Source organism: Cellulosimicrobium sp. G4 BAM 1002, assembly GCF_057126935.1.
Genome location: NZ_CP182109.1, coordinates 4109943 through 4166193 on the forward strand (window position 1 = coordinate 4109943; position 56251 = coordinate 4166193).

The 56251-nt window shown below is 73.9% G+C and carries 52 protein-coding genes and 1 riboswitch (2 of these 53 only partly in view); of the genes, 25 read left to right on the plus strand and 27 right to left on the minus strand.

What is annotated here, in order from left to right:
• The 3 genes in view from ACMXGY_RS18305 to ACMXGY_RS18315 are tightly spaced (each overlapping or abutting the next) and all read left to right on the plus strand, a layout consistent with a single transcriptional unit that may run on beyond the window.
• Positions 1-289 carry the end of an ATP-binding protein gene (locus ACMXGY_RS18305; protein ID WP_483774388.1) on the plus strand. 752 nt of this gene lie to the left of the window's left edge, so the window shows 289 of its 1041 coding nt (coding positions 753-1041); the start codon falls outside the window, past its left edge; its stop codon occupies positions 287-289.
• Positions 286-2037, plus strand: coding sequence for an ATP-binding protein (locus tag ACMXGY_RS18310; protein ID WP_483774389.1), 1752 nt, complete (start codon positions 286-288; stop codon positions 2035-2037). The genes ACMXGY_RS18305 and ACMXGY_RS18310 overlap by 4 nt, the downstream gene beginning before the upstream one ends.
• Positions 2034-3689 (plus strand): SpoIIE family protein phosphatase, encoded by a 1656-nt coding sequence (locus ACMXGY_RS18315; protein WP_483774390.1) that lies wholly within the window; start codon positions 2034-2036, stop codon positions 3687-3689. The genes ACMXGY_RS18310 and ACMXGY_RS18315 overlap by 4 nt, the downstream gene beginning before the upstream one ends.
• Here the strand turns inward: ACMXGY_RS18315 and ACMXGY_RS18320 are convergent.
• A complete protein-coding gene (locus tag ACMXGY_RS18320) occupies positions 3647-4267 on the minus strand; it encodes a dihydrofolate reductase family protein (RefSeq protein ID WP_483774391.1) in 621 nt (206 codons plus the stop codon). The two genes, ACMXGY_RS18315 and ACMXGY_RS18320, sit on opposite strands and share 43 nt — an antisense overlap.
• 119 nt (positions 4268-4386) lie before the next feature.
• Positions 4387-4791 carry a DUF6069 family protein gene (locus tag ACMXGY_RS18325; RefSeq protein ID WP_483774392.1) on the minus strand — a complete coding sequence of 135 codons (405 nt, stop codon included), beginning with the start codon at positions 4789-4791 and terminating at the stop codon, positions 4387-4389.
• Positions 4792-5014: 223 nt separating this feature from the next.
• Here ACMXGY_RS18325 and ACMXGY_RS18330 point away from each other — a divergent pair, with 223 nt between their 5' ends.
• The gene (locus ACMXGY_RS18330) at positions 5015-6259 is read left to right on the plus strand and encodes a sensor histidine kinase (RefSeq protein ID WP_483774393.1); all 1245 of its coding nucleotides are present in this window, start codon (positions 5015-5017) and stop codon (positions 6257-6259) included.
• Positions 6256-6966 (plus strand): response regulator transcription factor, encoded by a 711-nt coding sequence (locus tag ACMXGY_RS18335; protein ID WP_483774394.1) that lies wholly within the window; start codon positions 6256-6258, stop codon positions 6964-6966. Before ACMXGY_RS18330 ends, ACMXGY_RS18335 begins: the two co-directional genes overlap by 4 nt.
• Before the next feature lie 3 nt (positions 6967-6969).
• Here ACMXGY_RS18335 and ACMXGY_RS18340 read toward each other — a convergent pair whose 3' ends face one another.
• The 4 genes from ACMXGY_RS18340 to ACMXGY_RS18355 form a co-directional block, all read right to left on the minus strand.
• Positions 6970-7293 carry a DUF4235 domain-containing protein gene (locus ACMXGY_RS18340; RefSeq protein ID WP_483774395.1) on the minus strand — a complete coding sequence of 108 codons (324 nt, stop codon included), beginning with the start codon at positions 7291-7293 and terminating at the stop codon, positions 6970-6972.
• Positions 7290-8489, minus strand: coding sequence for an ABC transporter ATP-binding protein (locus ACMXGY_RS18345; protein WP_483774396.1), 1200 nt, complete (start codon positions 8487-8489; stop codon positions 7290-7292). Before ACMXGY_RS18345 ends, ACMXGY_RS18340 begins: the two co-directional genes overlap by 4 nt.
• Entirely contained in the window at positions 8489-10159 is a 1671-nt protein-coding gene (locus ACMXGY_RS18350) for an ABC transporter permease (protein ID WP_483774397.1), read from the minus strand. Before ACMXGY_RS18350 ends, ACMXGY_RS18345 begins: the two co-directional genes overlap by 1 nt.
• Positions 10160-10451: 292 nt before the next feature.
• Complete coding sequence (locus ACMXGY_RS18355) at positions 10452-11564, minus strand: thiamine ABC transporter substrate-binding protein (protein WP_483774398.1); 1113 nt, start codon at positions 11562-11564, stop codon at positions 10452-10454.
• Positions 11565-11631: 67 nt separating this feature from the next.
• A riboswitch (TPP riboswitch) is annotated at positions 11632-11736 on the minus strand.
• Between the two features lie 192 nt (positions 11737-11928).
• Here ACMXGY_RS18355 and ACMXGY_RS18360 point away from each other — a divergent pair.
• From ACMXGY_RS18360 to ACMXGY_RS18375, 4 genes are all read left to right on the plus strand, one after another.
• Positions 11929-12756, plus strand: coding sequence for an ABC transporter ATP-binding protein (locus ACMXGY_RS18360; RefSeq protein ID WP_483774399.1), 828 nt, complete (start codon positions 11929-11931; stop codon positions 12754-12756).
• Positions 12756-15290 carry an ABC transporter permease gene (locus ACMXGY_RS18365; RefSeq protein WP_483774400.1) on the plus strand — a complete coding sequence of 845 codons (2535 nt, stop codon included), beginning with the start codon at positions 12756-12758 and terminating at the stop codon, positions 15288-15290. The genes ACMXGY_RS18360 and ACMXGY_RS18365 overlap by 1 nt, the downstream gene beginning before the upstream one ends.
• A gap of 106 nt (positions 15291-15396) precedes the next feature.
• Positions 15397-15672 (plus strand): DUF4235 domain-containing protein, encoded by a 276-nt coding sequence (locus ACMXGY_RS18370; RefSeq protein ID WP_483774401.1) that lies wholly within the window; start codon positions 15397-15399, stop codon positions 15670-15672.
• Between the two features lie 45 nt (positions 15673-15717).
• Entirely contained in the window at positions 15718-17076 is a 1359-nt protein-coding gene (locus tag ACMXGY_RS18375) for a hypothetical protein (protein ID WP_483774402.1), read from the plus strand.
• Here ACMXGY_RS18375 and ACMXGY_RS18380 read toward each other — a convergent pair.
• The 6 genes from ACMXGY_RS18380 to ACMXGY_RS18405 all read right to left on the minus strand — a co-directional run bounded on the left by ACMXGY_RS18380 (position 17065) and on the right by ACMXGY_RS18405 (position 21198).
• The gene (locus ACMXGY_RS18380) at positions 17065-17490 is read right to left on the minus strand and encodes a GntR family transcriptional regulator (RefSeq protein WP_483774403.1); all 426 of its coding nucleotides are present in this window, start codon (positions 17488-17490) and stop codon (positions 17065-17067) included. The genes ACMXGY_RS18375 and ACMXGY_RS18380 overlap by 12 nt on opposite strands.
• A complete protein-coding gene (locus ACMXGY_RS18385; protein ID WP_483774404.1) occupies positions 17487-18446 on the minus strand; it encodes a hypothetical protein in 960 nt (319 codons plus the stop codon). The genes ACMXGY_RS18380 and ACMXGY_RS18385 overlap by 4 nt, the downstream gene beginning before the upstream one ends.
• Positions 18447-18532: 86 nt before the next feature.
• Complete coding sequence (locus ACMXGY_RS18390) at positions 18533-19108, minus strand: hypothetical protein (RefSeq protein ID WP_483774405.1); 576 nt, start codon at positions 19106-19108, stop codon at positions 18533-18535.
• Positions 19105-19764, minus strand: coding sequence for a hypothetical protein (locus ACMXGY_RS18395; RefSeq protein WP_483774406.1), 660 nt, complete (start codon positions 19762-19764; stop codon positions 19105-19107). The genes ACMXGY_RS18390 and ACMXGY_RS18395 overlap by 4 nt, the downstream gene beginning before the upstream one ends.
• Complete coding sequence (locus ACMXGY_RS18400; RefSeq protein WP_483774407.1) at positions 19761-20450, minus strand: hypothetical protein; 690 nt, start codon at positions 20448-20450, stop codon at positions 19761-19763. Before ACMXGY_RS18400 ends, ACMXGY_RS18395 begins: the two co-directional genes overlap by 4 nt.
• 43 nt (positions 20451-20493) lie before the next feature.
• Positions 20494-21198 (minus strand): DUF1361 domain-containing protein, encoded by a 705-nt coding sequence (locus tag ACMXGY_RS18405; RefSeq protein ID WP_483774408.1) that lies wholly within the window; start codon positions 21196-21198, stop codon positions 20494-20496.
• Between the two features lie 117 nt (positions 21199-21315).
• Here ACMXGY_RS18405 and ACMXGY_RS18410 point away from each other — a divergent pair, with 117 nt between their 5' ends.
• Entirely contained in the window at positions 21316-22563 is a 1248-nt protein-coding gene (locus ACMXGY_RS18410) for an MFS transporter (protein WP_483774409.1), read from the plus strand.
• A 245-nt stretch (positions 22564-22808) separates the two neighbouring features.
• Here the strand turns inward: ACMXGY_RS18410 and ACMXGY_RS18415 are convergent, their stop codons facing one another.
• From ACMXGY_RS18415 to ACMXGY_RS18450, 8 genes are all read right to left on the minus strand, one after another.
• Entirely contained in the window at positions 22809-24017 is a 1209-nt protein-coding gene (locus tag ACMXGY_RS18415) for a DeoR/GlpR family DNA-binding transcription regulator (protein WP_483774410.1), read from the minus strand.
• Between the two features lie 40 nt (positions 24018-24057).
• Positions 24058-26961 carry a hypothetical protein gene (locus tag ACMXGY_RS18420; protein WP_483774411.1) on the minus strand — a complete coding sequence of 968 codons (2904 nt, stop codon included), beginning with the start codon at positions 26959-26961 and terminating at the stop codon, positions 24058-24060.
• A gap of 109 nt (positions 26962-27070) precedes the next feature.
• Entirely contained in the window at positions 27071-28411 is a 1341-nt protein-coding gene (locus ACMXGY_RS18425; RefSeq protein ID WP_483774412.1) for an ABC transporter substrate-binding protein, read from the minus strand.
• A gap of 94 nt (positions 28412-28505) precedes the next feature.
• Entirely contained in the window at positions 28506-29459 is a 954-nt protein-coding gene (locus ACMXGY_RS18430; RefSeq protein WP_483774413.1) for a carbohydrate ABC transporter permease, read from the minus strand.
• Positions 29460-29466: 7 nt separating this feature from the next.
• Positions 29467-30402 carry a carbohydrate ABC transporter permease gene (locus tag ACMXGY_RS18435; protein ID WP_483774414.1) on the minus strand — a complete coding sequence of 312 codons (936 nt, stop codon included), beginning with the start codon at positions 30400-30402 and terminating at the stop codon, positions 29467-29469.
• Entirely contained in the window at positions 30399-32525 is a 2127-nt protein-coding gene (locus ACMXGY_RS18440) for an alpha-galactosidase (protein WP_483774415.1), read from the minus strand. Before ACMXGY_RS18440 ends, ACMXGY_RS18435 begins: the two co-directional genes overlap by 4 nt.
• 239 nt (positions 32526-32764) lie before the next feature.
• Positions 32765-33781: a LacI family DNA-binding transcriptional regulator gene (locus ACMXGY_RS18445; protein ID WP_483774416.1), complete on the minus strand. Its 1017-nt coding sequence runs from the start codon at positions 33779-33781 to the stop codon at positions 32765-32767.
• A gap of 98 nt (positions 33782-33879) precedes the next feature.
• Positions 33880-34353 (minus strand): DUF6328 family protein, encoded by a 474-nt coding sequence (locus ACMXGY_RS18450; RefSeq protein ID WP_483774417.1) that lies wholly within the window; start codon positions 34351-34353, stop codon positions 33880-33882.
• 102 nt (positions 34354-34455) lie between these two features.
• Here ACMXGY_RS18450 and ACMXGY_RS18455 point away from each other — a divergent pair, with 102 nt between their 5' ends.
• Positions 34456-35175, plus strand: a complete 720-nt coding sequence (locus ACMXGY_RS18455) for a PAS and ANTAR domain-containing protein (RefSeq protein ID WP_483774418.1) — start codon at positions 34456-34458, stop codon at positions 35173-35175.
• A gap of 18 nt (positions 35176-35193) precedes the next feature.
• On the opposite strand, the gene ACMXGY_RS18460 is transcribed toward ACMXGY_RS18455, so the two are convergent.
• From ACMXGY_RS18460 to ACMXGY_RS18470, 3 genes are all read right to left on the minus strand, one after another.
• On the minus strand, positions 35194-36042 hold the full coding sequence (locus ACMXGY_RS18460) for a GAF and ANTAR domain-containing protein (protein WP_483774419.1): 849 nt from the start codon (positions 36040-36042) through the stop codon (positions 35194-35196).
• A gap of 309 nt (positions 36043-36351) precedes the next feature.
• On the minus strand, positions 36352-37212 hold the full coding sequence (locus tag ACMXGY_RS18465; protein ID WP_483774420.1) for an SDR family oxidoreductase: 861 nt from the start codon (positions 37210-37212) through the stop codon (positions 36352-36354).
• A 50-nt stretch (positions 37213-37262) separates the two neighbouring features.
• Entirely contained in the window at positions 37263-38012 is a 750-nt protein-coding gene (locus ACMXGY_RS18470) for a PAS domain-containing protein (protein ID WP_483774421.1), read from the minus strand.
• Positions 38013-38121: 109 nt separating this feature from the next.
• On the opposite strand from ACMXGY_RS18470, the gene ACMXGY_RS18475 reads away from it, so the two are divergent.
• Positions 38122-39468, plus strand: a complete 1347-nt coding sequence (locus ACMXGY_RS18475; protein ID WP_483774422.1) for a molybdopterin molybdotransferase MoeA — start codon at positions 38122-38124, stop codon at positions 39466-39468.
• 16 nt (positions 39469-39484) lie between these two features.
• Here ACMXGY_RS18475 and ACMXGY_RS18480 read toward each other — a convergent pair whose 3' ends face one another.
• The gene (locus tag ACMXGY_RS18480; RefSeq protein WP_483774423.1) at positions 39485-40156 is read right to left on the minus strand and encodes an AIM24 family protein; all 672 of its coding nucleotides are present in this window, start codon (positions 40154-40156) and stop codon (positions 39485-39487) included.
• Between the two features lie 91 nt (positions 40157-40247).
• Here ACMXGY_RS18480 and moaC point away from each other — a divergent pair, with 91 nt between their 5' ends.
• Genes moaC through ACMXGY_RS18500 form a run of 4 tightly spaced genes read left to right on the plus strand, consistent with a single transcriptional unit; the run spans position 40248 to position 41921 of the window.
• Entirely contained in the window at positions 40248-40718 is a 471-nt protein-coding gene (moaC, locus tag ACMXGY_RS18485; protein WP_483774424.1) for a cyclic pyranopterin monophosphate synthase MoaC, read from the plus strand.
• Complete coding sequence (mobA, locus tag ACMXGY_RS18490) at positions 40718-41392, plus strand: molybdenum cofactor guanylyltransferase (RefSeq protein ID WP_483774425.1); 675 nt, start codon at positions 40718-40720, stop codon at positions 41390-41392. The genes moaC and mobA overlap by 1 nt, the downstream gene beginning before the upstream one ends.
• Positions 41389-41682, plus strand: coding sequence for a DUF6457 domain-containing protein (locus ACMXGY_RS18495; protein WP_483774426.1), 294 nt, complete (start codon positions 41389-41391; stop codon positions 41680-41682). The genes mobA and ACMXGY_RS18495 overlap by 4 nt, the downstream gene beginning before the upstream one ends.
• A gap of 2 nt (positions 41683-41684) precedes the next feature.
• Positions 41685-41921 carry a MoaD/ThiS family protein gene (locus ACMXGY_RS18500; RefSeq protein ID WP_483774427.1) on the plus strand — a complete coding sequence of 79 codons (237 nt, stop codon included), beginning with the start codon at positions 41685-41687 and terminating at the stop codon, positions 41919-41921.
• 68 nt (positions 41922-41989) lie between these two features.
• Here ACMXGY_RS18500 and ACMXGY_RS18505 read toward each other — a convergent pair whose 3' ends face one another.
• On the minus strand, positions 41990-42499 hold the full coding sequence (locus ACMXGY_RS18505) for a MogA/MoaB family molybdenum cofactor biosynthesis protein (protein ID WP_483774428.1): 510 nt from the start codon (positions 42497-42499) through the stop codon (positions 41990-41992).
• 217 nt (positions 42500-42716) lie between these two features.
• Between ACMXGY_RS18505 and ACMXGY_RS18510 the strand changes: the two genes are divergently transcribed.
• The 5 genes from ACMXGY_RS18510 (at position 42717) to ACMXGY_RS18530 (ending at position 50748) form a co-directional block, all read left to right on the plus strand.
• Positions 42717-46712, plus strand: a complete 3996-nt coding sequence (locus ACMXGY_RS18510) for a nitrate reductase subunit alpha (RefSeq protein WP_483774429.1) — start codon at positions 42717-42719, stop codon at positions 46710-46712.
• Between the two features lie 14 nt (positions 46713-46726).
• Positions 46727-48562: a nitrate reductase subunit beta gene (gene narH / locus ACMXGY_RS18515; RefSeq protein WP_483774430.1), complete on the plus strand. Its 1836-nt coding sequence runs from the start codon at positions 46727-46729 to the stop codon at positions 48560-48562.
• Positions 48559-49311, plus strand: coding sequence for a nitrate reductase molybdenum cofactor assembly chaperone (narJ, locus tag ACMXGY_RS18520; protein ID WP_483774431.1), 753 nt, complete (start codon positions 48559-48561; stop codon positions 49309-49311). Before narH ends, narJ begins: the two co-directional genes overlap by 4 nt.
• A complete protein-coding gene (gene narI / locus ACMXGY_RS18525; protein WP_483774432.1) occupies positions 49308-50066 on the plus strand; it encodes a respiratory nitrate reductase subunit gamma in 759 nt (252 codons plus the stop codon). Before narJ ends, narI begins: the two co-directional genes overlap by 4 nt.
• Before the next feature lie 115 nt (positions 50067-50181).
• Complete coding sequence (locus tag ACMXGY_RS18530) at positions 50182-50748, plus strand: DoxX family membrane protein (RefSeq protein WP_483774433.1); 567 nt, start codon at positions 50182-50184, stop codon at positions 50746-50748.
• Positions 50749-50869: 121 nt separating this feature from the next.
• Here ACMXGY_RS18530 and ACMXGY_RS18535 read toward each other — a convergent pair whose 3' ends face one another.
• A complete protein-coding gene (locus ACMXGY_RS18535; protein ID WP_483774434.1) occupies positions 50870-51358 on the minus strand; it encodes a GNAT family N-acetyltransferase in 489 nt (162 codons plus the stop codon).
• Positions 51359-51545: 187 nt separating this feature from the next.
• Between ACMXGY_RS18535 and ACMXGY_RS18540 the strand changes: the two genes are divergently transcribed.
• The 3 genes from ACMXGY_RS18540 to ACMXGY_RS18550 are packed head-to-tail and all read left to right on the plus strand — an operon-like array spanning position 51546 to position 54977.
• Positions 51546-51950, plus strand: a complete 405-nt coding sequence (locus ACMXGY_RS18540) for a TOBE domain-containing protein (protein ID WP_483774435.1) — start codon at positions 51546-51548, stop codon at positions 51948-51950.
• Positions 51951-51976: 26 nt separating this feature from the next.
• Positions 51977-52762: a molybdate ABC transporter substrate-binding protein gene (gene modA / locus ACMXGY_RS18545; protein WP_483774436.1), complete on the plus strand. Its 786-nt coding sequence runs from the start codon at positions 51977-51979 to the stop codon at positions 52760-52762.
• 19 nt (positions 52763-52781) lie between these two features.
• A complete protein-coding gene (locus tag ACMXGY_RS18550) occupies positions 52782-54977 on the plus strand; it encodes an ABC transporter permease (RefSeq protein WP_483774437.1) in 2196 nt (731 codons plus the stop codon).
• A gap of 6 nt (positions 54978-54983) precedes the next feature.
• Here the strand turns inward: ACMXGY_RS18550 and ACMXGY_RS18555 are convergent, their stop codons facing one another.
• A complete protein-coding gene (locus ACMXGY_RS18555) occupies positions 54984-55688 on the minus strand; it encodes a FadR/GntR family transcriptional regulator (RefSeq protein ID WP_483774438.1) in 705 nt (234 codons plus the stop codon).
• Between the two features lie 120 nt (positions 55689-55808).
• Between ACMXGY_RS18555 and ACMXGY_RS18560 the strand changes: the two genes are divergently transcribed.
• On the plus strand, positions 55809-56251 hold the 5' portion of the coding sequence (locus ACMXGY_RS18560) for a gluconokinase (RefSeq protein ID WP_483774439.1). It continues 118 nt past the right edge of the window; the window shows 443 of its 561 coding nt (coding positions 1-443); its start codon is at positions 55809-55811; its stop codon lies beyond the right edge, outside the window.

A 56251-nucleotide genomic window follows, 5' to 3' on the forward strand; every position in this document is an offset into this window, starting at 1 on the left:
CATCGCGGGCGCGGTCCACGGCTCGCGCACCCGCCGGCTCGTGAGCCATCCCGGTATCGCGGGGTCGCACTCGCGAGCGCTGCGCGAGACGACGTACCCCGTCGAGCCCGGCGACGTCGTCGTCCTCCACAGCGACGGGCTCACCGACCGGTGGTCCCTGTCGGACTACCCCGGCCTCGCCGCCCGCTCCCCGCTCGTCGTCTCCGGGGTCCTGCTGCGCGACCACGCCGTACGACGCGACGACGCGTGCGTCGCGGTGCTCAAGGTGGGTGCGGAGGGCGTCTCGTGAGCACGACGCTGCTGACCGCGCGGCTGCACACCGACACGGACGTCCTCGCCCTGCGCCGGGCCGGACGGGAGATCGGTCGCCACGTCGGGCTCGACACCCAGGACCAGGTCCGCGTCGCCACCGCGCTCTCCGAGGTGGGCCGAGCGGCGGTCGCGTCGGGACCGGCCGACGTCACGATCGCCGTCGTGCCGGGGCAGCCGTACGCGGTGCTCCGGGCCGAGCTCGTCGCAAACGCGCCATTCCACGACGCGGGCGACTCCAGCGACGGCGGCCTCCCCGCGGCCCGACGGCTCGTCGACGCGCTCGAGCTCGACGCGTCGAGGACGCGCGCCGTGCTCGTCAAGTCGCTGAGCATCTCGTCGCGCATCGACGAGGCGACCCTGTCCGCCGTCCGGCGGTCCGTGAGCGCGGCGCACGCCGCGGACGCCCTGGACGAGCTCCGGGTACAGAACGCCGACCTGATGCGGACCCTCGACGAGCTCACGCGCCAGGGGGAAGAGCTGCGCCGGTTCAACGACGAGCTCGAGCAGACGAACCGCGGCGTGCTCGCGATGTACGACCAGCTGTCGTCGGAGCTCGAGGAGACGAACACGGGCGTCGTCGCGCTCTACGCGGAGCTCGACGAACGCGGACGAGAGCTCGCCGCGGCGAACGAGGCGAAGTCGCGGTTCCTGCGCAACGTGAGCCACGAGCTGCGCACACCCGTGAACTCCATCATCGGCCTCACCTCGTTGCTGACCGACTCCCGGCTCGACGCCGACCAGGCGCAGCAGGTCACCTTCGTCCGCGAGAGCGCGCACACGCTCCTGACGCTCGTCGACGAGCTGCTCGACCTCGCGCGCGCGGAGGCGGGCCACGAGGACGTCGAGCCGACGCGCGTCGACGTCGGGGCGCTCCTCGACGAGCTGCGCGGCACGACCGCCCCCCTCGTGCGCGACGGGGTGGTCCTCGACGTCACGTCGGCTCCCCGACTCGCGCTCGTCACCGACCGCCGCCTCCTCGCGCGTGTCCTGCGCAACCTGCTCACCAACGCGGTGAAGTTCACGGAGTCGGGCGCGGTGCGTCTGACCGCGGAGCCCGAGACCGGCGGCGGAGCGCGGTTCACGGTCGAGGACACCGGGGTCGGCATCCCCGCCGACCAGCTCGAGGCCGTCTTCGAGGAGTTCGTCCAGGTGCCCAACCATCTCCAGCCGTCGGCGCGTGGCACCGGCCTGGGCCTGCCGTACGCACGTCGCACGTCCGAGGCCCTCGGGGGCACGCTCCTGGCGTCGTCGACGCTCGGCAGCGGGAGCGTCTTCACGCTGCGCCTGCCGTCGATGGCGCCGGTCGACGCCGCTCCGGCCGTCCCGGCCGACACCGACGCGGCGCGCGCCGGCGGGCCGGACCAGCGGATCGGCCACGTGCTGGTCGTCGACGACGACCGCGCCTACGCGTCCGTCCTCGTGTCGATGCTGCGGGACTCCGTGGCCCGGGTCAGCGTCGCGCACGACGCGACGCACGCGCTCGCGATGCTGCGCGACGCGCCGGCCGACGTCGTGCTGCTCGACGTGCGCATGCCCGGGACGGACGGCCCGACGCTGCTCGACCGCATCACGGCGCAGTACCCCGACGTCCCCGGCGTGCTCATGTCGAGCGGCCCGCGGCCCCCGGCCCCGGCGACGGGGACGCCCGTCCCGTTCCTCGCGAAGTCGGCCATCGACCGCGACCTGCTCGTCGCGACGCTGAGCCGGGAGGCAGGTCTGCGATGACGGGCGAGCGCACCGTCCTCGTCGTGGACGACACTCCCGCGCACCGCTACGTCATGGCGACCTGGCTGCGTGCCGCCGGGTTCTCCGTCGTGGAGGCCGCGACGGGGGCCGAGGCGCTGGCGCGCGCGACGGCGAGCACCGACGCGATCGTCCTCGACGTGAACCTCCCCGACGTCCCCGGGCCTGAGGTGTGCCGCAGGGTCAAGGCAGAGCCGGCCACCGCGCACGTGCCCGTGCTGCACGTGTCGGCGACGGCCGTCGACGCCGCGGCGCGCACCGCCGGGCTCGAGGGCGGTGCCGACGCGTACCTTCCCGAGCCGCTCGACCGCGACGAGTTCGTGGCGACCGTCGGCGCCCTGTGCCGCACGCACGACGCGCACCGCGGGATCGGCCGTGCCGCGCGGCGGCTCGGCGCCCTGTCCGCGGCGCTCGTCCCGCTGCACGAGGCGCGGAGCCCCGAGGAGGTCGTGGACCAGGCGGCGCGGGGCGCCTGCGCCGTGCTCGGCCGTCCCGTGGTCGCCATGGTCGTCGCGGACGCGGGCGTCGTGCTGCGGGCCGTCTGCACGAGCGAGGACGCCGACCTCGTCCGCGGCCGTGGGACGACGGTGGTGCTCCCGCCGTCGGGCCTCACCACGGCACTCTTCGGCCCCGACGAGATCCCCGAGCCCTGGCTGCCGCTCCTCGCCGAGGCTGGGGTCGAGGGCGGGGCCTGGTGGACGATGTGGCTCGTCGACGGCGATGGCGCGCTCGTCGGGGGCCTGGGTGTCCAGGCGGACGAGGGCGGGCAGGGACCGTCGGCGGAGGACCAGGAGGCCGCGCTGCGGTTCGCGGAGGCGGCGACGGTCGCCCTGTCGAACCTGCGGACGTATGCGGAGGAGCACCGGATCGCGCTCGCGCTCCAGCGCGCCTTCCTCCCGGCCACGCTCGCGGTCGCTGGCGGGCTCGAGGTCGCGGCGCGCTACGACGCGTCCGACGAGCGTCTCGACGTGGGCGGCGACTTCTACGACGCGTTCGACCTCCCGGACGGACGGGTGGCGGTCGTGGTCGGCGACGTCCAGGGCCACTCCCTGCGCGCCGCGACCGTCATGGCCGAGGTGCGCCTGACGCTGCGCGCGTACCTGCGGGAGGGCCACGACGCCGCGCGCGCTCTCGACCTGCTCAACGAGTCGCTGCGGCACGACCACCCGGAGTTCGTCACGGTGTGCGTGTGCGTGATCGACCCCGCGAGCGGAGCCGTCGAGGTCACCGACGCCGGGCACCTGCCGGCGGTCGTCGTGCGGACCGACGGCACGGTCGGCACCCTCAAGGCCCCGTCCCGGCTGCTCGGTGTCCCCGGTCCGGCGGAGCGTCCCGCGGTCGAGGACGTGCTCGAGCCCGGCGACCTGCTCGTCCTCGTGACCGACGGTCTGGTCGAGCGCCGCGGCGGCTCGCTGCGGGACGCGCTCGAGCGGCTGACGACGGTTGCTCGTGGCGTGGCCGGGACCGAGCCGGCCGCAGCGTGCGCGCTGCTCGTGGACGCGTTCGACGACCCGGGCCGCGAGGACGACGTCGCGGTCGTCGCGGTCCGCCGCCCGCCGCCCGTGGCGGTGGACGGCGGCATCGCGTCCGCTCACTCGGCCCCGGACGGGACCTTGTCCGTGACGTCGTCGTAGGTCGCGTCGGCCGGCGCCTCGGCCGGGGCGTATACCAGCCGGACGACACCGGTCGGGAACACCTCCGAGCGCAGCAGGGCCAGCGGGTAGGTGCCGTCGCCCTCGTCGAACAGTCGCTCGCCCGTGCGGGCCGCGACCGGGTGGACGAGCAACCGCAGCTCGTCGAGCAGGCCTGCGGCCAGCAGCTGGCGGACGACCGAGATCGACCCGGGCACGAGCACCTTCCCCACGCCCGGCGTCTCCTTGAGGACGCGGACCGCGTCGACGAGCTCGCCGTCGAGCCGCTCGGCGTTGCGCCAGCCCAGATCCTGGTCCCCTCGCGTCACGACGAGCTTGCGCGTGTCGCCGAGCTGCTTCGCGTACGGAGCGTCCTCGCCGCCGGCCGCCTCGCGCTCCGGCCACGCGCCCGCGAAGCTGTCGTACGTCACGCGGCCGAGCAGCAGCGCGTCGACGTCCCGGTAGTCCTCGTCGACCGCGCGGCCCATGTTCTCGTCGAAGTACGGGAAGTGCCATGCCGGGTCCACCTCCACGACGCCGTCGAGCGAGATGAACAGGGTGGACACGAGTGTCGCGGTCATGGGTGGCCTTCCGGTCGGGTGGTCGGTCGTCGATGACGGGGCAGACCCTCGCGCACCCCAGAACTCATCGTCCCGCCGAGCAGGACCTTCCGCGTGATCGAGCACAGGGGCGGCACGGGTCAGCGGCGCAGGCCCAGGGCGAGGGTCGCGCCGACCGCGACGTGCTCGACGGCGAGCAGCACCACCGCGCCGGCCGTCACCGCCCCGAGCGGACCGAGCAGCGACACGAGCAGCACGACGCCGCACGTCACGAGCCAGGCCCGCTCGGCCCGGCCGGCCCGACGGGAGAGCAGCCGGCCCAGCAGCGCGCGCACGCCCCACGCGGCGTACCCGACGACGAGCGCCGCGACGACCGCGGCCACGACGCCGACCGTCTGGGTCCCGGTCGCGGACCGCACCTCCGGGTCGACGCCGAGCGCCGTCCCGACGAGCAGCACCCCCGCGGCGACGGCCGCGGCAGCGAGCGGGACGGCCCAGCGGGGGACCGCCGAGGTGCCGTGCGAGGTGGTCGAGGTCGGGGACATGGCACTCCTCCTTCGTCACGCGACGGTGCCGCGTGCTCTCGTGGCCGGAGCCACGGCCGGCGCGGTGCCGACGTCCCTACGCTCGCGGCGGCGCGGCGCCCGGCGCACCGGCCGGAGGGCGACGAGCACCCCGACCGGCGTCTGGCCATTGCCCTCCCACCGGACCGCGACCCCCGACCTTGGTCGGTGGTCGCCCGCGGCGGCGCCGCCTAGCGTCCGGAGCATGACCACTCCGACCGACTGCCCTCCGCTCGCCGGACGCCCCGTCCTCGCGACGACCGCCGCCCGCCGGGACGGGAACCGCCCGCTCGTCCCCTGGTGGGCGTTCGCCGTCGCGTGGCTCGCCGTCGCGGCGCTCACCGTGCTCGCGACCGTCGGGGTCGTCGACCAGGACGAGCCGGGCGCGCAGCCTGCGCTCGACGTCGCCGTCGCGGTCCTGGCCCTCGCGGCCCTCCCGCTCCTGTGGTCGCGTTTCCCGCGCAACGCGCCCGTGCTCGGCGCCCTGATCCTCGCGTCGCTGTCCGCGTACTCCGGTGCTGCGACGCCCGCGTCGACGGTCGCGACCCTGCAGATCGCGCGCTGGTACCCGCTGCGCACCGCGCTCCCCGTCGCGGTCGCCGGGTTCGTCGGCCACGCGGTGCAGGCGCTGTGGCGGCCGCAGGCGCTGCCGCTCGGCTGGTGGCTCGTGTGCGACCTCGCGGTGCACGCCGCCCTGCTCGGCTGGGGGATGTACTGGCAGGCGCGCGCGCAGCTGATGTGGTCGCTGCGGGACCGCGCCCGGCGCGCCGAGGCCGACCAGGAGCACCGCGTCGCCGAGGCCCGGGTCGCGGAGCGCACGCGGATCGCCCGCGAGATGCACGACACCCTCGCCCACCGGCTCTCGCTCCTCGCCGCGACGGCCGGCGCGCTCGAGTACCGCCCCGACGCCGACCCGGCGCAGCTCGCCCGCGCCGCGGGCCTGGTACGGGCCGGGGTGAGCTCCGCCCTCGGCGACCTGCGCGACGTCGTGCGGGTGCTGCGCGCCGAGCCCGACGGCATCGACGGGGGCGCCCCGGCACCCCAGCCGACGCTCGACGACGTCGACCGCCTCGTCGCCGAGGCGCGCGAGGTGGGTGGCGACGTCACCTACGAACGATCGGGGTCGGCGGACGTGCCGCGGACCGTCGAGGTCGCCGCCTTCCGCATCGCGCAGGAGGGTCTGACGAACGCCCGCCGGCACGCGCCGGGCAGCCCCGTCAGCCTGCGGGTCGCCGCCCGGGCGGGCGAGGTGCGCGTCACGGTGTCCGACAGCGGACCGCGCCTCGTCCCTGTCGGCCGCACCGAGGGCGTCGGCCGCGTCCCCGCGGAGGGGGCGGGCACCGGGCTCGTCGGGCTGCGCGAGCGCGTCGACCTGCTCGGCGGGACCCTGGACGCCGGGGCGCAGGGGGACGGTTTCGTCCTCGATGTCCGGCTACCGTGGGACGCGTGAGCAGCCAGGCGGGAGGGGCGGTCGGGCACCGCGACGACGGGCGGGGCCCGGGGGACGAGCCGCGGACCCGGCTCGTGATCGTCGACGACGACGCGCTCGTCCGCGCCGGGCTGCGCCTCATGCTCGACGGTGCGCACGGGATCGAGGTCGTCGGCGAGGCCGCGGACGGGGCGGAGGTCACGGCCGTGCTCGACGCGCACCCCACGGACGTCGTCCTCATGGACCTGCGCATGCCGCGGGTCGACGGTATCGAGGCCACGCGGCGGGTGCGGTCGCGGGCGGACGCACCCGCCGTCGTCGTGCTCACGACGTTCGACAGCGACGCCGAGATCACGGGCGCGCTGCACGCGGGGGCCTCGGGCTACCTGCTCAAGGACATGCCGCCGCAGCGGATCGTCGCGGCGGTGCGCGCGGCCGCCGCGGGCGAGCCCGTGCTGTCCCCCGAGATCGCGCGTCGGCTCATGGCGTCCGTCGCCGACGCCGGGGGCGAGCGCGAGCAGGCGCGGGCGGCGCTCGACGCGCTCACGGGGCGGGAGCGGGACGTCGCCGTCGAGCTGGGGCGCGGCGCGGCGAACGCCGAGATCGCGGCGACCCTGTTCCTCAGCGTCCCGACGGTCAAGGCCCACGTGTCGAACGTGCTGCTCAAGCTCGGCCTGGAGAACCGGACGCAGGTCGCGCTGCTCGTCCACGCCGCCGGCCTCGACTGAGGGTCAGTCGCCCGGCCACTCCCCCGTCCACCTCTCGAAGGCCCGGGCACCGCCGCGGTCGATGAGCGCCTTCACCGCGGCGAAGATCGCGCCCTGGATCAGCGACGCGACGAGGATCTCGCGCAGCCCGTACTCCGACTCGAGCGGCTTCGGCGCGTCCTTCCGGTGGCCCGGGGTGACGCGCTTGTACACCTGCTTGAACACCTGGCCCGCGACGAGCCCGCCCACGATCGAGCTGGCGAGCCCCACGGGGCGGTAGAGGATCTTCGCGGCCTTGCCGCCGGACTTCTCCGGGGGATGCGTCCCCGCCGTCGTGTCGTCGTTCATCCCTCGACGCTAGGCCCGCTGAGGCGTCCTCGCCCGAGCACGGGGTCGTCGACCGCGGGGACGACGGCGCAGCCCGCGCGGTCGATCGTGACGTCCACCCTGTCGCCCGGTACCGGAGCGACGCGGTCGTCGAACCCCGTCCCCTCGCCGGCGAGCGCCACGAGCCGGACGGGCGCGGCGCGGTCGGCCCCGGGGAGCGCGACGTCCACCGTGACCTCGACCGCGCCGCGCCGGAACACGCTGCCGACGACCGTCGCCTCCCAGGTGTCACCGCCAGGGGGTCCCGGGCGCCGGGTCGCCGTCCCGACAACGACGCGCAGGCCGCGCGGGCCGACGGCGAGCAGCTGCCCGGGGGGACCGGGCACGAACGCCTGGTAGCCGAGGAACTCCGCGACGCGGCGCGACGCCGGCGCCCGCCACAGGTCCTCGGGCGGCGCGACCTGCAGGAGCCGGCCGACGTCCATGACGGCGACGCGGTCGGCGACGGTGAACGCCTCGTCGTGGTCGTGGGTGACGAAGACGGCCGTCGTGCCGGTGGCCAGCAGCGCCTCGCGGAGGTCGAGCGCGAGGCGCTCGCGCAGCCCGCGGTCGAGCGCGGAGAGCGGTTCGTCGAGAAGGAGGAGCCGCGGGCGCGGCGCGAGGGACCGCGCGAGCGCGACCCGCTGCCGCTCTCCCCCGCTGAGCGTCGCGACGGCGCGCCGATCGTACCCGGCCAGCCCGACGACGTCGAGCAGCTCGGTCACGCGCGCGTCGCGCTCGCCGCGGGGCAGGCCCGCGATCCCGTACGCGACGTTGCCCGCGACGTCGCGGTGCGGGAAGAGCTGGCCCTCCTGGAACATGAGCCCGAACCCGCGGCGGTGCACAGGTACCCCGCCGAGGTCGCGTCCGTCCCAGGTGACGGCGCCCGAGGCGACGGGCTCGAGCCCCGCGACCGCGCGCAGCAGGCTCGACTTGCCGCACCCGCTCGGCCCGAGCAGGGCGAGCACCTCGCCGGGCGCGACGTCGAGCGTGACGCCCGCGACGGCCGTGGTGCCGGGGTCCGTGCGCGCGCCCCGGCCGTCGCGCCCGCCGTAGCGCACGACGACGTCGCGCACCGCGAGCCCGCCGCCCTCACCGGGCATGTGGGCGGGCGCCGCGTCGGGGCGCGACGGCTCCGGCGAGCCCGCGCGCGCGGGGGCGGGGTCGGTCTGCACCATCAGAACTCTCCTCCGGGTCGGTCTCCGCGCAACCGCTCGGCGAGCAGCATCACGGTCGCGGTGAGCACCGCGAGGACGACGCTCGCGGCGAGCGCCATGCCGTAGTTCTCGGCCCCGGGGCGCCCGATGAGCCGGAAGATGACCACCGGCAGGGTGGCGCTGTCGGGGCGGGCGAGGAACGACGTCGCGCCGAACTCCCCGAGCGAGACGGCGAACGCGAACCCCACCGCGAGGCCGAGCGACCGCGCGGCGATCGGTCCGTCGACCGTGCGGAACACGCGCCCGGGGGTGGCCCCGAGGGTCGCGGCAGCCTCGCGCAGGCGCGGGTCGATCGCGCGCAGCGTCGGCAGGACGGTGCGCACGACGAGCGGCGTCGCGACGACCGCCTGCGCGATCGGCACGAGCAGGCCCGACGTGCGCAGGTCGACGTCGATCCCGAGCGGCCGGTCGAGGGTGAGCAGGAACCCGAAGCCCACGGTGACCGCGGAGACGCCGAGGGGCAGCATGAACACGGAGTCGAGCACGGAGATCGCCCGGCGCCCGCCCCGCGAGCGCGGCCGTCGGGACACGACGAGCGCGACGAGCCCCCCGATCACGACCGCGAGGACCGTCGCGAGCGTTGCCGTGCGCAGCGAGTTGCCCGCGGCCTCCCACACGGTGACGGACAGCGCGTTGCGCCCGCCCGTCGTGCCGAGGTTCGCGTAGTTGTCGAGGCCCCACCCGCCGCCCGGCACCCGGAACGACCGCACGAGGAGCGTGCCGAGCGGGAGGCCGACCAGCACCACGACGACCGCGGCCGTGAGCGCCGCGGGGGCGAGGTCGCCGGTGGGGCGGCCGTCGCGCCACAGCGTCAGCGGGTGGGCGGACGAGGCCGCCGCCGACAGGTTCAGCGCCCGCTCGCGCCTCGCACGCGTGCGGTTCGCGACCGTGAGCGCCGCGGCCACGACGACGAGCTGCACGACCGACAGCACCGCGGCGGTGCGCAGGTCGAGGAACTGGGTGGTCTGGATCCAGATCTCCGTCTCGATCGTCCCGTAGCGGATGCCGCCGAGGACGAGGACGACGCCGAACGCCGTCGCGCAGAAGAGGAAGACGATCGACGCGGCGCTCGCGATCGCGGGCGTCAGCGCCGGGAGCGTGACGGTGCGGAACGCGCGCCACGGGGTCGCCCCGAGGGCTCGCGCCGCCTGCTCGGCGCGGGGGTCGAGGTGCTCCCACATCCCGCCGACCGTGCGCACCACCACGGAGTAGTTGAAGAACACGAGCGCCACGACGATCGCCGCGAACGTCTCGTCGAGCTCCAGGAACCCGAGCGGCCCGCCCTGCACGAGCAGCGACCGGAAGGCCACCCCGACGACGACGGTCGGCAGCACGAACGGCACCGTCACGAGAGCCCGCACCACCCGGCGTCCGCGGAACCGGCACCGGTACAGCACGTACGCGCCGGGGACGCCGAGCAGCACGGAGAGGACCGTGCCGAGCACGGCCTGCCACAGCGTGAGCCCGATGATGCGCCACGTCCGCGGCTGCGAGAACACCTCGGCGAACCCGGACAGGTCGAGCCCGCCGTCGTCCCCGACGAACCCGCGCGCCACGAGCGTGACGACGGGCCACGCGAAGAACACCCCGAGGAACACGAGCGGCACCGCCGCCGCGACCCCCCAGGCCACCGCGCGCCCGAGACGACCCCGCCAGGGCGCCCGAGCCCTCACCACGGTTCTACCTCGCGCGACCACGGTTCTACCTCGGCAGACCACGGTTCTACCTCGCGACGTAGAACGCTGGTCGTGCGCGAAGGCGAGACGACGGCCGAGGCGGTGGGGGCGGCGTCGGATGCGAAGGGCGTCGAGGCCGCGCTCGAGAACCCACGCCCGACGAACGGAGGCGACGGCGCGGCCAGCCCGAGCACCGACGCCGCCCCCGCCGCCGGACCCGACCCGGTCGCCCACCCCAGCCCGGGGCTCAGTCGACGACGGTCGCCGTCCATGCCTTGATCCACTCGTCGCGGTGCGCCGAGATGTCCTCGGGCGCGACCTCGAACGGCTCGCCGGCGAGCGGGGCGAACTCGGCCCAGCCGTCGGGCAGCGCGACGGTGTCGTCGGCGGGGTACATGTACATGGACCCGGGCACGTCGGCCTGGAACGTCTCGCTCACGAGGAAGTCGAGGAGCTGGCGCGCGCCGTCGGGGTTCTCGGCGTTCGCGAGCACGCCGGCGTACTCGACCTGGCGGAAGCAGGTGTCGAGCAGCGCGCCGGTCGTGGACGCGGAGCCGTCCTCGGTGAGCGTGAACGCGGGCGACGTGGAGTAGGACAGCACGAGCGGGCGCGGGCCGGCGCCCTCGGAGCCGGAGAAGTCGACGTAGTAGGCGTCGGACCAGCCGTCGACGACCTTGACGCCGTTGGCGCGCAGGTCGGCCCAGTAGTCCTGCCAGCCGTCCTCGCCGAACGCGCCGACGGTCGCGAGCAGGAACGCGAGCCCGGGCGACGACGTCGCGGGGTTCGTGACGACGAGCAGGTCCTGGTACTCGGGCTTCGTGAGGTCCTCGAGCGTGACCGGCTCGGGGATCCCCGCCTCGGAGAACCAGGCGTGGTCCACGTTGACGCACACGTCGCCGCGGTCGATCGCGGTGAGCTCGTCGCCGTCGCCGACGGCGTAGGACGCGGCCGAGTCGGACAGCCCGGCGGGCACGTACGGCTCGAGGACGCCCTCGTCGATCGCGCGCGACGCGAACGTGTTGTCGATCCCGAACACGACGTCGCCGAGCGGCGAGTCCTTGGTGAGGATGAGCTGGTTGACGAGCGCGCCGCCGTCACCGGGCGCGACCTGCTCCACCTCGAGCCCGCTCTCCTCCTCGAACGCGGCGAGCACGTCGTCGCTCACCGCGAACGAGTCGTGGGTCACGAGAGTCACGGTGCCGCCGCCCGACGACGCGTCGTCACCCCCGGTGGCGTCGTCGCCGCCGCTGCACGCGGCAAAGGCGAGCAGGGCGAGCGTCATCGCCGTCGCGGTGGTGGCCAGGCGGGCGGGGCGCGCGTGGGTCCGCAGGCTCCGGCTGCTGCCGACGGTGTGCTGCATGTGTCCTCCCTGGACGTTCAGGAGGGGTCCACCGGCGCGCACAGGACCACGGTGGGTGTGCGCGCAGGTGATCGAGATCCCGACTTCCTCCACCGGTGCTAACCGGATCAGGTTCGAGGGTCTGCGGTGGTCCGCACTCTCAGCTCCTCCAGGAGCTCCCCTGTCGTTCCCCTCGAGCCTACACCGGAACGCCCGCCGGCCCGTGACCGGCGGAGCCACCCTGAGAAGACCCTGAGCGCCCCCGCGCCGGGACCAGGGAGAGGTCCGGGAGGTTCCCCGATGCCCGGGCACGGGTGTCCGCGCCAGGGTCGATGGTGACCGGGCCGCCCTGGCCCGGTCACCATCAGCAGGAGGAGAAGTGACCATGAGCAGCGCACCGACCGCCGCGGTCGTCACGGAGGGAAGCATCGAGCGCGGCACCACACCGGACGCGATCGCCACGGCCCGGGGCCTGGTGAAGACCTACGGGCGCGGGGAGGCGGGCGTCCGTGCGCTCGACGGCGTCGACGTCGACCTCGAGCGCGGGCGCCTCACCGCGATCATGGGGCCCTCGGGCTCCGGCAAGTCGACGCTCATGCACTGCCTCGCAGGGCTGGACTCCCCCACGTCGGGCACCGTCGTCGTCGACGGCGAGACGGTCTCGGCGATGAGCGAGCGGCGGCTGACGCGTCTGCGCCGGACGCGCATCGGCTTCGTGTTCCAGTCGTTCAACCTCGTCCCGACGCTCACGGCGGAGGAGAACATCGTCCTGCCGCTCGCGATCGCGCGCCGGCCCGTGGACCGGGAGTGGTTCGAGCGCGTGGTCGACGCCGTGGGCCTCCGCCCGCGGCTCGGGCACCGGCCGGCCGAGCTCTCCGGCGGGCAGCAGCAGCGCGTCGCGTGCGCGCGGGCGCTCGTCTCCCGCCCCGCGGTGGTGTTCGCGGACGAGCCGACGGGAAACCTCGACTCGCGCGCGGCCGCGGAGGTGCTCGGGTTCCTGCGCTCCTCCGTGGACGACCTCGGCCAGTCCGTCGCGATGGTCACGCACGACCCGACGGCGGCGTCGTACGCGCACCGCGTGCTGTTCCTCGCGGACGGGCGCCTCGTCACGGAGCTGCGCGACCCCACGCCGCAGGGCGTCCTCGACACCCTCGGCGAGCTGACCCCGGCGACACCGGGCAGCGCCGCGCACGCACCGGCGGTCGTCCGGTGATGGGGCGGATCGCGGTGCGCGGCGTGCGCGCGCACGGCGCCCAGCTCGTGCTGTCGGTGCTCGCCGTGGCGATCGGCGTCGCGTTCGTCACCGGCACGTTCGCGCTGCGCGCGATGCTCGCCTCGACGTTCGACGGGATCGTCGCGTCCTCGATCCAGGCCGACGCGTACGTGCGCGGCGGGACGAGCACCGGGACGGCGCTCGAGTCGTCGTCCGCCCAGCTCGGCGGCGCGCGCAGCCTCGTCCCCGCGGAGCTCGCGGACGAGCTCGGCGCACGCGACGACGTCGCGCTCGCGCTCCCCGAGGTCAGCGGTCCCGCGGTGCTCGTCGGCGCCGACGGCACCGCCGTGCTCAGCGCGCAGGCACCGAGCATGGCGATCGCCTACGACCCGCGCGACCCCGGCCCGGAGGTCGTCGACGGTCGCGCCCCGCGCGACGGCGCCGAGGTCGCGCTGGAGTCGGGGACCCTCGAGGCGTCCGGGCTCGCGGTCGGCGACACGACCGACGTCGTGCTGGGCGACGCGGTGCAGCCGGTCCGCGTCGTCGGCGAGGTCTCGCTGTCCGCGCCGATGGCCGGCGCGACGATCGTGCTGCTCGACGCCTGGACCGCCGCCGCGACGTTCGCACCCGACGGCCTCGTCCCGTCGATCGCCCTGTACTCCGCGGACGGCACGGCACCTGACGCCCTGGTCGACGCCGTCGCCGACGACCTGCCCGACGGCGCCGAGGCGGTCACGGGTGCGGAGCTGCGCGAGGAGACGAGCAGCGCGATCGCCGACCAGCTCGGCTTCGTCTCGACGTTCCTGCTCGTGTTCGCCGCGCTCGCGCTGTTCGTCGGGACGTTCATCATCACCAACACGTTCGCGATGCACGTGCGCCGCCGCACGCGGGAGCTCGCGCTCCTGCGCGCCGTCGGGGCCTCGCCCGCGCAGGTCTTCGGCTCGGTGCTGGGGCAGGCCGCGGTCGTCGGGGTGGTCGGCGCGGTGCTGGGCGTGGCGGCCGGGTTCGGCCTCGCCGAGCTCGCGCGTGCCGGGATCGGCGCGGTCGGGATGGAGCTCTCCGGCTCGCTGCCCGTGACGACCGTCGGGATCGTCGTCCCGCTCGTGGTCGGCGTGGTCGTCTCGATAGTCGCCGCCGCCCTGCCGGCGCGGCGCGCGGCCCTCGTGCGGCCGGTGGAGGCGATGCGTCAGGACGCCGTGCGGCCCGCCGGACCGGGCGTCGTCCGCACGGTCGCGGGCGCGCTCGCGCTGCTCGCCGGCGCGGGGCTCGTCGTCGGCGCGGCGGCGGCCGGGAGCGACGGGGCACCGCTGCTCGGGCTGGGCGCCGTCGGGGTCATCGCAGGTGTCCTCCTGCTCGCTCCGCTCGCGGTCGGTCCGGTGCTGAGGGTGCTCGCGGCGCCGTTCGTCGCGCTCGCCCGCCCGCTCGGCGGCCTCGCGCGCGGCAACGTCACGCGGCAGCCTCGCCGCACGGCCGCGACCGCGGGGGCGCTGCTCGTCGGCATGGCGCTCGTCTCGACGACGTCGGTCCTCGCGTTCTCGGCACGCGAGTCCGTGACCGGCATCGTCGACGAGGAGACGGCTGCCGACCTTGTCGTCCGGTCCGCGACGCCGTACCTGCCCGAGGGCGTCGCGGACGACGTGCGGGCCGTGCCCGGCGTCGCGTCGGCCGACCTCACGACGTACGGGCCGGTGACCGTGGACGACGAGCCGCAGCTCGTCGTCGGCTTCCCCGCCGAGGGCTTCGGCCGATCCGTGCGCACGACCGCGACGGAGGGCGACCTCGGAGCGTTCGCGCGCGGCGAGGCCGCCGTCATGGCCGACGCGCTCGAGGAGCACGGCTGGGAGCTGGGCGACGTGGTCACGATCGCCGACCCCGCGCGCCCGGGCACCCCTGCGCAGGACGTCCGGATCGGGGTCGTGATCGACTCCCACGCGTTCACCGTCGACATGCTCCTGCCCCCGGACGTCGCGGCGGCCGTCGGCGCGACCGCCCCCGAGATGCTGTTCCTCGACCTCGAGCCGGGGGCCGACCCCGGCGCCGTCCGCCAAGACGTGTCCGACGCCGTCGCGCCGTACGTCGTCGCGTCGGTGCTCGACGCCGAGGAGTTCGCCGGGGAGGTCGCGTCCCAGGTCGAGTCGATCCTCGCGATCGTCTACGCGCTCCTGGGGCTCTCGGTCCTCGTGGCCGTGCTCGGGATCGTCAACACGCTCGCGCTGTCCGTCGTGGAGCGCACGCGGGAGATCGGGCTGCTGCGCGCCGTCGGGCTCGGACGTGCCCAGCTCGGGGGGACGATCGTCATCGAGTCCGTGCTGATCGCGGTGTTCGGGACGGCGGTCGGGCTAGCGGTGGGGACGGGGCTCGCCTCCGCGCTCCCGTCCGTGCTCGCGGAGGAGGGCTTCACGACCCTGGCGATCCCGTGGGCCCAGCTCGGCGCGATGCTCGCGCTCGCCGCCGTCGTCGGGGTCGTGGCCGCCGCGTGGCCGGCGACCCGCGCGGCCCGGCTGCCCGTGCTCGACGCGGTGAGCCAGGAGTGAGCCGGGAGTGAGCGCGCCGGGCGGCGTCCGGGCGGGACTTCGCACTACGGTGGACGTGCGATCACGCCCGGCGCCGCACGGCGCCCCGACCGACGGAGGACCCCTCGTGGCCGACCTGAACGACACCGAGCAGACCCTGGCCGTGAAGGTCGGCACCGTCGCCCTGACGTTCGCCGCCGGCTGGGTGGCCCAGAAGATCGTCACGTTCGTGTGGGCGAAGGCCACGGGTCACGACGCGCCGAAGGACCTCGACGACGAGGAGGTCGGCATCGTCTCGGCCGTCACGTTCGCCGCCGTCGCGGCGGGCGTCGGTGTCCTCGCCCGCCGGTACGCCGGCAAGGAGGCGAAGCGCCTCGTCTCGCGCCTCGCCGCGCGCGTCTGAGGTCCACCGCTCCGCTCCCGTCGCGGCACGGGTAGCCTGGCGCGCGTGACGGCGCCCACGACGACCGCGAGCCCTGCCTCGGCTCCGCAGGACTCGGTCCTGCGCTCCGGCCTGCGCGTCCTCGCCGACGCCGGCCGGCTGCTCGCCCGGCACTGGCCCGCGCTCGTGGCCGTCGCCGTCCTCGCCCAGGTGGTGCACGAGCTCGCGCTGCGGGCGGCGCTCGAGGTCGCGCCGTCGTCGGGCGTGCTGGGGCTGCTCGTCCTGTCCTTCTCGCCGCTCGCGACGGTCGTCGGCATCGTGGTGATGCTGCACGTCCTGCGCCGGGAACCGCGCGACGACCGCGACCGGATCGAGGTGCGCGCGCTGCTCGGCTCGATCGCCTCGGTGCTCGTCCCGTACCTCGTGATCTACGAGTTCTACGGCGGCCTCTCGTCGGACTGGCAGGCCTACGTCGACTCCGCGGCGCTCGAGCACGCCTTCGCCGCCGGCGCCGGGATCGAGACGGCGAGCCCGGTCCCCGAGGGCTTCGGTCTCACCGTCCTGCTCGTCGTCGCCGGTGCGCTGCTGGCCCGCACGCTCCTCGAGCGCGTGGCGAAGCGCATGGAGCGCGGCGTGGTCGAGGCCGGGGGCGAGGCCCGGCGCAGCGCGCGCTCGGCCGCGGTCCGCATCCTCGCGGGCTACTGCGAGGTCGTCTGGATCGTCGTCGGCGCGTTCACCGTGACGGCCGTCGTCGGGCGTGTCCGCGAGTGGTGGACCTCGCGCGTCCTCGTCGTCGAGGTGACGACGTGGTGGGACGGCGTGGTCGCGCGCGTCGACCTCCTCAAGCCGGTCGTCGACGCCGTCGGGCCGACGACGTCGCTCGTGCTCGCGGGCATCGTCACCGGCCTCGTGGTCCCGCTCGCGTGGCTCACGCTCGGCACGATCGTCTACGGCGTCGAGGCGATCGACGTCGTCGACCCCGTGCACGCGCCGGCGGGCGCCGAAGGGCGGACCGCCCGCGTCGTCGACCGGTTCAACCGCACGCTCGGCGCGAGCGGCGCGCGCAGGGCGTGGGAGCTCATGCTCGACCCGGGCCGGCGCTTCGGCGGGCTCGTCGGCGCGCTCGGGATGCTGTGGCGGAGCCGGTGGGGCGCGGTGCTGCTCTTCTGCGTCGCGTTCGCGCTGCTCACGCTCGCCGAGCAGGTCGTGTTCACGGCGGCCCAGGCCGTGCTCGGTCAACCGGGGATCGACGTGTGGCGCGCGGTGTTCGGCCCGCTCGAGACGGTCGCGACCGTCGTCGTGCAGGTGCTCACGACGGTCCTGCTCGCCGCCGCCGCGGACGCGCTGCTGGCGAACCTCGGCCTGCCGTCGGCCCTGCGGACCCGCCGCCGGCAGCGCACGGCGCCCGTGGCCTCAGCCGCCTGACCCGACCTCCGCTCGCTGCGCCCCGTCCCGCGAGCCGCCGGCCCGAGGCGCGCCGAGGAGCGCGGCCGCGACGGCGTCCCGGACCTCGACGTCGGTCAGCCCGTGGTCGCGCGCGAGCCGCACGAAGCGCGCCGCCGCCTCGGTGACCGCCGCCCGGTCGAGCGTGGCGGCGGGCGCGGTGACGAGCGTCCCGACCCGGCGGCGGGTCGTGACGAGCCCGGCCGCCTCGAGGTCGCGGTACGTCCGTGCGACCGTCCCCGGCGCGATGCCGAGGTCGTTCGCGAGCGCCCGCACGGTCGGCAGGCGCTGCCCGTCCGCGAGGTCGCCCGCGGTGACGAGCGCGGCGAGCTGGGCGCGGAGCTGCTCGTAGTGCGGGGTCGGGGAGTCGAGGTCGATGCGGACGGCGAGGCTCACGCGGCCACCGCCACCGGCTCGCGCTCGGCCGCCGACGCAGGCGCCGGGTCGCGCGCCGGCCACACGGCGACGACGAGCGCCACCAGGACGACGACGAGCGCGACGACGAGCAGGACGTTCCCGGCGGTGACGTACCCCGGGCTGAGGCCTGGGCCGGTGGGCACCCCGTCGCCGTTCCCCAGGCCGAGCCAGCGGAGCGAGAGGCCCGCGAGGGCGACCAGCCCGGCGAGCGTCAGACCGAGCACGAGCTGCGTCGCGCGCTCGACGCGGCGGGCGACCCGACGTCGCAGCCACATGTCCCAGCCCTCGGCGACGTCCTCGACCGCCGGGCGGGACGCGACGAGGCGCAGCACGACCTCCGACGCCACGACGGCGACGCCCGCCGCGACGACGAGCGGCACCGTCCACAGCCAGCCGGGGAACGGCGCGACGGTGAACGCCGCGTGCGGTCCCGTGACGCGCGCGATCGAGCGGGGTCCGTCGGACAGGAGGCCGAACGCCACGCCGGCCACGACGAGCCCCGCGCCCCAGCCCCAGGCGACGCGCCGGGTCGCGGACGGGACGACGTCGGCGGCCGAGCGCGCGACGAGCCGCGCCTCGCGCTGCCGGTGCAGCGGCCGGGGCCACGTGAGCTCGCCGACGGCATGCACCCCGAGTGCGGCGACGAGCGCGACGAGCGGCAGGACCGCGGTCGCGCGGGCCCCGAGCCCGGACAGCCCGAGGTAGAGGTACAGCGGCGGGAGGGCGATCCCCGCGGCGACGAGCAGCGCAGCCGCGGCGCTCGTCGCCGCCGCGTGCCGCACCGCACGCCGGCCCGCCGTGCTCGGGACCACGGCGCGGCGCCCGTCCCACCACAGGAGCCCGGCGACCACCACGGCGGCGAGCAGGCCGAGGTCGACGGCGAGAGCGACCGGCAACGGCAGCGGGTTCCCCAGCATCCACGACACCCAGCTCACGACAGCACCTCCGTTGAAAGACTATTGACTACGAACTATGTTCATTAAAACGTCGCGTGTCAACCCGTAGCCCACGAGGTCGGTCTTCAGTCGGCGTCGGCGGAGGCCGGCAAGGACCAGTAGTCCGGGAGGAGCTCCGGCTCGACGACGCGCACCTCGGCCGGCTCGGCGTCGTCGGGCGTGAGGAAGTACTGGGTGACGCGGCTCGAGGCGTCGCCCGTGCACACCGGCGGGTCGGTCATCGGCATGCCCGGGAGCGCACCGGCCCCCGCGCTGTACACGCGTCCTTCCGTGTCGCGCAGCGTCACCGTGCACGCGGAGTACGCCTCCTCCTCCGGGTCGCTCGCCGCCCCCGGGGAGCCGGCGCCGGGCACCGCGCGCACCGACACGTCCGCGGCCCACAGCGTGTACCCCTCGGGGGCCTCGATCCGGCCGTCGAACCCGTCGTCGAGCCAGTCGACGACCTCGAGCCCGGCGAGCCGCGCCCGGACGTCGCCGACCTGCGCCCAGCCCTCGGCATCCGCCGCGTGGGCGCGGTGCGGCTCCGACGTCCACCATCCCTGCACGGCGTCGGAGCGCCACGTGAGCGCACCGAGCGCCGCGAGCGCGACCGCGAGCACGACCAGCCACCAGCGGTTGGTCCGCCACCACCCCACGCTCATCCGGCCCACCCGCCCGGCACGAGCGCGGGGGCGAGCACCTCGACGGTGTCGCCGTCCGACGGCGGCTCGACGCGGCCGAGGTCGATCTCGGCGATCGCCTGCGGGCGGTCGATGTCCGCGTCCTGGTGCTCCGTGAGCACGCGCAGCACGACGTCCCCCTCGAGCGCCCGGGCGGGGACCTCGACGACGACGGTCCCCGCCTCGGGGACGTCCGGGTCAATGAACGCGCTCAGCATCGCGTTGCGCACCCGGTGCGAGGCCTCGTGGTCGCGACCCTCGGCGTCGCGCAGCTCGATCGACTCGACGGCGGCCTCCCGGGTCGTGCCCGACACCGCGAGGTCGACGGCGACCCAGACGCCGTCGGTCGTGAGCGTGTCGAAGCCGTCCTCGAGCAGGGTGCCCGTCCGCACGTCGTCGACGCGCACCCGCAGCGGCCCCGCGGTCACGACGTCGCCCACCGTGCCGCGCGTCGTCGTCGCCGTGAGCGTGGGCCACCACGTGTCGACGCGCGCGACGGCGGCGCCCACCACGACGGCGAGGACGACCAGGACGACGGTCGCGACCCGACCGGTCCGGCGCGGGCGCGCGGCCCCAGGCCCGTCCGACGGCGTGGGCGGCGCAGGCACGACGGCTGCCTCGGTGGCCTGCTCGCTCACCAGTCCACCTCCTCCTCGGGCGGCTCGACGATCGTCGGCGGGACGTCGCCCGGCGGGACGTCCACGAGCGTCGACGCGCCCGTCTCGGCCCAGCGGCGCCCACCGCCGATCGTCATGTCCCGGTACCGGAACGTCGGCAGGGTGACGGTGAGCGGCTGGTCCGCAGCAGCCTCCGACGGGCCGAACGTCAACGGCCACAGGAGCGCGACGTCCTCGGGCAGACCCGGCTGCAGCACGGGGTAGGGCGAGGCGTCGCGTACGAGCAGCGTCGCCTCGGGGCGGTCGGGCTCCGCCTCGGCCGCGAGCTCCAGCCCGTCGGGCAGCTCCTCCGGGAGCGTCACCGCCGCGTCGTCGAGACGCCGCGACACCCGGTCGGTGTCGAGCGCGCCCACGACCACGAGCAGCCACGCGTCGGCCCCGGCGTCCTCCAGCGCGGACGTCTCGACGGTGTCCGTCACGGTCCACGACCGCGGCGTGAGGTCGAACGGTCCGGTGGGGACGGGCTCCCCCGCGGTGGCCCGGGCCGGCCCGGCGTCTGCGGCGACGTGCTTCGCGAGGCCGCCGGCCGCCGTCGTGCCCACCACGACGCCGAGCAGGACGGCGAGGGCGATCCGGCGCGGCCACGTGCCGACGACGGCGCGCGCCACGGGCACGGCGCGGGCGGCCCTCGGCGGCGTCGTGGTCACGCCGCGCATCCTACGGTGGTGCGGCCGGTACCGTCAGGTGCCCTCAGGCCCCGCGCACCAGGATCGTCGTGATCGGTCCCATGACGATCGCGTACATGAGCGCGAAGAACAGCGTGTGCAGGACGACGAAGAGCAGGGCGTCGCGGACCGCGCCCCGGGCGCGGAAGTGCCGCACGAGCTTGCGCACGAACTGCGCGGGGTGCAGCAGGTCCCAGCTGTTGAAACGCACGTACCGGCCGAGGTAGATGCCCACGGACACGAGCGCCAGCACGACCAGCACGGCGATCCACGAGGACGCGTGCCCGAAGGGGTCGTCGTCGTTCGGGTACAGCACCAGGGCGATCAGCGCCTGCACCAGGAAGACGTTGACCACCGTGTTCATCACGCCGGACATCGCGAGCGTCAGCACGGCGACGATGTCGTACCAGAGGGGGACGTCCTCCCCCTCCTGGCGGTGGCTGTAGTTGAGCTCCGTGACGAGGTAGCCGGCGTTGGGCAGGAGAAGGAGCCAGATTCCGAACCCGAGCACCGCGACCGTGACGATCACCCCCGGTGCGGCGCCGCCCGCGATGAGCACGGCGTCGAGGAGGACGACGAACCCGAGGACGATCACCGGGGCGATCGACAGCCCGATGTTGAGCAGCATCGGACGATACAGGCGCGTGCGGAAGAGCGGTGCGCGCAGCACCACGAGCGCGAGCGCGTACACGTTGAGCAGGGCCACGCCCCCGAAGAGCCAGTCGAGCACGGCCCCACCGTACGGCCCGTTCGCCGCGCGCGCCGCCAGGAGCGTCGTTAGCGTGGGAGGCGCTCGACGCAACGACCTCGCGTGCCCGTCGCCGGGCACCGCTCACCAGGAGTCGCCATGGCGCAGCAGGACGCGAGCGGGACCGCCGGCCCCGCACCGACGACGACGTCCACGTCCCCCACCCTCATGCTCGTCCTCGCGACGGTCGGGTTCGCGGTGAACTTCTGGGCGTGGGCGCTCATCAGCCCGCTGGGCGCCGCGTACGGGCAGCTGTACGACCTCACCGACGTCCAGGTGTCGGTGCTCGTGGCGGTGCCCGTGATCGTCGGCTCGCTCGGGCGCATCCCTGTCGGCGCCCTCACCGACCGGTTCGGCGCGCGCATCATGTTCCCGCTCGTCACCGCGCTGACCATCCTGCCGGTGCTGTTCGTCGGGCTCGTCGCCGACAGCTTCGTCGCGCTGCTCGTCGGCGGGTTCTTCCTCGGCCTCGGTGGCACCACGTTCGCGATCGGCGTCCCGTTCGTCAACGCCTGGTACCCGCCCGCGCGGCGCGGCACGGCGATCGGCATCTTCGGCATGGGCATGGGCGGCACCGCGATCTCCGCGTTCACGACCGTGCGCATCCGCGACGCGTGGGGCGACGCGGCCCCGTTCCTGCTCGTCGCGGCGATCCTCGCGGTGTTCGCCGTCGTGGCGTGGCTGCTCCTGCGCGTCCCGCCCGGCCGGGCGACCGCCCCCGCCGGGGGCTTCTGGAAGCGCACGTGGGCGACGTTCCGCCTCCCCGCGACGCTCCAGCTCTCCTGGCTGTACGCCGTCGGGTTCGGCGGGTTCGTCGCGTTCTCCGTCTACCTGCCGACGTTCCTCGTCAACGCGTACGACCTCACCGCGTCAGACGCGGCCGCGCGCACCGCGGGCTTCGTCGTCCTCGCAGTCCTCATGCGCCCGGTCGGCGGCGCGCTGTCCGACCGGTTCGGCGGAGTCCCGGTCTCGGTGGGGTGCTTCGCGGTCGTGACGCTGCTCGCCGCGGTGGTCGCGTTCCAGCCGTCGCTCGTGCCCGTCGGGACGATCGCGTTCCTCGGCCTCGCGGCGGCCCTCGGAGCGTCCTCCGGGGCGACGTTCGCGCTCGTCGCGCACGTCGCGCCCGTCGAGAAGGTCGGGGCCGTGACCGGCCTCGTCGGTGCGGCCGGCGGGCTGGGCGGCTTCATCCCGCCGCTGCTCATGGGTGCGGTCTACCAGTTCGAGGGCACCTACGGCCTCGGGTTCGCGCTCCTCGCGCTCACCGGGCTCGTCACGCTGCTCTTCACGCTAGGCCCCGTCCGCCGCGGCGTCCGCACGCGCGCGCAGCAGGCGGCGACGACTCGGTAGTCTCCGCAGCCAGGGCTCGAGCATGCCCCCGGTCTCGTCGAACGACGTCGAGATCCTTCTCGACCCACCGGCCCTCCAGAAGGGTGACACGGTCCGGCAGGCTCTCCGGAGGCCCGTCCGCCCGAGCTTCTCAACCGCCTGCGGGATGGACGGAGGTCGACCCCGTCGGTCGCGTGATCGAATGGGTCGACTGGTTCGACGACGCCGGGATCCAGAGAACCTCACGCCCGCTGAACCCGGGGCGTTCACAGGGACGATCGACGCCCGACCGTGGTCGGGTGCTCCGCCGGGCGGACGACAAGAAGGCGCCCGACAGCGTCACCGACGCGCGTTCGCTCCCGGGCAGGCATCGCCTCATCCGTGACAAGGATGTCGACCTCGTCGAGCGTCGCGAACCCGTACCGCCGGCCGGGACGCCATGCCTCGCGGCCAGCGAGAACCACGACCCGGTCGGCGCTCCGCACCATCGCCCGGCTGGCGTCCGACTCCTCGCGTCCGCGGTCGGCCAACCCGGTCGCGGACGAGATCCGGTAGGCGTCGACGAACGCGAGCGTGCTCGGGAGCGCGCCGAAAGCGCGCCTCGCGATCGGGCCCACGAGGGCGTCCGACGCGGTGCGCACGCCCCCGGAGAGGATGGCGGTCAGCCGGTCGTCCCGCGCGGAGTCCACCACCCGCGCGACGGCCGTCGAGCTCGTCAGGACCGTGAGCGGCCGCAGTCGCGGGTCCGCGGCGATCCGTTCCGCGAGGAGCCGGGTGGTGCTCCCCGGGCCCAGGGCGACGACGCCCCCGGCCTCGATCAACCGCGCGGCGACCTCCGCGCGCGCGTCGTCGCCCGCCCGGGCGACTCCAGGGCGCGGCACGTGCGCTGAGCCCTGTACGCGAGCGGACGTCGCGCCCCCACGCACCCTGTGCAGCACACCGCGGTCCGCGAGGGCTGCGAGATCACGACGGACGGTCATGTCGGACACGCCGAGGTCACGCACCAGGTCGGCGACCGCGACGACACCCCGGTCGCGTACGGCGGCGGCGATGCGCTCCCTGCGCACCGTGCCGAGCAACCGCTCCCTGGTCCGCTCCGCCCGCGGGAGCTCGGGTCGCCGGTCGGTCGTCATGGCGGTCTCCTCGGCGTCGCCGTCGTGCGCCGTGTCGGGGCAGAGGCCGCTCGACCAGGCCGGTCCGCAGCGCGGGAGGGGGATCCGGCGGGCTCCGCCGGGCCCGGACCTGACGTCGACGAAGCCGGGATGGACCCACGCGTGGATGACCCCGGCGCGCGCGAGTGCGACGTACCCACGCGACCGGGGGATCCAGACGTCGTCGAACGTGACGTCGGCGACGACGTCTCGGACCGCCGCGACGGCCCGGGGGTCACCGACACCGAACGCCTGCAGCGCGTATCCCAGGTCCGTGTAGCGCGTGCGACCTGAAGCCCGTCGCTCGGGCCTCGCGTCGTTCATGTGCGAGGCCCGAGCGAGGTGGCGGACGACCGGCAGCCGGTCAGCCGCAGTCGAGCATGTCGTACGCGACCTCGTACTGACCTTCTCGCCCGTCCGTCGTTCCGGTCACCATGACGGTGCCCTCCTCGAGCCGGGTGGAGCGGGTGGCGAACGACTGGTAGCCGGAACGCTCGGGAGCGACCGCCGCGAACTCGCGCGTGCCGTACGCCGTGACGACGCTGAGGTCGACCGCCGACTGCTCCTGGTTCGTCGCGCGCACAGCGAGGTAGGCCTTTCCGGCCAGGCAGCGCGGCTGGACCTGGACGTCAACGGCGACGGCCGCGGAGGAACCGGAGTTGGTCACGTCCAGCACCAGCGGCGCCAGGGCGAGGGTGTCCAGGTTCGGGGCCCAGCCCGTGGCGTTGCCCAGCGTCAGCGCGCCGTCGTCGGTGCTCAGGTCCAGGGCGATCGTGTGGGTCCAGAAGCCCTTCCACGAGTAGTTGTGCCGGAAGGCACCGCGTGTGGTGCCGCCGCCGGCCTCGCTCACGTCGAGGAAGCGCGTGATGACGTCGGTGTTGTAGGCGTGCCCGGTGTTCTTCTCCGCGTTCGCGTACCGCACCACGAGGTCGTACTGGCCCGAGCTCACGCCCTCCGCGCGCGGCCACACCGCGACGCTCTGCGCGCTGCCGCCCAGCCAGGACACCTGCCGGCCCGACACGTCGGTCGGCTGCGACACCGACTCGAGGCGCGCACCACCCGAGAGCTGGAGCACGTTCTCGGCCTCGACCTTCTGGACCGTCGCGTCCGACTCGGCGGCGCGCGTGGTCGTCAGGGACCTGAGCGCGATGCCCTCGGGCGAGGTGATCGTGAGCTCGGTGATGCCCTTGGCCAGGTGCACCCGCGCCGTCGAGGTGCGCGCACCCGCGGCATCCGCCTCGAGGCCGGTCACCTCGCGACCGTTGAGCCGCAGCCCCACCGTCGTCGCCGCGTCCGCCGCGTAGTCCAGCGTCACGTCGTGGTAGCCCGTCTCCCGAGCGGCCACGTAGAACGTCGCCGAGCCCTCGTTCGCGACCTCCACGTGCCCGGCCGCGCCGGCGTCGTAGGAGACCGCCGCGCGTTCCAGCCGTGCAAGGTGCGCGGGGTAGGTGGTCGTGTCCGGGCCGTCCACGCGCTCGAGGTCGAACCGGTCGAGGGTGACGTTCGCACCGGGCAGGACGGTGGACCCGTCGGCGCTCGCCCGCACCGACAGCTGGCGCGCGCCTGCCTGGAGGTCCACCAAGACCTCGGCCTTGCCGCGGTAGGAGTCCGAGAACCCTGCCTCGTAGCGGATCGTGCCAGCCTGTGCGCCGTCGACGAACAGCGCATGCGAGCCCGGTCCCACGTTCGGCCCGTTCACTCCCGCGATGACGCCCAGGCGGTAGGTGCCCGTCGCCGGGACGTCGACCGTCCACGACGCCGACGCCCCCGCCGACGTGAAACCTCGCACGTCCTTGGCGCCCGACGCCGCGAAAGTCCACGCGTCACCGGCCGGGCGATCCACCACGGTCAGTCCGGACAGCTGGGCCGACTCCGCCTCGACACGCTGCTTCCACGTCGTGTCCACCACGGGTGCCTCGTCGAGCACCGGAGTCACCACGACCTGGTAGGCCGAATGACGGTCGTCGTTCGGGACGACGACCTGCACCGCACCGTCGACCACCGCGGCACGCTCGGCCACCACGACCGGCGGCGCCAGCGCCTCCCCCTCCTGCCCGGTGAACTCCGCCCGCCGCACCTGGACCTCGACCTCGTCACCGAAGACCTCGGTGTCGATCCCCGACACGTCGACGCGGACGTCCTTCGAGCCGCCGCCGAAGAGCACCGTCGCCTGGCGCTTCTCCGCGTCCAGGGCCGCGAGCCCCTGCAGCGTGTCGACCTTGTTCAGCGCGGGCGGGGTGAGCTCCACGGTCTCTCCCGTGAGGTCGCCGTACCACTTCAGCAGCCACCACGCGCCGTTCGCGCTGTTGTTCTTGGCCATGTTGTCGTTGAGGTTGCCCGCGAACGTCCAGTACGCCGTCTGCGCGTCGACCTTCTCGTCCTCGAACATCGAGATCCACTGCACCAGCTGCCCGGGCACCCCCATGTCGCGACGCATCGCGTACTCGGTGATGTTCACGGGCAGCGGGCCGACCCCGACCTCCTTCTCGATCTGACGGAACTCCGCGAGGTGCGAGCGGAAGGTGGCGAGGTTCTCGACACCGAGCTCGTGCCAGGTCCACATGTCCGGCAGGACGTCGTTGGCCTTCGCGTAGGTAAGGATCTGGCGAGTGCTGGTCCCGTGCCACCAGGCGTCACCAGGTCCGGCGATCTTCGCCTCCGGGTAGATCTCCTTGATGGCCTCGTAGGCCGCCTTCCAGTCGGCGAGGAAGGTGTCCCGCATGACGTTCCAGTCGCCATACCAGTTGATGCCGTCGGGCTCGTTGAACGGCGTGAAGACGTACCGCTCCGGGTAGTCGGACTCCTCGACGATGCTCGTCACGACCGTCCGGACCGTCTCGAGGTACGAGTCGAAGTCCTCCGGCCGCTTCCCACCGTTGTACGGCCAGTCGGGGTAGTAGTCCTGGATGTTCACCATCAGGTACTCGCCCCCGTTCTCGAAGAGCGAGCGCTCGACGTCGAGGGGGTCCCCGTTGGGGTGCTGGGCGCCGTGCGGGGCCTTCTGGGTGACATTGGTCGGACGGGCCCCCGCGACGATGGGGTCGGTGGGCACGCCGTCGTCGCCCAGTCCGTAGAGCATGCCCGACGCACCGCCCTGCACCGCCCCCGTCGACGCCGACAGGTCGACCGCGAGGACCTCGACGTCCTCGGCAGCCGCTGCACCGGGCAGCACGGTCACCGCTCCGGTGGCGGCGACCAGGGACGCAGTCAGTCCTGCCGTGAGTCGGCGGAGCATCGTGCGCCCGCCGTCCGTTCTCTTGCCATGCATCTGTCCACACTCCTTCGTGCTGTCGAAACCGGGGAGCGGTCGGTGCGACCGCCCGGCTCGGACGTGCGGGTGTGGCACGGTCGCCACGTCCCGCCGTCCGTGCTGGTGCTCAGTCCGCGAGGACCGCGTTGATCTGCTCGTTGACCTCCGTCAGCGACGACGCGTCCTGGTTGCCCAGAGCGATGTCCTCGAACGCGACCGACGCGATCGCGTTCACCTCGCCGGCGCGGACCGTGATCGGCGGGAGGAACGTGCGCCCCTCCTCGCGGTAGCTGAAGAACGCCGAGACGTCCCAGCCCTTCGCCTCGAACGCGGCCAGCGCCTTGTCCGCGGACTCGGGGATCGCAGGGAAGACGACGGCGTGCTCGGCGACGATGTCCTGGCACGCGCTGGAGCCGAGGTACTGCACCCACTCCCAGGCCGCGTCCTGCTTCTCCGACGACGCGCTGATCGAGTCGGCGACGCCGTTGAACACCGAGGCGCGGTCACCTGTCGGACCCACCGGCCCGGGGGCGATCCCGACCTCGACACCTTCGAGCGCCTTGAACGTTCCCGTGGCCCAAGAGCCGTTGGTCCCCATGGCGACCTTGCCGGAACCCACCTGGGTGAGCGTCTCCTCGGAGAACACCCCCGCCGCGGGGGCGTAGCCCTTCTCCGCAAGGCCGTAGAACCAGTCGACCGCCTTCTGGAACTCGGGGTCGTCGAAGTTGTAGCGCGTGCCCCACGGGTTCTCGTCCAGGTAGTCCCAGTCGAGCGACCCCGTGAAGTTGGCCCACTGCATCTGGCCCGTCTCCTCGAAGTTCGGGTTGATGCCCAGGCCGTAGACCGCGACCTTCGACTTGTCGAACCCGGCCTCGTCACCGCGTACGCCGTTGGCGTCCACGGTGAGGTGCGCGACGATCTGCTCGAACGAGCCGCCGTCCTCGGGATTCCAGTCCGCCGCCCACAGGTCGTCCGCCGTGTAGCCGGCATCGGCGACCATGGCCTCGTTGTAGAAGAACGCGGTCGTGTCCCAGTCCTTCGGGAGGCCGTACAGCGAGCCGTCGGCGTACCGCCACGGGTCGACGAGACCCTCGGCGTAGACGGAGGTGTCGACCGAGTCCTTCTCGACGAGGTCGTCGAGTGCGACGATCTGGCCCTGCGAGGCGAACTCGCCGTACTTCGACAGGTGGTCGACGAACACGTCCGGGCCGGAGCCGCCCACGAAGGATGCGGTGAGCTTCGTCCAGTAGTCGTCCCAGGCGAACTGCTCGATCTTGATCGTGATGTCCGGGTTCTCATCCGTGAACGCAGCAGCGCACGCCTGGTAGGCGGGCACCTGGTTCGAGTCCCAGAGCCAGTAGGAGATCTCGTCGCCGGAGCCGCCCGAGCCCGAGCCGCCTCCCGAGGAGCAGGCCCCGAGGGCCAGGACCAGGGATCCTGCCACCGCGACGTGGACAGACTTTCGCATCGTTGTTCCCTTTCGCAGACATCCGCGTCGATGGTGCGGAGTGGTTGTCGGGTCCGACGGCCGCCGTACCCGTATGCCCCGTGGTGACGATCGGCTACTTGATTCCTGTGAAGCCGATCGAGTTGACGATCCTCTTCGCGAAGGCGAGGAAGAGCAGGAGCATCGGCAGCGCTGCGAGCAGCGTCGCCGCCATCAGCCCGGCCCAGTCCGGAGCTGCCTGGGGAGACTGCGCCCGGAAGATCCCGAGCGCGAGGGTCAGCACTCGTGAGTCGTCGGACTGGCTCACGAGCAAGGGCCACAGGTAGTCGTTCCACGCCGTGATGTAGGTCAGGACCGCGAGGGTCACCACGGCGGGCGAGGCCATGGGCAGGACGATGGTGAAGAACGTCCTGAACCGACCCGCTCCGTCGAGCTTCGCTGCCTCCTCGATCTCGAAGCTGATCCCGGCGAAGAACTGGCGAAGGAAGAACACCGCGAACGGGGTCATGAGCATCGTCGGGAGGGCGATCCCCGGCAGCGTGTCGAGCAGGCCGAGGTCACGCACGAGCAGGAAGTTCGGCAGGAGCGTGAAGATGGTCGGGACCATCAGGCCGGTGAGGAAGACCGCGTAGACGACGTCGCGGCCGGGCCAGCGCAGCCGGGCGAACGCGTACGCGGCCATCGCCGAGAAGAAGACCTGGCAGACGGTGACCAGCGTCGCGACGACGACGGAGTTCAGCAGGTACCGCGGGAAGTCCATCGAGGCGCCCGACCCGCCGTCGGCGAGCGACTCCTGCGCCGTGGCGAGCCCGAGCGCGCGGCGGAAGCCCTCCCAGCCGAACCCGACGGGCAGCGGGTCTGCAGCACCGCCCGGCAGCGCCGCGTTGGTGGACAGCGCGGTCCGCAGCATCCAGTAGAAGGGAAAGATGGTCGCGATCATGAGGAGCACGAGCACGGCCCAGCCGACGACGCGGCCCGGAGTGATGGGGGGCCGGCGGTGACGAGGGGCTGGCTCGGCCGGAACCTGTCCGGTCGGTGGTGCGACGGGAGCAGGAGCTGTGGTGGTCATCGGAACCTCACGCCATGTCGTTCTGGTTGGCCCGGGTGAGCCGGAACTGGACGATCGCGATCCCGGCGAGCACGACGAGCAGTGCGACCGACATGGCCGACGCGTAGCCGAAGTCGTACCCGCGGCTGAAGGCGACCTCGTAGATGTAGTACTGGATGACGTTCGAGGCGTTCGCGGGACCGCCCTGGGTCGCGACCGACACCGTGTCGAAGACCTGGAACGAGCCAATCATCGTGACGATGAGCACGAGGCCCAGGTAGGGGCGCAGGAGCGGCATCGTGATCGAGCGGAACATGCGCAGCTCGGATGCACCGTCCACACGGCCCGCCTCGTAGAGGTTCTCCGGGATCGTCTGGAGCCCCGCGAAGAGCAGGAGCGCCGTGTAGCCGAGGTGTCTCCACACGTTGACGAGGGCGATCGTCGGGATCACGAGGGACTGGTCACCGAAGAACATGATGCGGTCGCCGCCGAGCGTCTCGACCAGCTCGTTGACGAAGCCCAGCTGATAGTCGAGCAGCATGAGGAAGAGCAGCGCCGCGACGACGTTGGACACGAGGTACGGGGTGATCATGATGCCGCGGACCACCATGGACTGCGTGAGCCGATGCATGAGCACCGCGACCACCACGGCGAGCACCGTCTGGAGCCCGATGTTGAGCAGCACGTACCAGATGGTCACCTTGATGGCGTTCCAGAAGACCGGGTCGGCGAACATCCGCTGGTAGTTCTCGATCCCGACGAGACCACCCGCGTTGAACGCCGTCGAGTCGGTGAAGCTCAGCCAGATCCCCCGGAGCGTGGGCCACAGGAAGAACACGACGAATCCGAGACCGGCGGGCAGCACGAACAGCAGGGCCGCCGGGAGGTTCCGCACCTCCTGTGACCGCCGCCGCCCCGCCCGAGCCGGTGCGGCCGGTCGCGGGCTCGTCGTCTCCGCGCTCATCTCTCCACCTCCACGTGGATCAGCACCGCCTGGTCCGGGTCGAGCGCCGGGACGCTCAGACCGACGGAGCCGAGCGCCGCCCCGCTCAACCGCAGACCGTCCGCCCACCACGCGGGGGCGGTGCGCGGGTCGTCGCCCCGGACGACTGCCGGACCGGACGGGCGGACGAGGTAGGTCGCGTCGGGGTCCAGGCCGGGAAGCTGCACCCGGCCCGCGGGCCACGTCACGTGGCGCTCGCGCAGGGTGAGCCCGTACAGCGCTTCGGTGCGGTCCGGGCTCACCGCGCCGTGCAGCCACAGGTCGCCGCCCTCGAGCGATCGACGCACCACGCGACCCGTGTGCACGAGGTGCCGCACCTGCTTGTAGTGGTCCACCCAGTCGGCGAGCTCTCTCCGCTCCGCCGCGGTGGCCTCCGAGAGGTCCCACTCGATCCCGAAGTGACCGAAGAGCGCCGTGGCGGCACGGAACGAGAGGTCGAGCCGGCGGCCCGTCGTGTGCGCGCGGTCCGCCCCCACATGGCTGCCGACCAGCTCGGGCGGCAGGAGCTGCGCCGTCCAGCGCTGGATCTGCTGGCGCTCGTGGGCGTCGATGCAGTCCGACGCCCAGACCCGATCGGTCCGCTCGAGGATCTCGAGGTCGACGCGCGCACCGCCGGAGGAGCAGGACTCGATCTCCAGACCCGGGCAGTACTCGCGGACCTCGTCAAGGAGGCGGTAGGTCGCGAGCGTCTGCTCGTGGACCCCAGCGCGACAGGTACGCGTCGACCCCGCGTCGACGAGGTCGCGGTTGTGGTCCCACTTGACGAAGTCGACGCCGTGCTCGCGGACGACCCCGACGATGCTCGACAGCACGTGCTCGTACGCGCCCGGGTGCGACAGGTCGAGCACCTGCTGATGACGCGCCTCGACGGGGAGCCTTCCCTCGACCTGGAGGATCCACTCGGGGTGCCGTCGAGCGAGGTCGGAGTCGAGGTTCACCATCTCGGGCTCGAACCAGAGGCCGAACTCCATCCCCAGCCCCTTGACGTGCCGGACCAGGTCGGCGAACCGCCCGCCTCCCCAGACCTCCTCGGACACGGTCCAGTCGCCGAGACCTGTGGCGTCGTCCCGACGCCCACCGAACCACCCGTCGTCGAGGACGAACCGCTCGGTCCCCACCTCGGCGGCGAGGTCGGCGAGCTCCTTCAGGCGGTCGAGGTCGTGGTGGAAGTAGACGGCCTCCCACACGTTCATGACGACCGGTCGGGGTGTGCGCGGGTGCCAGGGACGCGCGCGCAGATGGTCGTGGAACCGCGCGGCGAGCGCGTCGAGCCCGTCCGCATGGCTCGCATAGAGCCATGGGCCCGTGTACGACTCCTCCGGAGCGAGCGCGACCTCACCGGGAAGCAGCAGCTCACCACCGAGGAGGAGCCGACGCCCGTCGAAGGTCCGCTCGGCGGACACGACATGGTTGCCGCTGAAGGCCACGTGGAGCCCCCACGTCTCCCCCGCCTCGAACCCGAACCCGGGCTCGCCCGCGACGAGCACCGTCGCCGCGTCCGCACCGGTCCGACCGTGCCGACCCTCGCGGACGTGGGAGCCGACGACGAAAGGGGACCGCTGCGGGACCCGCTCCTTGGCCCAGCGCCCGGCGAGGTCGAGGAGCTCGTCCGCCTTCGTGGGGACCGGCAGGGCGAGGCGCAGACCGTCGAGGGTGTACGGCCGGCCGGCGACGTTGGTCACCCGCCCGCGCAGCCGGAGCAGCCCCGAGGGGAGCAGCTCCAGCTCCAGCCCGAGACGGAGACCGGCGTCCGCGTCGTGCGCCCGGACGACGACCGAGCCGCCCTGTGCGCGCTGGTCCACGTCGACCCGAGTCGGGCGGAACCGCGGCGACCAGCTCCTGCCGCCCCGGTGGCCGGAGAGCCCGGGCGTCCCGGTCCATCCCGTCCAGGACTCCGGCAGGAGGGAGACGCGCACGCCCTGGTCGACGCCGTTCGTCGCGAGGACCGGACGGGTCGCCCGCTCGATGTCTTCGAGGTCCTCCGGGCTCTCCCCGATGTCGGCCCCCCAGTGCAGGACCTCGGGGAGGCCATCCTCGGGGAGCAGCAGGACGACGGCCGCACCCGCCGCCGCCAGACGCACCACTCGAGGCCAGGCTTGGGCGCCGTCCGCGTCTGGGACGTCCTCGGCCACCGTTGTGCTCACCACGTACGCGCACTCCCTCGTCGCCCCGCACCGGTGCGGGTCCTGCAAACGTTGGTCAGAAGTTAGCGCACACATCGGTCGATCTGCAAACGTTGGTCAGATCGGGTTCCGAACGGACGAGGCCGTGGCGGCACGCCGACAGGGGCGGTGGCGAGGCGACCGCAAGCAGGAGGAGGGCGTCAGGTGCGAGGCGGCGCAGTGCTCTCGCGAACGACCAGCTCGGGCCCGGCAGCGCTGTCCTCCGGGCGCTCGCCCGTCTCCACCCAGCGCGCGAGCATCCCGAACGTCCGGCGGCCCAGGTCCACGAAGTCCTGGGCGACCGTCGTCAGGGGCGGGCTCCACATGCGTGCGAACGGCTGGTCGTCGAAGCCGACCACGCTGACGTCCTCGGGCACGCGCCGGCCCTGCTCCGCGAGCGCGCGCATGACACCGATGGCGAGCTCGTCGTTACCGCACAGCACCGCGGTGACCGCCGGGTCCGCCGCGAGGGCCAGCCCGGCCTCGTAGCCGGAGTCCGGGTCGTAGCTCGCCTGGAACACCTCTGGCCGCTCGACCCCAGCCGCCTCGAGCGCACGCCGCCAGCCCCAGGTGCGCCCGCTGCGCGGCCGGGTAGCAGGGATCGCGACGTGGTGAACGGTCCGGTGTCCCAAGCTCAGCAGATAGCGCGTCGCCTCCTCGCCGCCTGCCTGGTCGTCGAGGAATGCGTGCGGGCGTGGACCCTGCCTGCGCCGCGCACCCGCCGCGGCCACAACTGGCAGCGCCTCCGGCAGCGCTTCGAGCGTGCGCACGCCGAGCGAGTCGAACTCGACCACTATCGCCCCCGCGAGGGACTGCGACAGAACGAGATCGACCGCGCGGCCGAGGTCACGAGGCGCCTCCGACTCCACGACAGCGATCGAGACCACGTAGCCCGCGGCTCGCGCTGCCTCCTCGATGCCCTGGAGCGTGGCGGCGTAGCCGTAGCGCAGCGTGTTTCGTGCGAGCACCGCGACGGTCGACCGACGCCCGCTGACGAGCGCTTGAGCAGCGGCATTGGGACGGTAGCCGAGCTGGGAGACTGCGGCTTGCACCCTCTCCCTGAGCCCCGTGCTCACCGGGGTCCGCCCTGTGAGGACACGCGAGACCGTCGAGACGCTCACTCCGGCGAGCTCAGCCACGTCAGACAGCACAGGCGGCTGGTGATTTCGAGTCGTCACCCGGGAAGGCTACGCCGTCTCCCGACCTACGTTTGCACGCGCAACGACACTCCTCGGAGTCCGAGACACGCCGCGGTCCCGCGCCGACGGCTGGCCAGCTAGTCGCCTCGTAGGACCAGGCGCGGCAGCACGAACCACAGACCGACGAGCAGGACGAGCGCGATCCCGCTCGCCCACAGGGCGGGAGTCCGGCTCACGACGACGTCCACGACCAGGAGCACGGTGCCCGTCACGACGAACGCGAGCACGAGGATCCCGATCCGGGCGATGCGGTCGCTCAGCGTGACGAGCTCAGGCTTGCGGTGCTTGCGGAACAGCGCGCGGTGCACGCTCACCGGTGTGACGAACAGCCCGGTGGACAGCACGGCCAGGCCGACCAGCGTGAGGTAGACGGCGACCTGGAAGTCGTCGAGGTCCGAGAACCGCTGCTGGAAGGGCAGCGTGAGCAGGAAACCCGTGAGGATCTGCACGCCCATCTGCATGACGCGCAGCTCCTGCAGCAGCTCGGCCCAGTTGCGGTCCGACCGCTCGTCGACCGACTCGTCGCGGCCGTCCGTGGCCTGCGCGCTCATGCGTCCTCCGTCGTGTCCGTGCCGGCATACGTGCTGGCATAATCGTGCACTGCTGGGGTCAGGAATCGGCTCCGTCCTGATCGACCTTCGGGGACCCCATCGATGGACGCCGCCCTACCCTCCGACGCCGCCGACCCTGGTGACGTCGTCCCCTCCCGCCTTGCCGACATCCTGGCAGCACTCGGGACCGGTGACCCGCAGCCCGTCGGGCGCTTCCGCGTCGAGCTCACCACCGACGTGTGGTGGTGGTCCGACGAGGTGTACGAGATGCACGGCTTCGCGCCCGGCGAGGTGGTCCCGACGACGGCGCTCGTCCTCGCGCACAAGCATCCCGACGACCGGGACCGGGCGGCGGACGCCCTGGCCCGCACGGCCCGCACCGGGAAGGCCTTCGGCTCCATGCACCGCATCGTGGACGCGAACGGGCGGACTCGCACCCTCGCCGTCGCGGCGCGCGGTCGCCGACCCGGTCCGGGCACGCCCGTCGCGGAGATGGCGGGCTACTTCGTCGACGTCACCGGCGCGCACCACGAGGCGGCCCGCCGTGAGGCGACGGCCGCGATCCGCGCCGCGGACGCGTCGCGCTCGGACATCGAGCAGGCGAAGGGCGTCGTCATGCTCGCGTACGGGGTGGGTGCCGACGAGGCGTTCGAGGTCCTGCGCAAGCGGTCCAACCACGCGAACGTGCCCGTGCGGGAGCTCGCGCGGAGGCTCGTCGGCGGTCTCGGGACGGCCGGGGAGGGTTTGGGCGAGGCCCGCTGCCGGGTCGACGGCCTCCTCGACGCCGCCGTCGAGGAGAGCAGCGCCGGACCGGCGCTCTGACGCCGGACCGGCGCAGGCTCAGCGCTGGGTCGGCGCCGGGTCGACCCCCGGGATGCGGCGCGTCTCGACGATCTGGCGCGCGACGTCGACGAGCTTGATGTTCGAGTCCTGCGACACGCGGCTCATCACCGCGAAGGCTCGGCCGGCGGTCAGCGAGTAGCGCTCCATGATGATGCCCTGCGCCTGACCGATGAGCGTGCGCGTCTGCACCGCGGACTGGAGCTGCTCCTCGGTCCGGGCGGCCGAGATCGCCGCCGCCGCGACCGCCGCGAACGTCGCCGCGAGGTGGTGGGCGTCGGAGCCGAACGCGTAGGGCTTCGTGGAGTACATGTTCAGAGCGCCGTGCGCGTTCTCGGACGTGTAGAGCTGCACGCACAGCATCGAGCGCACGCCGAGCTCGTCCGCGACCGCAGGCGCCCAGCGGGGCCAGCGGTCGTCCACGGCGACGTCGTCCGACTCGACGAGCGCGTGGTCGTGCACGGCGTCCAGGCACGGGCCCTCGCGCAGCTCGTACTGCAGCGCGTCGCCGCGCGCGACGAGCGGGTCGGAGACGGCAGGGCTCTCGATCCGGCCGCGCGTGACGAGCGAGATCCCTGCGGACTCGCATCCCTCGACCATCGTCACGGCGAGCTCGACGACCCGCTCCAGCGTCTGCTGGAGCGTCGGCTCGTCCGCGAGCGCCCGCGCCGCGTCGGCGACGAGGGCCGCCACGCTCTGCTCGTCGTACGCCGGCTCCGCGAGGCCGCTCCCGCCCATGGGGTCCGGCACCCCGAGGATGGTGCCCGCCTGAGGCGCCGGCACGGTGGCCTCGGGACCGGCAGGCATGCCGACGGCGCCCTGCTCGACGCTCTGCTCGATGCTCGTCATGTCTTCCTCCTCGGCGCGTGGCCGTCCCGGCCCCCTCCGGCATCCCATGGTAGTTCGCCCGGAGGAGGTTGTCGGCGGGCCGACGGCGCCGGAGGCCCCGCCCGGGCACCGTGCCGCGGGCGGGGCGGGGGCGGTGGGCCGTCTCGCCCGCACAAGGCGTGGCGGCTGGTGTCCCCGTGACGGGCGCCGTCGCTCTCGCGAAGGACCCGCCCCCGAGCGGGCGTCGTGCGCCCGCCCTCCGGTCCTCCCGAGACGGCCACGGCCCTCGGCCGATCCGTCCGCGGCTCCCTCGGGAAGGACTGCGACGTCTCAGAACACGGGCTTGCCCCCCGTCACCCCGAGCACCGTGCCGGAGACGTAGCTCGCGTCCCGCGGGGACGCGAGGAACACGAACGCGGGCGCCACCTCGGCGGGCTGGCCGGCCCGGCCGAGCGGTGTGTCCTGCCCGAACTTCTGGACCTTCTCCTCCGGCTGCGTCGCAGGCTGCAGCGGCGTCCAGATCGGGCCGGGCGCGACGGCGTTGACGCGGATCCCGCGCGGTCCGAGCTCGGCCGCGAGGTTGACCGTGAGGTTGTTGATCGCGGCCTTGGTCGACGCGTAGTCGAGCAGGGTCGTCGACGGCTGGAAGGCCTGGATCGACGAGTTGTTGACGATCGCCGCCCCCTCGCCGAGGTGCTCGAGCGCCGACTGCGTGATCCACAGCAGCGCGTAGAGGTTCGTCTTGAGCACCCGGTCGATCTCGTCCGTCGTGATGTCCTCGATCGACTCGCGACGCGCCATCTGGAACCCCGCGTTGTTGACGAGCACGTCGAGCCCGCCGAGCTCCGCGGCGGCACGGCCGGGCAGGGCGCGTGCCGTCGCCTCGTCGGTGATGTCGCCGGGCAGCAGAGCGCACGTGCGGCCGGCCTCGCGGACCCAGCGCGCCGTCTCCTCGGCGTCCTGCTGCTCCTCGGGCAGGTACCCGATCGCGACGTCGGCGCCCTCGCGCGCGAACGCGATGGCGACGGCGCGGCCGATGCCCGAGTCGCCGCCCGTGACGAGGGCACGCCGCCCGTCCAGCCGTCCGGTGCCCCGGTACGACTCCTCGCCGTGGTCCGGCGTCGGGTCCATCGGTGCCGTGAGCCCGGGAGGCTCCTGCTGCTGGGCGGGGAAGGCGGTGTCGTCGGTCATGGCGTTCCTCCTCGGTGTCGTGCCGGCGGTGGGTGTGTCAGCGGCCCGCCCTACGAGCGCGACGGCTCGCGTCGGCGCGCGAGCTGCGCCTCGTGGGCCCGCGGACGGGCGACCGGGCGGACGGCGGCGAGCGCCCCCGCGACGGTGGCCTCCGCCGTCGGGCCGGTGCCTCCGGCCTTGGCGAGCGACTTCATGACCTGCGCCGCGGTCTCGTGGACGGGCACGCCGGCCTCGGCGGCCGCCTCGGCGAGCAGGCGCGCCGCGTTGACGTCGTCGACGCCGTGGACGGCCATGAGCACGCCCTTCGCCTGCTCGACGGCGGCGGCGGAGACGAACGCCCTGGTCACGGCGCGGTTCGCCTCACGGTCGACCGCCTCGCGCTGCACCGGGCTCACGTCGACGACGTACCCGGCGATCTCGACGACGCGCCCGCGCGCGTCCCGTCGGCCCTGGCCGGTCACGACGACGGAGCGCGCCTTCCCGTGCCCGTCGACGATCCGGTGGGCGCACGAGAACGGGCGGCCGGAGCGCAGCGCGTCCGTCGCGGTGCGCACGACGCGCGAGCGGTCGTCCGGGTGCTTGCGGCTGCGCAGCGCGTCGAGGCTCGGCTCGACGTCGCCAGGCTCCCAGCCGTGCATCGCGTACACCTCGTCCGACCACCACCAGGTCCCGGTGCCGAGCTCGACGCGGTACTGACCCACGAGGAGGTGGGTGCCCACGCCGAGCACCTCGGCGAGGACAGCGGGACGCACGGGGGTGAGCTGCTCAGGGGTGTCGGCAGTCACGGTGTTCGGGGCCATGTCAGTCCTCCCAGGTTTCGGGGGGTTTCTCGGGCCGCTTCATGACTCCGCCATCCAACCTAGTCCACCTCGCCGAGGACGGCACCTGGACCTCGGCTACGGTTCGGCCATGGACCGCGAGCCGCGCCGGACGATCGCCCAGCATCTCGAGGACGCCCTCGCGCTCGTCCGGCCGACGCCCACGACGGACCTGCCGCTCGAGGACGCGGTCGGGTCGGTCCTCGCGGCCGACGTCGTGTCCCGGCTCGACGCCCCGGCGTTCGACTCCTCGGCGATGGACGGCTACGCGGTGCGGGGGGCCGACGTCGCGGGCGCGTCACCGGGCTCGCCCGTGACCCTGCGCGTGGTCGCGGACGTCGCCGCGGGCGACGGCGGCGAGGTGGACCTCGCCGTGGGCGAGGCCGCCCGGATCATGACGGGAGCGCCGGTGCCCGCGGGCGCGGACGTCGTCGTCCCGGTGGAGCGCACGTCGACCGGCCGTTTCACGCCCGGAGTCTCGGGGAGCGGCCCGGCGACGGTCGCGATCCACGACGCCTCCCGCCGCAACGTGCGGGTCCGGGGCGAGGACGTGCGGCGCGGGGACGTGGTGGTCGAGGCGGGGGTCGTGCTGAGCGCGCGGCACGTGTCGGTGGCGGCGTCGGCGGGCCACGCAACGGTGCCCGTGCACCGCACGCCGCGCGTCGCCGTCCTCTCGACGGGGAGCGAGCTCGTCGCTCCGGGCACGGATCCCGGGGCGGGTCAGCTCCCCGACTCGAACTCCGTGCTGCTCGCGGCGTCCGCGCGGTCCGGCGGTGCGGACGTGGTGCGTCGTGGTGCCGTCGGCGACACCGCGGGCGCGCTCGTCGCCGCGCTCGACGCGTTCCTCGATGCGTTCGACGGCGGGGCGCCCGACCTCCTGGTGAGCACCGGCGGCGTCAGCGCGGGGGCGTTCGACGTCGTGCGGGAGGTGCTCGACCCCGCGACCCGGGCGGGCACGGCCTGGTCGGACGCCGTGACCGACGCGCGCGTGGTCGCCGTCGGCATGCAGCCCGGCAAGCCGCAGGGCCTCGCGCGCTGGCGCGGCGTGCCGTGGCTCGCCCTCCCGGGGAACCCGGTGAGCGCGTTCGTCTCGTTCGAGCTGTTCGTCCGGCCCACGATCGACCGCCTGCGCGGCCTCCCCGAGCCGCGCCCCACGCTGGTCGAGCGTGTCGCGGCCGAGGGCTGGCCCTCCCCCGCGGGCCGCGAGCAGCTCGTCCTCGTCCGCCACACCGAGCCCGACGGCGACCGCGTCGCCCCCGCGGCCCGCCACCACCGCCGCGACGACGGCGGAGCCACCGGACCGGGCGCGGACCGAACGCGCGGCTCCGGGTCGCACCGCGTGAGCGCCCTCGCCCATGCGGACGCCCTCGCCCTCGTCGCGGCGGACGTCACCACCGTCGCCCCCGGCGACCCGGTCCAGGTCCTCCGCCTGCCCTGAGCAGCGCCCCCGAGGACTACTTCTGCGCGGGCGGAGGGTGCCCCTCCGACGCCTGCACGACGACGATCCCCTGCCCCTGGAGCGCCAGCTGGTACGCCTCCCCCGACCCACGGCCGATCGCGGCCGAGAGCTTCGCCGTCTTGCGGATCGAGGACTGCAGAGACGTCGACCACAGCACGGCGGCCTGCATGTCGACGTAGGTCGGGACGTCCACGTTCAGCACGACGGGCGTGCCGAACGCCGTCACGGCGAGCGCGCCCGTCCCGGTGAAGGTCGTGTTGAACAGCCCGCCGCTCATCATGGACGCGCCCTCGACGCGGTTGATGTCCCACGTGAGCGAGCTCTCGAACGCGAGGACGTTCGCGCCGTTGACGGTGACGCCCTCGTCCTCGAGGTGCAGCACGAAGACCTGGTCGGCCTCCTGGGCGAGGAACACGTCCCCGCTCCCGGACACCTTCATGAGCGACATGCCCTCTCCGGTGAACGCCTTCTTGAACATCTTGCCGAGGCCGCCGCTGCCCTCGTACGCGAAGTCGACGTCGCCCTGGTAGGCGACCATCGAGCCCTGCTTGGCGAAGAAGAACCCGCCGGTCCCACGGAGGTCGACCTTGAGCATGCGGTCGTTCTGGAGCTGGAAGCTGCCGGGCTCGACGGAGCGTTCGGCGTGATCGAGGAGTGAGCTGCGCATGCCGTCGATCCTGCGGCACGCGGAGGCCCGTGGCAACGCTCACGCGCCGGGCCCGCGGCGGGATCGGCGGCGACCGTGGAAGAGTGGGCGCATGAGCTTCACGCACCTCGACGAGCGCGGGCACGCGCGCATGGTGGACGTCACCGAGAAGCAGCCGACGGTCCGGTCCGCGACGGCGACGGGCGTCGTGCGGTGCTCGCCGCACGTCGTGGCGGCACTGCGCGACGGCGCGGTCCCGAAGGGCGACGTGCTCGCCGTCGCGCGCATCGCGGGCATCGCCGGGGCGAAGCGCACGGCGGAGCTGCTGCCGCTCGCGCACGTCATCGGGGTGCACGGCGCGGTCGTCGACCTCGAGATCGGCGACCACGGAGTCGACGTCACCGCGACCGTGCGCACCGCCGACCGCACGGGCGTGGAGATGGAGGCGCTCACCGCCGTGGCCGTGGCCGGGCTCGCGGTGGTCGACATGGTCAAGGGCCTCGACAAGTCCGTCGAGCTCACGGACGTGCGCCTCGTCGCGAAGACGGGCGGGAAGTCGGGCGACTGGCACCGCGAGCCGTGATGCCCCCCGTCGACGGTTCGGGTCCGGGCGAGGTCCGGTACGACGCCGTCGTCCTCGCCGGGGGTCGCGCGGAGCGGCTCGGGACGCCCAAGCCCGGCCTCGTGGTCGCGGGCCGTCCCCTGCTGGAGCACGCCCTCGCGGCGACGTCGGGCGCCCGGCGCACGGTCGTCGTCGGGCCGCACGAGCTCGCGGCCCCCGACCGCTACGTGCTCACGCGCGAGGACCCGCCGTTCGGCGGGCCCGTCGCCGGCATCGCGGCGGGCCTCGCCGCGCTGCCCGACGACGGCCGCGCGCCGTGGGTGCTCGTCCTCGCGTGCGACGTACCCCGGGCCGCGGAGGCGGTCCCCGCGCTGCTCGCCGCGGCGCGCGGGCTGCCGGACCGGTCTGCCGTGCGTGCCGTGCACGCGGTGCGCGACGGGCGGGAGCAGTGGCTCGTCGGGCTCTACCGGCGCGCGGCGCTCGAGGAGTCGCTCGCCGCGCTGCCCGCCGTGCACGGGGCGGCCGTGCGCCGGCTGCTCGCCGACCTGCCGGCGCTCGCCGTGCCGGACGAGTCCGGCGCCACCGACGACGTCGACACGTGGGAGGATGCCCGCGAGCACGACCGCCGAGCGACGTCCGCACCGGGCACGCAGCCGGCAACCGTCGAGCAGCACGAGGGCAGGAGGCCACGATGACGAACCTGGAGCGCTGGGTCGACACGCTCGCGAGCGACCTCGACCTCGACCCGCAGGTGGTCGACATCGGCGCGATCCTCGACCTCGCTCGCGACGCCGCGCACGGCATCGAGCGACCCGCCGCGCCGCTGACGACGTTCGTCGCGGGCTACGTCGCGGGCCTCGCCGCGCACGACGGGTCAGGTCGCACCGTTCAGGACGTCCTCGACCGGGCGGCCGAGCTCGCGCTCGCGTGGACGCCGGAGCCCGAGCTGCCCGGCACGGCGGTGCCGACCGAGCAGCAGGACTGATCGTGGCGACCGTCCGCTACTTCGCCGGCGCGCGCGAGGCCGCCGGGACCGAGACCGAGTCGGTCGAGGCCCGGACGGTCGGCGAGCTGCACGCCGCTCTCGTCGCGCGGCACGAGGCGCTCGCGGACGTGCTGCCCCGGTGCTCGCTGCTCGTGGGCGGTGTCCGGGCGTCGAGCGACGACACCCCGGTCGGCACCGACGAGACCGTCGACGTGCTGCCGCCCTTCGCCGGCGGCTGACCTGACTCGTGCCGAACAGGTGATCCCGGTGCGTCACGCCCACCGGACCGGCCGAGATCGCCTGGTCGTCAGTGGTCGCGGCCTCCGAGCTGGGCGACGACGTGCGCGAGCAACGGTTCCAGGACGGCCCAGCCGTCGCGCACGCCGCCCGTCGACCCCGGGAGGTTGACGACGAGCGCGCGCCCGCCGGGTCCTGCCACCACCCCGGCGATCCCCCGCGACAGGACGGCCGCCGGCACGTGCTCCGCGCCGCGGCGGCGCAGCTCCTCCGCGATGCCGGGGACCTCCTGCTCGACGACCTCGCGCGTGCCCTCCGGCGTCAGGTCGCGCGGCCCGACGCCGGTCCCTCCCGTCGTGAGCACGACGCGCGCTCCCCCGGCGACCGCACGGGCGAGGGCGTCGCGGACGGAGGCGACGCCGTCGGGCACGAGATCCGTGACGACCGCCCAGCCGGCGGCCTCCGCGAGACCCGCGAGCAGCGGCCCGGAGCGGTCCTGGGCCTCGCCGCGCGAGCAGCGGTCGGACACGGTGACGACGGCGACGACGGCGCCCGTCCTGGCCGGGGCGGGAGTGCTCATGCGGTCACCGTAGCGACCGGCGACCCCCTCCTCGCGCGGCGGGTCCTTCGACGCGCGCGATCGTCCCCACCTGGGCATAGTGGCTGTGGACCGACCCCCGCCGACCCTGCTCGCCCCAGGAGGCTCGCATGTCGCACCCGTCCGTGGCGCCGGTGCCGCCGACGCACAGGCCCGTCCTCTCGTCGTCGAGTCCGGCCATGGACGGCGGGAGCCCGACATGACGACGACGTCGGACGGGCCGGTCGAGGACGCGCTGCTGCGGCTCGGCAAACACCTCAGGAAGGGCGAGGTGTCGGACGACCTGCGGCAGGTGTTCCTCACGGGTGGGCGCCAGGGCGACGTGTTCTACCGCGACCGGTGGTCCCACGACAAGGTCGTGCGCTCCACCCACGGCGTGAACTGCACCGGGTCGTGCTCGTGGAAGGTGTACGTCAAGGACGGCATCATCACCTGGGAGACCCAGCAGACCGACTACCCCTCCGTCGGGCCCGACTCCCCCGAGTACGAACCCCGCGGCTGCCCCCGCGGCGCCGCGTTCTCCTGGTACACCTACTCCCCGACGCGGGTGCGCTACCCCTACGTTCGCGGCGTCCTGCTGGACCTGTACCGGCGGGCGAAGAGCACCGTCGGTGGTGACCCGGTGCTCGCGTGGGAGCTGCTCACCTCAGACCCCGACGCCGCCCGCACGTACAAGGCCGCCCGCGGCAAGGGCGGGCTCGTGCGCGCCACCTGGGACGAGGCGGCCGAGATCGTCGCCGCCGCCCACGTGCACACCATCAAGACTTACGGCCCCGACCGCGTCGCCGGGTTCTCCCCCATCCCCGCGATGTCGATGGTGTCCCACGGCGTCGGCGCCCGGTTCGTCCAGATGCTCGGCGGCACCATGCTGTCGTTCTACGACTGGTACGCCGACCTGCCCGTCGCCTCGCCCCAGGTCTTCGGCGACCAGACCGACGTCCCGGAGTCCGCCGACTGGTGGAACTCCACCTACTGCATCATGTGGGGCTCCAACGTCCCCGTCACCCGCACCCCCGACGCCCACTTCATGACCGAGGCCCGCTACCGCGGCCAGAAAGTCATCGTGGTGTCGCCCGACTACGCGGACAACACCAAGTTCGCCGACGAGTGGCTCGCCCCCCACCCCGGCACCGACGGCGCCCTCGCCCAGGCCATGGGCCACGTCGTCCTCACCGAGCACTACGCGCAGCGCCGCACCCCGCAGTTCGCGGAGTACGCCGCGCGCTTCACCGACCTCCCGCACCTCGTGACCCTCACCGAGCACGACGGCGGCGACGGCACCGGCGTCACGTACGTCCCGGACAAGTTCCTCACCGCGGCAGACCTGCCCGACGGCGTCGGGCACCCCGGCGACGACACCGCCGCCTCGCCGAACGCGCACTTCAAGACCGTCGTCCTGGACGCCGACGGCACACCACGCGTCCCGAACGGCAGCCTCGGCCACCGCTTCGGCGAGGCCGACGCGGGCCGCTGGAACCTCGACCTCGGCGACATCGACCCCCTGCTCTCCGCCGCCGACCCCCACGGCGTCTTCTTCGGCGCCCCCCAAGCACCCCCGACCCGCGACACGATCCCCGACCGCCCGCCGTCACCGGACCAGGGCTCTACCTCGGCAGACCAGGGCTCTACCTCACGGGACCAGGGCGACGGCGCGGCCAGCCCGAGCACCGACGCTGCCCCCGGCGCCGGACCCGACCACGCCACCACCACGACCACGACCGCGACGTACGAGACCGTCGCCGTCGCCATGCCGCGGTTCGACCTCGACCCGGCCCCGGGCGACGAGGCGGGGGCGCACCTGGGCGGCGCGGGCGTCGTCGTGCGGGGTGTCCCGGCGCGGAGGATCGGCGGGAGGCTCGTGACGACGGTGCTCGACCTGCTGCTCGCGCAGTACGGCGTGAACCGTCCCGAGCTGGGCCTGCCGGGCGAGTGGCCCTCCGGCTACGACGACGACACGACGCCCGCGACCCCGGCGTGGCAGGAGCGCTTCACGGGAGTCCCGGCGGCGGCCGCCGAACGCATCGGGCGCGAGTTCGCGCAGAACGCGCTCGACTCCGGCGGGCGCTCGATGATCATCATGGGCGCGGGGACGAACCACTGGTTCCACTCGGACACGATCTACCGCGCGATGCTCGCACTCACGACGCTCACGGGGTGCCAGGGCGTGAACGGCGGCGGGTGGGCGCACTACGTCGGGCAGGAGAAGTGCCGCCCGGTGACGGGGTGGGCGCAATATGCGGGCGGCCTGGACTGGTCGCGGCCGCCGCGGCAGATGATCGGGACGGCGTTCTGGTACCTCGCGACGGACCAGTGGCGCTACGACGGGCTCCCGGCCGACGCGCTGGCGTCGCCGCTGGCGCAGGGCCGGTTCACCGGGCGCACGACGGCGGACACGCTCGTCGAGTCGGCGCAGCGCGGCTGGATGCCGAGCTACCCGACGTTCGACCGCAACCCGCTCGACCTGGTGGACGAGGCGCGCGCGGCGGGCAAGGAGCCGGCGCAGCACGTCGTCGACGAGCTGAAGGCGGGGAACCTGCGGTTCGCGTGCGAGGACCCGGACGACCCGGCGAACTTCCCGCGCGTCGTGACGGTGTGGCGCGCGAACATCCTCGGGTCGTCGGGCAAGGGGAACGAGTACTTCCTCAAGCACCTGCTGGGCACCGACGCGGCGGTGAACGCCGCCGAGGCGGGTCCGGACCGGCGTCCGCGCTCGATGACGTGGCGCGACGAGGCGCCCCAGGGCAAGCTCGACCTGCTCGTGACGCTCGACTTCCGCATGACGTCGACGACGCTGTTCTCCGACGTCGTGCTGCCGGCGGCGACCTGGTACGAGAAGCACGACCTGTCGTCGACGGACATGCACCCGTTCGTGCACTCGTTCAACCCGGCGATCAACCCGCCGTGGCAGACGCGGACGGACTTCGACATCTTCCACACGCTCGCGGGCAAGGTGTCGGAGATGGCGACGACCCACCTCGGGGTGCGCGAGGACCTCGTCGCCGCGCCGCTCGCGCACGACACCCCGGACGAGATGGCCGTGCCGCACGGCGCGCTCACCGACTCGGGGCAGCCCATGACCGAGCGCGAGCTCGTGCCGGGCGTGACGATGCCGAAGCTCGTCGTCGTCGAGCGCGACTACCCGGCGTTCGCGGCGCGCATGGCGTCGCTCGGGCCGCTCACCGAGAAGGCGGGCATGGTCACCAAGGGCGTGCACTTCTCCCCAGGGCCGGAGGTCGCGGACCTCGGGCGCCGCAACGGCGTCGTCCCGAGCGGCCCGACGGCGGGCCGCCCACGGCTCGACCGGGACACGCACGCGTGCGAGATGATCCTCGCCCTCTCGGGGACGACCAACGGCCGGCTCGCGGTGCAGGGCTTCGAGAACGTGGAGCAGCGCACGGGCACTCGGCTCGCCGACCTCGCGCTCGACGAGCAGGGCAAGCGCGTGACGTTCCCGGACGTGCAGTCCCGCCCGACGCCGGTCATCACGTCTCCCGAGTGGTCCGGCTCGGAGCACGGCGGGCGCCGGTACAGCGCGTTCGTCGTCAACGTGGAGCGGCTCAAGCCGTGGCACACGCTCACCGGGCGCCAGCACTTCTTCCTCGACCACGACTGGATGACCGAGCTCGGCGAGCAGCTCCCGGTGTTCCGGCCGCCGCTGGACATGCACCGCCTGTTCGGCGACTCGCCGGTCATGGGCGACACGACGCCGTCGGGCTACCCGGGGTCCGCGGGCCACGCGGAGGTGGCGGTGCGCTACCTCACCCCGCACAACAAGTGGTCGATCCACTCGGAGTACCAGGACAACCTCTTCATGCTCTCGCTCTCGCGCGGCGGCCCGGGGATCTGGATGAGCCCGCAGGACGCGGCGAAGATCGGCGTCGAGGACAACGAGTGGATCGAGGCGTACAACCGCAACGGCGTCGTCGTCGCCCGCGCGATCGTCACCCACCGGATGCCCGAGGGCACGGTCTACATGTTCCACGCGACAGACCGCACGATCGACGTCCCGCTCGCCGAGACGTCCGGGCTGCGCGGCGGGATCCACAACTCGCTCACGCGCATCCTGCTCAAGCCGACGCACCTGGCCGGGGGCTACGCGCAGCTCTCCTACGCCTTCAACTATCTCGGCCCCACAGGGAACCAGCGTGACGAGATGACCGTGATCCGCCGCCGGTCGCAGGACGTCCGGTACTGAGAGGGGGCAGGCAGATGCGAGTCATGGCGCAGATGTCGATGGTGATGAACCTCGACAAGTGCATCGGGTGCCACACGTGCTCGGTCACGTGCAAGCAGGCGTGGACGAACCGCACCGGGGTCGAGTACGTGTGGTTCAACAACGTCGAGACCCGCCCCGGCCTGGGCTACCCCCGCACCTACCAGGACCAGGAGAAGTGGCAGGGCGGTTGGGTGCGCACGAAGAAGGGCAAGCTCAAGCTGCGTGCCGGGGGACGGGTCAAGAAGCTCGCGACGATCTTCTCCAACCCCAAGCTGCCGTCCATCCACGACTACTACGAGCCGTGGACGTACGAGTACGACATGCTGCTGTCGGCTCCCCAGGGCCAGCACACCCCGGTGGCGCGGCCCAAGTCGCTGCTCACGGGCGACGACCTGAACATCTCCTGGTCGGCGAACTGGGACGACGACCTCGGCGGCTCCACGAAGACGATGGCCGACGACCCGGTGCTGCAGCACATGTCCGAGCACGTCGCGACCGAGCTCGACAAGACGTTCATGTTCTACCTGCCCCGCATCTGCGAGCACTGCCTCAACCCGTCGTGCGTGGCCTCGTGCCCGTCCGGGGCGATGTACAAGCGGGCCGAGGACGGCATCGTCCTGGTCGACCAGGACGCGTGCCGCGGGTGGCGCATGTGCGTCACCGGCTGCCCCTACAAGAAGGTGTACTTCAACCACAAGACCGGCAAGGCCGAGAAGTGCACCCTGTGCTACCCGCGCATCGAGGTCGGCCTGCCCACCGTGTGCTCCGAGACCTGCGTCGGAAGACTGCGCTACCTCGGCCTCGTCCTGTACGACGCGGACCGGGTCGGGGAGGCCGCCGCGATCGAGGACGAGCACGACCTCCTCGCCGCGCAGCGCTCGGTGTTCCTCGACCCCCACGACCCGGAGGTCGTCGCTGCCGCACGCGCCGAGAGCATTCCCGACGACTGGATCGACGCCGCGCAGCGCTCCCCCATCTGGGAGCTGATCAACCGCTACGAGATCGCCCTGCCCCTGCACCCCGAGTACCGGACGATGCCCATGGTCTGGTACATCCCGCCGCTGTCGCCCGTGGTCGACGTCGTCGCGGCGTCGGGCAACGACGGCGAGGACGGGCGCACCCTGTTCGCCGCCATCTCCAAGATGCGCATCCCGCTGGAATACCTCGCCGGACTCTTCACCGCCGGGGACACCGCCCCCGTCGAACGCGTCCTGCGCCGCCTCGCGGCGATGCGCGCGGCGATGCGCGAGGTCAACCTCGGCAACCCCCTGCCCGAGGAGATCCCGGCCGCCGTCGGCATGACGGGGACCGAGATCGAGGCGATGTACCGGCTCCTGGCCATCGCCAAGTACGAGGACCGCTACGTCATCCCCACCGCCCACACCGAGATCGCCCGCGAGCTCGACGAGCTCTCCTGCTCCCTCGACGTCGACGGCGGACCGGGGATGGGCGGCATGGGGCTGACCGGCGCGGGCCCGTTCGGGGAGACGTCCGGCAGCCCGGTACCGGTCGCCGTGGAGAACTTCCACGTGCTCCAGGCCCGCCAGACCGCGGACTCCCCCTACGGGCCCTCGACGCCCGGCCGCGTCAACCTGCTCAACTGGGACGGCAACGGCCGCCCGCCGGGCCTGTTCCCTCCCGACGAGGAGAGCGGCGTCGGCGCGACGGGCGGGGTCGCCGCCGGAGCGCCCGGGTCGCTCCCCGGCGGGCGGCAGGACGCGCGTCACGACACCCTGTACGACGGCGGCCCGGGCAGCGGGGCTCCGGGCGACCGGTCCCTGGGCACGGGGAACGGCGATGGCACCGGCACCGGCGGGACCGAGCGATGAGGGCGCGCGCGCTCCTGCCGACGCCGGCCCTGCGCCCCGGCGCGAGGCCGCGGGGTCCGCAGCCGGACCACCTGGACCCCTTGCCGTCGTCGGGCACCCAGCGACGCACGGCCCACATGGCCGCGTCGCTGCTGCTCGCCTACCCCGACGACGACCTGCTCGCCGCGGTGCCCAGCGTCCGGGCCGCCGTGCTGGGCCTGCCGGGCCCGGTCCGCGAGCGCCTCACCGCCTTCTGCGACCTGCTCGCGACGCACGCGGGCGGGCATCTGGGCGACCTGCAGGCACGCTACGTCGCGACGTTCGACCTCAAGCGCAAGTGCGCGATGTACCTGTCGTACTACGCCGCGGGGGACACGCGGCGGCGCGGGACGGCGCTCGTCGCGTTCGTCGAGGCGTACCGGGCCGCGGGCTGGGAGGTCACCGGCTCCGAGCTGCCCGACTACCTGCCGACGGTGCTCGAGTTCTCCGCACGCGCCACGGGCGACGACGCGCTCATCGCGGCGGGACTGCTCGCGTCGCACCGCGACGGGATCGAGGTGCTGCGGACCGCTCTCGCGAGCATGTCGAGCCCGTGGACGGGCGTCGTCGAGGCGGTGTGCCTCACGCTGCCGCCGCTCGACGAGCGCACCCAGCAGCGGTACGTCGAGCTCGTCACCGCGGGCCCGCCCGCCGAGCTCGTCGGGATGGAGCCGTTCGCGCTCGCGCCGTACGGCGCCGGACCGTCGGCGGACAGGGAGGTGGCGCGATGAGCGACGTGAGCACGGGCGAGATCCTGCTGTGGGTCGTGTTCCCGTACGTGACGTTCGCGGTGTTCGTCGTCGGCTCGGTCTGGCGCTACCGGTACGACAAGTTCGGCTGGACGACGCGGTCGAGCGAGCTCTACGAGAAGCGGCTCCTGCGCCTCGGCTCGCCGCTGTTCCACTTCGGGCTGCTGTTCGTGATCCTCGGGCACCTCATGGGGCTCGTCATCCCCAAGTCGTGGACCGAGGCGGTGGGCATCAAGGAGGTCGCCTACCACTTCGTCGCGACGTACATGGGATCGGTCGCGGCCGTCGCGCTCGTCGCGGGGCTGCTCATCCTCATCTACCGACGGCGCACGACCGGCCCCGTCTTCCGCGCCACCACGCGCATGGACAAGGCCATGTACGTGCTCCTCGCGGCGTCGATCCTCGTCGGCGCGTGGGCGACCGTCGAGACGCAGCTCCTCGCGGGCGGCCACGGGTACGACTACCGCGAGACCATCTCGCCCTGGTTCCGCTCGCTCTGGTACCTGCAGCCGCAGCCCGCGCTCATGGAGGGCGTGCCCGCGGCGTTCCAGCTCCACATCGTCGCGGCGAACCTGCTGTTCATCCTGTGGCCGTTCACGCGCCTCGTGCACGCGTTCTCCGCCCCGGCGCCGTACCTGTTCCGGCCGTACGTCGTGTACCGGTCGCGCGACACCAGCGTCGCCGCGCGCGCCCCGCGCCCGGGCTGGGACCCGTCGGAGCGCCCGGGCCGGCGCTGAGGGTTGCCCGGGGCACGGGTGAATTCGCGGGCGCGGCGCACGGAACCTCCGCTCGCACGCCTCCTTCCAGGGGCGGTCATCCCGACCGCTCCCACCACCTGGAAGAGGTACGACGATGTCCACGACCGCCCCGACGTCCGCGACACCACCCACGGCCCGGCAGCCGCGAGCCGCCCGGCCCCCGCTGCCGTCGTCGCGACGCACGACGACGATCGCCGCCCGCGTCGACACGGTCGTCGCCGCAGCCGTCGACAGGACGGCGAGCTTCCTCACGCGCTGGTCCGTCCCGGCGCTCCGCGTCGCGCTCGGCCTCGTGTTCCTCGGCTTCGGCGCCCTGAAGTTCTTCCCCGGCGCCAGCCCCGCCGAGTCGATCGCGGCACGGACCGTCGAGACGCTCACGTTCGGGCTCGTCGGCGGCACCGCCGCGGTGATCTTCACGGCGCTGCTCGAGGTGTTCATCGGGCTCACGCTCGTCACCGGCCGGCTCCTCAAGACCGGTCTGCTCGCCCTCGCCGTCGCGATGGCGGGCATCCTGTCCCCGCTCGTCCTGTTCACCGGCGAGCTCTTCGGCGACGGCGTGACCCTCCTGGGCCAGTACGTCCTCAAGGACGTCGTCCTCGTCACCGGCGCGTCCGTCGTCGCCGCCGTGGCCCTCGGTGCGCGGCTGAAGCTCGACGCATGACACCGAGGCGCCACGCCTTCCCCGACCCGACGAGCGACCCGCGGACCCCGTGACCGGCACCGGTCACGGGGTCCGTCGTCGTCCGCGGTCGTGCGAGGGGAGTCGCGGCCAGGCCGTTCGGTCACGCCAGCGCGAGGGTGAGGTACACGCTGTTCGGGTCGTCGGTGTAGTCGGCGAACGGCGCGCACGGGACGAACCCGTGCCGCGCGTACAGGCGTCGTGCGGGCGCGAAGTAGTCCTCGCTCCCCGTCTCCAGGCTGACGCGGTCGAGGCCCCGGCCGCGGGCGTCGTCGAGCAGGAACGCGAGCACCGCCGCAGCCACACCCCGCCCCCGGGCGGCCGCCGTCGTGCGCATCGACTTGAGCTCCCCGAGCGCGGCGTCGTGCTGCTTGAGCGCGCCGCACCCCAGGAGCGTCCCGTCGTCGGCGCGCGCGGTGACGAACGTGATCTCGGGTACGCGCAGCCGCTCGACGTCGAGCGCGTGCACGCTCTCCGGGGGCGACGTCGCGAACATGTCGTCGAGGTGCTCCTGCAGCAGAGCCAGTACGTCGTCGGCCGTCGGGTCCTCGACGGCGACGCGCACGTCGGCCCGGGTGGTCGTCTCGCTCACCGCTCGAGCGTGCCACATCCCGGCACGTCGAGAGATGCACGAAGCGCTCGAGCGATGCACGTCCGGGTGCATCCCTCGAGCGCACGTGCATCTCTCGGGAACGGCGACGCCGACGCGACGGCGTCGCGTCATGCCGGTCCACGTCCCCGAACACTAGTTCCGTAGATGCGGGTCTATCCTGACGTTCATGCCGCATTTTCGGATTCGGGAGGCCGCAGGCCTCCTCGGGGTCAGCGACGACACCGTCCGCCGCTGGGTCGACTCCGGCGATCTGACGGCGAGCACCGACGACGCCGGGCGCAAGGTCGTCGACGGCGCGGAGCTCGCGCGGTTCGCCGTCTCGCAGTCGCACCCGACGCCCGACCCGTCCGGCGTCGCACGGTCGGCGCGCAACCGGTTCGTCGGGATCGTCACCGACGTCGTGAGCGACACCGTCATGTCCCAGGTCGAGATGTTGTGCGGCGGCCAGCGCGTCGTGTCGCTCATGAGCACCGAGGCCGTGCGCGAGCTTCGCCTCGAGCCCGGGAGCCTGGCCGTCGCGGTCGTCAAGGCGACGACCGTCATCGTCGAGACGCCGGGCGGCGCGGCGTGAGCACCGTCCCCCGCCCCGGAAGGGCTGTGGGCGCGCCCACCGGCAGGGCGCTCGCGACCGCGATCCTGGTCGCCGCGCTCGCGGCGTGCGGGGGCGGGCCGGGAAGCGCCGGCGCCCCGGACGAGGAGCGGACGCTCACGGTGCTCGCCGCAGCGTCGTTGCGCGACGTGTTCACCGACCTCGCGGCCGACTTCGAGGCCGAGCACGAGGGCGTGGCCGTGACGCTGTCGTTCGCGGGGTCGGCCGACCTGGGCGACCAGATCCTCGCGGGCGCACCCGCCGACGTGTACGCGTCGGCGGACGAGCGAAGCATGTCGCGCGTGGTCGAGGCGGGCGACGCGAGCGACCCGGTCGCGTTCGCGACGAACACGCTGACGATCGTCACTCCGCCGGGCAACCCCGGGGAGGTCGAGACCTTCGCCGACCTCGCGCGCGACGACGTCAAGGTCGTCGTGTGCGCGCCGGAGGTCCCCTGCGGTGGTGCGACGGACACCGTCGCCGACGCCGCGGACCTGACGATCCACCGCGTGAGCGAGGAGGCGAACGTCACCGACGTGCTCGGCAAGGTCACGTCGGGCGAGGCCGACGCCGGCCTCGTGTACGTCACGGACGCGACCCTCGCAGGCGACGACGTCGAGGTCGTCGACGTGCCGGAGACCGACGCGGCGCTCAACGTGTACCCGATCGCCGTCGTCGCGGCGGCCGCCGACGCCGGACCGCAGCAGGCCGAGCTCGCGCAGGCGTGGGTCGACCTCGTGACGGGCGACGACGGGCAGGCCGCGCTGACCGCCGCGGGCTTCGGCGCGCCGTGACGCCCACGGACGGGCCCTGATGCGCGGCCTCCCCCGCTGGGTCCTCGTCCCGGCGGTGCTCGGAGCGCTGTTCGTCGTCGTCCCCGTGGTGGCGATGGTCCTGCGCGTCGACCTCGCGCCGGGACCGGACGGCACCGGGGGCCTCTGGTCGCTCGTCACCTCGCCGGCCGCCGTCGACGCGCTGGGCCTGTCGCTGCGCACGTCGCTCGCCGCGACGGCGTGCTGCGTCGTCCTCGGCACCCCGATGGCGCTGGTCCTCGCCCGCACGACGTTCCCCGGCCAGCGCCTCGCGCGCGCCCTCGTGCTGCTGCCGCTCGTGCTGCCGCCCGTCGTCGGCGGCATCGCGCTGCTCCACACGTTCGGGCGACGCGGCCTGATCGGGCAGCACCTCGAGGTCCTGGGCATCGAGATCGCGTTCACGACCACCGCCGTCGTCCTGGCGCAGACGTTCGTCGCGCTGCCGTTCCTCGTGCTCAGCCTCGAGGGCGCGCTGCGCACGCAGGACACGCGCCTCGAGGACGTCGCCGCGACACTCGGCGCCAGCCCGACGACCGTCCTGCGCCGCGTCACGCTCCCCCGCGTCCTGCCCGGCCTCCTGTCCGGCGCGGTGCTCGCGTTCGCGCGGGCGCTCGGCGAGTTCGGCGCGACGATCACGTTCGCCGGCGCGCTCCAGGGCGTCACGCAGACCCTGCCCCTCGAGATCTACCTCCAGCGCAGCGCCGACCCGGACGCCGCCGTCGCGCTGTCGTTCGTCCTCGTGGTGGTCGCCGTGCTCATCACCGCGGCGATCCACGGGCCGGGCGTGCTCGGCGCCCCCGGCACACGCGGCGCGGGCCGGGGCGCGGGCCGGGGCGCGGGAGGCGGGGAGGGGGCGCCGGGTCTACCATCCGCGGCTCGTTCCTCGCCGCTCCCGCCAGACCCGCCACGACCCGGCGCCCCCTCCCCGCCCCCCGCTTCGCCGTCGCCTCACCGTGGCGTCCCGCTCGTCACGCCCCGTCCGGCTGCGCTGGTCGTGCGCGCCGTCGTGCCGGAGCGCGGGCTCGACGTCGACCTCTCCGTCGCGCCGGGCGAGGTCGTCGCGGTGCTCGGCGAGAACGGTGCGGGGAAGTCGACGCTCGTGCAGGTCGTCGCGGGCCTCCTGACCGCCGGTGAGGTGCGCGACGCGCGGGTCGTCGTCGACGGCGCCGACTTCACCCGGGTGTCGCCGCGGCGTCGGGCCGTCGCCTGGCTGAGCCAGCGGCCACTGCTGTTCGAGCACCTCACGGTCGAGGAGAACGTCGCGTTCGGCCTCCGCGCGCGCGGCGTCCCGCGGGCGCAGGCACGGCGGTCGGCGTGCGACGCGCTCGCGGGCGTCGGGGCGGACCACCTCGCACGACGGCGGTCGTCCGACCTGTCCGGGGGGCAGGCGCAGCGCGTGGCGATCGCGCGTGCGCTCGTGACGGGCCCCCGTGTGCTCCTGCTGGACGAGCCGCTCGCGTCGCTCGACGTCGGGGTCGCGCAGCACGTCCGCTCCGTGCTGCACGACGCTCAGCGCGACCGGCCCCGCACGACGCTCCTCGTCACCCACGACCTGCTCGACGTGCTGCTCCTGGCGGACCGCGTCGTCGTGCTGGAAGGCGGCCGCGTCGCCGAGGACGGCCTCGTCGACGAGGTCCTCACCCGACCGCGGTCCCGGTTCGCGGCGCGCCTCGCGGGCGTCAACCTGCTCGCCGGGATCGTGTCGCACGTCGCGGTGCCGGAGCCGGTGGCCGCCGGACCGGGGGCGGCCGGCGCGTCCGCGAGCGGACTGCCGGGCAGTGCCACCACGGAGGACCCTGCCGAGCGCGAGGTGACGCTCGCCGTCGAGGGCTCGGGCGTCGTCGTCCAGGGGACCGCGGTGGACCCGCTCGTCGCCGGGACGACCGCCGTCGCGGTGTTCGAGCCGCGGACCGTGGCCGTCCACCGCGCGACGCCCGAGGGCAGCCCGCGCAACGCCTACCGGGTGGTCGTGACGAGCGTCGAGCCGCACGGCCCGCTGCTGCGCGTGTGGGGCCGCGTCACGCACGACGGGCCGGGCGCGCGCGCCGCCGAGGCCGGGACCGCCGTCGGGCACGACGCCGCCGCGCGCCTCGCCGCCGACCTGACTCCGCGCGCTGTGGCGGAGCTCCGCCTCACCCCCGGCGAGCATGTCTGGTTCGTCGTCAAGGCCGCCGAGGTCCGCGTCCACGCCCGCTGACTGCCGCTATCCGGCCTGCCCCTCCACCCCGCCGAGAGCGCGGCGGACCTCGCCGACGATCGCGGACATCGCCGCCTCGGCGGCGTGCGGGTCGCCGTCGGCGACGGCTCGCGCGACGGCCTCGTGCTGGTCGAGCGCCTCGGGGACGGGCGAGGCGGGCATGAGCCCGAGGTGCGTGCGCCCGCTCAGCACGGCCGCGACGACGCCGGCGAGCGCACCGAACATCTCGTTCCCGCTCGCGCGCAGCAGGAGCTCGTGGAACCGGACGTCGAGGCCGAGGAACTCCTCGAGGTCGCCCGCCTCGCCGAGCATCCGCATGCGCGTGGCGACACGCACGAGCTCGGCGCGCTCGTCGGCGGTCGCGTGCTGCGCCGCCCCGGCCGCGGCGAGCGGCTCGACGGCGTGGCGCAGCTCGGTGAGCGTGCGCAGCTGGGCGTCCCGGCCCGGGCCCTCGAGGCGCCAGCGGATGACGCGCGGGTCGAGCACGTTCCAGTCCTCGGCGCCGAGCACGACGATCCCGACGCGGCGCCCCGAGCGCACGAGCCCGAGCCCCTCGAGGAGCCGCATGACCTCGCGCGCGACGGTGCGTGACACCCCGAACTCGGAGCCGATCGACTCGAGCGTGAGCGGCGTGCCCGCGGGGAAGTCACCGCTGGTGATGCGGCGACCGAGGGAGTCCAGCACGGTGGTGTGCAAGACCGTCGTCGCCATGGACGCAGCCTAGTGGCGGCCAATGGTGTGATCAATCACTTGCGAAAGGTGCTACCAATACCGCACAGTGGGTTGCGCAGCGGCGACCACGACGGCGCCGCCCGACACGGAAGTCGACACATGGACACGGACGTCAGCACTACCCCGCCCGCCGGACCCCTGCCCCAGCACCTCGTCGTCATGGGCGTCGCAGGCTCGGGCAAGACCACCGTCGCGACGCTGCTCGCGCGGCACCTCGGCACCGAGTACGCCGAGGCCGACCAGTTCCACCCGCAGGCGAACATCGACAAGATGAGCTCCGGGACGCCGCTCACCGACGAGGACCGCTGGCCCTGGCTCGAGGCGATCCGCGACTGGCTGAGTGCGGAGGCTCAGGCCGGCCGCTCCGGCGTCGTGACGTGCTCGGCGCTCAAGCGCTCGTACCGCGACCTGCTGCGCACCGCGGACGGCCGCGTGCTCTTCGTCCACCTCGACGGCAGCCCCGAGCTCCTCGCGGAGCGCATGCAGCACCGCAGCGGGCATTTCATGCCCACGTCCCTCCTGCCGTCGCAGCTCGCGACGCT

Bases quoted from the DNA above. Each gene is read 5' to 3' on its own strand.
- ACMXGY_RS18410 (WP_483774409.1), top strand. From the start codon at position 21,316: ATGGCGCAGCAGGACGCGAGCGGGACCGCCGGCCCCGCACCGACGACG.
- ACMXGY_RS18550 (WP_483774437.1), top strand. From the start codon at position 52,782: ATGCGCGGCCTCCCCCGCTGGGTCCTCGTCCCGGCGGTGCTCGGAGCG.
- ACMXGY_RS18540 (WP_483774435.1), top strand. From the start codon at position 51,546: ATGCCGCATTTTCGGATTCGGGAGGCCGCAGGCCTCCTCGGGGTCAGC.
- ACMXGY_RS18430 (WP_483774413.1), bottom strand. From the start codon at position 29,459: ATGACCACCACAGCTCCTGCTCCCGTCGCACCACCGACCGGACAGGTT.
- ACMXGY_RS18435 (WP_483774414.1), bottom strand. From the start codon at position 30,402: ATGAGCGCGGAGACGACGAGCCCGCGACCGGCCGCACCGGCTCGGGCG.
- ACMXGY_RS18365 (WP_483774400.1), top strand. From the start codon at position 12,756: ATGGGGCGGATCGCGGTGCGCGGCGTGCGCGCGCACGGCGCCCAGCTC.
- ACMXGY_RS18320 (WP_483774391.1), bottom strand. From the start codon at position 4,267: ATGACCGCGACACTCGTGTCCACCCTGTTCATCTCGCTCGACGGCGTC.
- narI (WP_483774432.1), top strand. From the start codon at position 49,308: ATGAGCGACGTGAGCACGGGCGAGATCCTGCTGTGGGTCGTGTTCCCG.
- ACMXGY_RS18425 (WP_483774412.1), bottom strand. From the start codon at position 28,411: ATGCGAAAGTCTGTCCACGTCGCGGTGGCAGGATCCCTGGTCCTGGCC.
- ACMXGY_RS18505 (WP_483774428.1), bottom strand. From the start codon at position 42,499: ATGAGCACTCCCGCCCCGGCCAGGACGGGCGCCGTCGTCGCCGTCGTC.
- ACMXGY_RS18420 (WP_483774411.1), bottom strand. From the start codon at position 26,961: ATGCATGGCAAGAGAACGGACGGCGGGCGCACGATGCTCCGCCGACTC.
- ACMXGY_RS18450 (WP_483774417.1), bottom strand. From the start codon at position 34,353: ATGAGCGCGCAGGCCACGGACGGCCGCGACGAGTCGGTCGACGAGCGG.
- ACMXGY_RS18340 (WP_483774395.1), bottom strand. From the start codon at position 7,293: ATGAACGACGACACGACGGCGGGGACGCATCCCCCGGAGAAGTCCGGC.
- ACMXGY_RS18415 (WP_483774410.1), bottom strand. From the start codon at position 24,017: ATGAACGACGCGAGGCCCGAGCGACGGGCTTCAGGTCGCACGCGCTAC.
- ACMXGY_RS18330 (WP_483774393.1), top strand. From the start codon at position 5,015: ATGACCACTCCGACCGACTGCCCTCCGCTCGCCGGACGCCCCGTCCTC.
- ACMXGY_RS18360 (WP_483774399.1), top strand. From the start codon at position 11,929: ATGAGCAGCGCACCGACCGCCGCGGTCGTCACGGAGGGAAGCATCGAG.
- ACMXGY_RS18475 (WP_483774422.1), top strand. From the start codon at position 38,122: ATGGACCGCGAGCCGCGCCGGACGATCGCCCAGCATCTCGAGGACGCC.
- ACMXGY_RS18510 (WP_483774429.1), top strand. From the start codon at position 42,717: ATGACGACGACGTCGGACGGGCCGGTCGAGGACGCGCTGCTGCGGCTC.
- ACMXGY_RS18555 (WP_483774438.1), bottom strand. From the start codon at position 55,688: ATGGCGACGACGGTCTTGCACACCACCGTGCTGGACTCCCTCGGTCGC.
- ACMXGY_RS18390 (WP_483774405.1), bottom strand. From the start codon at position 19,108: ATGAGCGTGGGGTGGTGGCGGACCAACCGCTGGTGGCTGGTCGTGCTC.
- ACMXGY_RS18530 (WP_483774433.1), top strand. From the start codon at position 50,182: ATGTCCACGACCGCCCCGACGTCCGCGACACCACCCACGGCCCGGCAG.
- ACMXGY_RS18315 (WP_483774390.1), top strand. From the start codon at position 2,034: ATGACGGGCGAGCGCACCGTCCTCGTCGTGGACGACACTCCCGCGCAC.
- ACMXGY_RS18345 (WP_483774396.1), bottom strand. From the start codon at position 8,489: ATGGTGCAGACCGACCCCGCCCCCGCGCGCGCGGGCTCGCCGGAGCCG.
- ACMXGY_RS18460 (WP_483774419.1), bottom strand. From the start codon at position 36,042: ATGACGAGCATCGAGCAGAGCGTCGAGCAGGGCGCCGTCGGCATGCCT.
- ACMXGY_RS18495 (WP_483774426.1), top strand. From the start codon at position 41,389: ATGACGAACCTGGAGCGCTGGGTCGACACGCTCGCGAGCGACCTCGAC.
- narH (WP_483774430.1), top strand. From the start codon at position 46,727: ATGCGAGTCATGGCGCAGATGTCGATGGTGATGAACCTCGACAAGTGC.
- ACMXGY_RS18355 (WP_483774398.1), bottom strand. From the start codon at position 11,564: ATGCAGCACACCGTCGGCAGCAGCCGGAGCCTGCGGACCCACGCGCGC.
- narJ (WP_483774431.1), top strand. From the start codon at position 48,559: ATGAGGGCGCGCGCGCTCCTGCCGACGCCGGCCCTGCGCCCCGGCGCG.
- ACMXGY_RS18455 (WP_483774418.1), top strand. From the start codon at position 34,456: ATGGACGCCGCCCTACCCTCCGACGCCGCCGACCCTGGTGACGTCGTC.
- ACMXGY_RS18480 (WP_483774423.1), bottom strand. From the start codon at position 40,156: ATGCGCAGCTCACTCCTCGATCACGCCGAACGCTCCGTCGAGCCCGGC.
- ACMXGY_RS18470 (WP_483774421.1), bottom strand. From the start codon at position 38,012: ATGGCCCCGAACACCGTGACTGCCGACACCCCTGAGCAGCTCACCCCC.
- moaC (WP_483774424.1), top strand. From the start codon at position 40,248: ATGAGCTTCACGCACCTCGACGAGCGCGGGCACGCGCGCATGGTGGAC.
- ACMXGY_RS18325 (WP_483774392.1), bottom strand. From the start codon at position 4,791: ATGTCCCCGACCTCGACCACCTCGCACGGCACCTCGGCGGTCCCCCGC.
- ACMXGY_RS18465 (WP_483774420.1), bottom strand. From the start codon at position 37,212: ATGACCGACGACACCGCCTTCCCCGCCCAGCAGCAGGAGCCTCCCGGG.
- mobA (WP_483774425.1), top strand. From the start codon at position 40,718: ATGCCCCCCGTCGACGGTTCGGGTCCGGGCGAGGTCCGGTACGACGCC.